58 protein-coding genes and 1 tRNA gene (2 of these 59 only partly in view) are annotated in these 56144 nt (G+C 73.8%); 15 read left to right on the top strand and 44 right to left on the bottom strand.

Annotated features, from left to right (window positions below; translation table 11 throughout):
* A protein-coding gene (gene glgB / locus AC4OR8_RS18185; protein ID WP_492167017.1) for a 1,4-alpha-glucan branching protein GlgB crosses the window boundary here: on the top strand, window positions 1-977 show its 3' end. The gene continues 1261 nt to the left of window position 1, outside the view; 977 of the gene's 2238 nt are visible here — the last part of the coding sequence; its start codon lies beyond the left edge, outside the window; it ends in the stop codon at window positions 975-977.
* A gap of 58 nt (window positions 978-1035) precedes the next feature.
* Window positions 1036-1809 (top strand): NUDIX hydrolase, encoded by a 774-nt coding sequence (locus AC4OR8_RS18180; RefSeq protein ID WP_492167016.1) that lies wholly within the window; start codon window positions 1036-1038, stop codon window positions 1807-1809.
* A 66-nt stretch (window positions 1810-1875) separates the two neighbouring features.
* Here the strand turns inward: AC4OR8_RS18180 and AC4OR8_RS18175 are convergent, their stop codons facing one another.
* Window positions 1876-2811, bottom strand: coding sequence for a putative endonuclease domain-containing protein (locus AC4OR8_RS18175; RefSeq protein ID WP_492167015.1), 936 nt, complete (start codon window positions 2809-2811; stop codon window positions 1876-1878).
* Window positions 2812-2888: 77 nt separating this feature from the next.
* Window positions 2889-3809, bottom strand: a complete 921-nt coding sequence (locus AC4OR8_RS18170; protein WP_492167014.1) for an EamA family transporter — start codon at window positions 3807-3809, stop codon at window positions 2889-2891.
* Window positions 3810-3882: 73 nt separating this feature from the next.
* Between AC4OR8_RS18170 and AC4OR8_RS18165 the strand changes: the two genes are divergently transcribed.
* Window positions 3883-4785, top strand: a complete 903-nt coding sequence (locus AC4OR8_RS18165) for a LysR family transcriptional regulator (RefSeq protein ID WP_492167013.1) — start codon at window positions 3883-3885, stop codon at window positions 4783-4785.
* Between the two features lie 67 nt (window positions 4786-4852).
* Here the strand turns inward: AC4OR8_RS18165 and AC4OR8_RS18160 are convergent, their stop codons facing one another.
* The 6 genes from AC4OR8_RS18160 to AC4OR8_RS18135 form a co-directional block, all read right to left on the bottom strand.
* On the bottom strand, window positions 4853-5635 hold the full coding sequence (locus AC4OR8_RS18160; RefSeq protein ID WP_492167012.1) for an EI24 domain-containing protein: 783 nt from the start codon (window positions 5633-5635) through the stop codon (window positions 4853-4855).
* A gap of 2 nt (window positions 5636-5637) precedes the next feature.
* Window positions 5638-6627, bottom strand: a complete 990-nt coding sequence (locus AC4OR8_RS18155) for a co-chaperone YbbN (RefSeq protein WP_492167011.1) — start codon at window positions 6625-6627, stop codon at window positions 5638-5640.
* Between the two features lie 48 nt (window positions 6628-6675).
* The gene (locus AC4OR8_RS18150) at window positions 6676-7197 is read right to left on the bottom strand and encodes a PH domain-containing protein (RefSeq protein WP_492167010.1); all 522 of its coding nucleotides are present in this window, start codon (window positions 7195-7197) and stop codon (window positions 6676-6678) included.
* 4 nt (window positions 7198-7201) lie between these two features.
* Entirely contained in the window at window positions 7202-7366 is a 165-nt protein-coding gene (locus tag AC4OR8_RS18145; RefSeq protein ID WP_492167009.1) for a hypothetical protein, read from the bottom strand.
* Between the two features lie 158 nt (window positions 7367-7524).
* Complete coding sequence (gene meaB, locus AC4OR8_RS18140) at window positions 7525-8514, bottom strand: methylmalonyl Co-A mutase-associated GTPase MeaB (protein ID WP_492167008.1); 990 nt, start codon at window positions 8512-8514, stop codon at window positions 7525-7527.
* A gap of 32 nt (window positions 8515-8546) precedes the next feature.
* Window positions 8547-9746, bottom strand: a complete 1200-nt coding sequence (locus AC4OR8_RS18135) for an acetyl-CoA C-acetyltransferase (protein ID WP_492167007.1) — start codon at window positions 9744-9746, stop codon at window positions 8547-8549.
* Between the two features lie 160 nt (window positions 9747-9906).
* Between AC4OR8_RS18135 and mce the strand changes: the two genes are divergently transcribed.
* The 4 genes from mce (at window position 9907) to AC4OR8_RS18115 (ending at window position 14451) form a co-directional block, all read left to right on the top strand.
* Complete coding sequence (gene mce / locus AC4OR8_RS18130; RefSeq protein WP_492167006.1) at window positions 9907-10362, top strand: methylmalonyl-CoA epimerase; 456 nt, start codon at window positions 9907-9909, stop codon at window positions 10360-10362.
* Between the two features lie 152 nt (window positions 10363-10514).
* Entirely contained in the window at window positions 10515-11852 is a 1338-nt protein-coding gene (gene ccrA / locus AC4OR8_RS18125) for a crotonyl-CoA carboxylase/reductase (RefSeq protein ID WP_492167005.1), read from the top strand.
* Between the two features lie 125 nt (window positions 11853-11977).
* Entirely contained in the window at window positions 11978-13237 is a 1260-nt protein-coding gene (locus tag AC4OR8_RS18120) for a hypothetical protein (RefSeq protein WP_492167004.1), read from the top strand.
* A complete protein-coding gene (locus AC4OR8_RS18115) occupies window positions 13234-14451 on the top strand; it encodes an AI-2E family transporter (protein WP_492167003.1) in 1218 nt (405 codons plus the stop codon). Before AC4OR8_RS18120 ends, AC4OR8_RS18115 begins: the two co-directional genes overlap by 4 nt.
* A gap of 33 nt (window positions 14452-14484) precedes the next feature.
* Here AC4OR8_RS18115 and AC4OR8_RS18110 read toward each other — a convergent pair whose 3' ends face one another.
* Both AC4OR8_RS18110 and AC4OR8_RS18105 read right to left on the bottom strand, forming a co-directional pair.
* The gene (locus AC4OR8_RS18110) at window positions 14485-15891 is read right to left on the bottom strand and encodes a GAF domain-containing protein (RefSeq protein WP_492167002.1); all 1407 of its coding nucleotides are present in this window, start codon (window positions 15889-15891) and stop codon (window positions 14485-14487) included.
* A gap of 102 nt (window positions 15892-15993) precedes the next feature.
* Window positions 15994-16971 carry an EamA family transporter gene (locus tag AC4OR8_RS18105; protein WP_492167001.1) on the bottom strand — a complete coding sequence of 326 codons (978 nt, stop codon included), beginning with the start codon at window positions 16969-16971 and terminating at the stop codon, window positions 15994-15996.
* Window positions 16972-17009: 38 nt separating this feature from the next.
* Here AC4OR8_RS18105 and AC4OR8_RS18100 point away from each other — a divergent pair, with 38 nt between their 5' ends.
* Entirely contained in the window at window positions 17010-17546 is a 537-nt protein-coding gene (locus AC4OR8_RS18100; RefSeq protein ID WP_492167000.1) for a CGNR zinc finger domain-containing protein, read from the top strand.
* A gap of 141 nt (window positions 17547-17687) precedes the next feature.
* On the opposite strand, the gene AC4OR8_RS18095 is transcribed toward AC4OR8_RS18100, so the two are convergent.
* From AC4OR8_RS18095 to AC4OR8_RS18080, 4 genes are all read right to left on the bottom strand, one after another.
* Window positions 17688-18539 (bottom strand): endo alpha-1,4 polygalactosaminidase, encoded by an 852-nt coding sequence (locus tag AC4OR8_RS18095; RefSeq protein WP_492166999.1) that lies wholly within the window; start codon window positions 18537-18539, stop codon window positions 17688-17690.
* 14 nt (window positions 18540-18553) lie between these two features.
* Complete coding sequence (locus AC4OR8_RS18090; RefSeq protein WP_492166998.1) at window positions 18554-19309, bottom strand: hypothetical protein; 756 nt, start codon at window positions 19307-19309, stop codon at window positions 18554-18556.
* 88 nt (window positions 19310-19397) lie between these two features.
* Window positions 19398-21218 carry a 3-hydroxyacyl-CoA dehydrogenase family protein gene (locus AC4OR8_RS18085; RefSeq protein ID WP_492166997.1) on the bottom strand — a complete coding sequence of 607 codons (1821 nt, stop codon included), beginning with the start codon at window positions 21216-21218 and terminating at the stop codon, window positions 19398-19400.
* 121 nt (window positions 21219-21339) lie between these two features.
* On the bottom strand, window positions 21340-21870 hold the full coding sequence (locus AC4OR8_RS18080) for a GNAT family N-acetyltransferase (protein ID WP_492166996.1): 531 nt from the start codon (window positions 21868-21870) through the stop codon (window positions 21340-21342).
* A 160-nt stretch (window positions 21871-22030) separates the two neighbouring features.
* Here AC4OR8_RS18080 and nucS point away from each other — a divergent pair, with 160 nt between their 5' ends.
* On the top strand, window positions 22031-22705 hold the full coding sequence (nucS, locus tag AC4OR8_RS18075; protein WP_492166995.1) for an endonuclease NucS: 675 nt from the start codon (window positions 22031-22033) through the stop codon (window positions 22703-22705).
* A gap of 177 nt (window positions 22706-22882) precedes the next feature.
* Here the strand turns inward: nucS and AC4OR8_RS18070 are convergent, their stop codons facing one another.
* The 6 genes from AC4OR8_RS18070 to AC4OR8_RS18045 form a co-directional block, all read right to left on the bottom strand.
* A complete protein-coding gene (locus tag AC4OR8_RS18070; RefSeq protein WP_492166994.1) occupies window positions 22883-23845 on the bottom strand; it encodes an FAD-dependent oxidoreductase in 963 nt (320 codons plus the stop codon).
* A 67-nt stretch (window positions 23846-23912) separates the two neighbouring features.
* Window positions 23913-24446 (bottom strand): ferritin, encoded by a 534-nt coding sequence (locus tag AC4OR8_RS18065; protein WP_492166993.1) that lies wholly within the window; start codon window positions 24444-24446, stop codon window positions 23913-23915.
* A gap of 52 nt (window positions 24447-24498) precedes the next feature.
* Complete coding sequence (locus AC4OR8_RS18060) at window positions 24499-24708, bottom strand: hypothetical protein (RefSeq protein WP_492166992.1); 210 nt, start codon at window positions 24706-24708, stop codon at window positions 24499-24501.
* 36 nt (window positions 24709-24744) lie between these two features.
* Entirely contained in the window at window positions 24745-26814 is a 2070-nt protein-coding gene (locus AC4OR8_RS18055) for a protein meaA (protein ID WP_492166991.1), read from the bottom strand.
* Between the two features lie 99 nt (window positions 26815-26913).
* Entirely contained in the window at window positions 26914-27219 is a 306-nt protein-coding gene (locus AC4OR8_RS18050; RefSeq protein ID WP_492166990.1) for an STAS domain-containing protein, read from the bottom strand.
* 97 nt (window positions 27220-27316) lie between these two features.
* Window positions 27317-27904 carry a hypothetical protein gene (locus AC4OR8_RS18045; RefSeq protein WP_492166989.1) on the bottom strand — a complete coding sequence of 196 codons (588 nt, stop codon included), beginning with the start codon at window positions 27902-27904 and terminating at the stop codon, window positions 27317-27319.
* A 31-nt stretch (window positions 27905-27935) separates the two neighbouring features.
* Here AC4OR8_RS18045 and AC4OR8_RS18040 point away from each other — a divergent pair, with 31 nt between their 5' ends.
* Complete coding sequence (locus tag AC4OR8_RS18040; RefSeq protein ID WP_492166988.1) at window positions 27936-28511, top strand: cob(I)yrinic acid a,c-diamide adenosyltransferase; 576 nt, start codon at window positions 27936-27938, stop codon at window positions 28509-28511.
* 1 nt (window position 28512) lies between these two features.
* Entirely contained in the window at window positions 28513-29334 is an 822-nt protein-coding gene (locus tag AC4OR8_RS18035) for a DUF4240 domain-containing protein (RefSeq protein WP_492166987.1), read from the top strand.
* A 23-nt stretch (window positions 29335-29357) separates the two neighbouring features.
* Here AC4OR8_RS18035 and AC4OR8_RS18030 read toward each other — a convergent pair whose 3' ends face one another.
* The 24 genes from AC4OR8_RS18030 to argS all read right to left on the bottom strand — a co-directional run bounded on the left by AC4OR8_RS18030 (window position 29358) and on the right by argS (window position 52602).
* The gene (locus AC4OR8_RS18030) at window positions 29358-30587 is read right to left on the bottom strand and encodes an MFS transporter (protein WP_492166986.1); all 1230 of its coding nucleotides are present in this window, start codon (window positions 30585-30587) and stop codon (window positions 29358-29360) included.
* Window positions 30584-31021: a DUF2550 domain-containing protein gene (locus AC4OR8_RS18025; RefSeq protein WP_492166985.1), complete on the bottom strand. Its 438-nt coding sequence runs from the start codon at window positions 31019-31021 to the stop codon at window positions 30584-30586. Before AC4OR8_RS18025 ends, AC4OR8_RS18030 begins: the two co-directional genes overlap by 4 nt.
* Before the next feature lie 83 nt (window positions 31022-31104).
* A complete protein-coding gene (locus AC4OR8_RS18020) occupies window positions 31105-31500 on the bottom strand; it encodes a F0F1 ATP synthase subunit epsilon (RefSeq protein WP_492166984.1) in 396 nt (131 codons plus the stop codon).
* Entirely contained in the window at window positions 31500-32954 is a 1455-nt protein-coding gene (atpD, locus tag AC4OR8_RS18015) for a F0F1 ATP synthase subunit beta (RefSeq protein ID WP_492166983.1), read from the bottom strand. Before atpD ends, AC4OR8_RS18020 begins: the two co-directional genes overlap by 1 nt.
* A gap of 7 nt (window positions 32955-32961) precedes the next feature.
* Window positions 32962-33885, bottom strand: coding sequence for a F0F1 ATP synthase subunit gamma (locus AC4OR8_RS18010; protein WP_492166982.1), 924 nt, complete (start codon window positions 33883-33885; stop codon window positions 32962-32964).
* 3 nt (window positions 33886-33888) lie between these two features.
* Entirely contained in the window at window positions 33889-35532 is a 1644-nt protein-coding gene (atpA, locus tag AC4OR8_RS18005) for a F0F1 ATP synthase subunit alpha (protein ID WP_492166981.1), read from the bottom strand.
* Window positions 35533-35623: 91 nt separating this feature from the next.
* Window positions 35624-36442 carry a F0F1 ATP synthase subunit delta gene (locus AC4OR8_RS18000; RefSeq protein WP_492166980.1) on the bottom strand — a complete coding sequence of 273 codons (819 nt, stop codon included), beginning with the start codon at window positions 36440-36442 and terminating at the stop codon, window positions 35624-35626.
* Window positions 36442-37017: a F0F1 ATP synthase subunit B gene (locus AC4OR8_RS17995; RefSeq protein WP_492166979.1), complete on the bottom strand. Its 576-nt coding sequence runs from the start codon at window positions 37015-37017 to the stop codon at window positions 36442-36444. The genes AC4OR8_RS18000 and AC4OR8_RS17995 overlap by 1 nt, the downstream gene beginning before the upstream one ends.
* 37 nt (window positions 37018-37054) lie before the next feature.
* On the bottom strand, window positions 37055-37240 hold the full coding sequence (gene atpE, locus AC4OR8_RS17990; RefSeq protein ID WP_056928367.1) for an ATP synthase F0 subunit C: 186 nt from the start codon (window positions 37238-37240) through the stop codon (window positions 37055-37057).
* A 95-nt stretch (window positions 37241-37335) separates the two neighbouring features.
* On the bottom strand, window positions 37336-38154 hold the full coding sequence (atpB, locus tag AC4OR8_RS17985) for a F0F1 ATP synthase subunit A (protein WP_492166978.1): 819 nt from the start codon (window positions 38152-38154) through the stop codon (window positions 37336-37338).
* Between the two features lie 31 nt (window positions 38155-38185).
* Window positions 38186-38464: an AtpZ/AtpI family protein gene (locus AC4OR8_RS17980; protein ID WP_492166977.1), complete on the bottom strand. Its 279-nt coding sequence runs from the start codon at window positions 38462-38464 to the stop codon at window positions 38186-38188.
* 30 nt (window positions 38465-38494) lie between these two features.
* Window positions 38495-38995, bottom strand: coding sequence for a hypothetical protein (locus AC4OR8_RS17975; protein ID WP_492166976.1), 501 nt, complete (start codon window positions 38993-38995; stop codon window positions 38495-38497).
* A 148-nt stretch (window positions 38996-39143) separates the two neighbouring features.
* The gene (locus AC4OR8_RS17970; RefSeq protein ID WP_492166975.1) at window positions 39144-40280 is read right to left on the bottom strand and encodes an MraY family glycosyltransferase; all 1137 of its coding nucleotides are present in this window, start codon (window positions 40278-40280) and stop codon (window positions 39144-39146) included.
* Window positions 40281-40287: 7 nt separating this feature from the next.
* Window positions 40288-40953 carry an L-threonylcarbamoyladenylate synthase gene (locus AC4OR8_RS17965; protein WP_492166974.1) on the bottom strand — a complete coding sequence of 222 codons (666 nt, stop codon included), beginning with the start codon at window positions 40951-40953 and terminating at the stop codon, window positions 40288-40290.
* Window positions 40954-40959: 6 nt separating this feature from the next.
* Window positions 40960-41838 (bottom strand): peptide chain release factor N(5)-glutamine methyltransferase, encoded by an 879-nt coding sequence (prmC, locus tag AC4OR8_RS17960; protein ID WP_492166973.1) that lies wholly within the window; start codon window positions 41836-41838, stop codon window positions 40960-40962.
* Window positions 41838-42911 carry a peptide chain release factor 1 gene (gene prfA / locus AC4OR8_RS17955; RefSeq protein WP_492166972.1) on the bottom strand — a complete coding sequence of 358 codons (1074 nt, stop codon included), beginning with the start codon at window positions 42909-42911 and terminating at the stop codon, window positions 41838-41840. Before prfA ends, prmC begins: the two co-directional genes overlap by 1 nt.
* A 118-nt stretch (window positions 42912-43029) precedes the next feature.
* A complete protein-coding gene (gene rpmE, locus AC4OR8_RS17950; RefSeq protein ID WP_492166971.1) occupies window positions 43030-43245 on the bottom strand; it encodes a 50S ribosomal protein L31 in 216 nt (71 codons plus the stop codon).
* Between the two features lie 139 nt (window positions 43246-43384).
* Window positions 43385-43756 (bottom strand): response regulator transcription factor, encoded by a 372-nt coding sequence (locus AC4OR8_RS17945; protein ID WP_492166970.1) that lies wholly within the window; start codon window positions 43754-43756, stop codon window positions 43385-43387.
* 78 nt (window positions 43757-43834) lie between these two features.
* Window positions 43835-45961, bottom strand: coding sequence for a transcription termination factor Rho (rho, locus tag AC4OR8_RS17940; protein WP_492166969.1), 2127 nt, complete (start codon window positions 45959-45961; stop codon window positions 43835-43837).
* A 289-nt stretch (window positions 45962-46250) separates the two neighbouring features.
* Window positions 46251-47159, bottom strand: coding sequence for a homoserine kinase (thrB, locus tag AC4OR8_RS17935; protein ID WP_492166968.1), 909 nt, complete (start codon window positions 47157-47159; stop codon window positions 46251-46253).
* Between the two features lie 4 nt (window positions 47160-47163).
* Entirely contained in the window at window positions 47164-48246 is a 1083-nt protein-coding gene (thrC, locus tag AC4OR8_RS17930) for a threonine synthase (protein ID WP_492166967.1), read from the bottom strand.
* The gene (locus AC4OR8_RS17925; protein ID WP_492166966.1) at window positions 48243-49553 is read right to left on the bottom strand and encodes a homoserine dehydrogenase; all 1311 of its coding nucleotides are present in this window, start codon (window positions 49551-49553) and stop codon (window positions 48243-48245) included. Before AC4OR8_RS17925 ends, thrC begins: the two co-directional genes overlap by 4 nt.
* Window positions 49550-50950: a diaminopimelate decarboxylase gene (lysA, locus tag AC4OR8_RS17920; RefSeq protein WP_492166965.1), complete on the bottom strand. Its 1401-nt coding sequence runs from the start codon at window positions 50948-50950 to the stop codon at window positions 49550-49552. Before lysA ends, AC4OR8_RS17925 begins: the two co-directional genes overlap by 4 nt.
* The gene (gene argS, locus AC4OR8_RS17915; protein WP_492166964.1) at window positions 50947-52602 is read right to left on the bottom strand and encodes an arginine--tRNA ligase; all 1656 of its coding nucleotides are present in this window, start codon (window positions 52600-52602) and stop codon (window positions 50947-50949) included. The genes lysA and argS overlap by 4 nt, the downstream gene beginning before the upstream one ends.
* A 132-nt stretch (window positions 52603-52734) precedes the next feature.
* On the opposite strand from argS, the gene AC4OR8_RS17910 reads away from it, so the two are divergent.
* From AC4OR8_RS17910 to AC4OR8_RS17895, 4 genes are all read left to right on the top strand, one after another.
* Window positions 52735-52810 (top strand) — tRNA-Arg (locus AC4OR8_RS17910).
* Between the two features lie 91 nt (window positions 52811-52901).
* Complete coding sequence (locus tag AC4OR8_RS17905) at window positions 52902-53252, top strand: STAS domain-containing protein (RefSeq protein WP_492166963.1); 351 nt, start codon at window positions 52902-52904, stop codon at window positions 53250-53252.
* A 16-nt stretch (window positions 53253-53268) separates the two neighbouring features.
* Entirely contained in the window at window positions 53269-53658 is a 390-nt protein-coding gene (locus AC4OR8_RS17900) for an ATP-binding protein (RefSeq protein WP_492166962.1), read from the top strand.
* Between the two features lie 233 nt (window positions 53659-53891).
* Window positions 53892-56144: the 5' portion of a multifunctional oxoglutarate decarboxylase/oxoglutarate dehydrogenase thiamine pyrophosphate-binding subunit/dihydrolipoyllysine-residue succinyltransferase subunit gene (locus AC4OR8_RS17895; protein WP_492166961.1), read on the top strand. It continues 1566 nt past the right edge of the window; 2253 of the gene's 3819 nt are visible here — the first part of the coding sequence; it begins with the start codon at window positions 53892-53894; its stop codon lies off the right edge, out of view.

The raw sequence follows: 56144 nt of genomic DNA, 5'->3' as shown, positions 1-56144 counted from the left end.
GCGAGGAGGGCGAGTGGTCGCCCAACAAGCACGGCGGGCGGGAGAACCTGGAGGCCGTGCAGTTCCTGCAGGAGATGAACGCCACCGTCTACAAGCGGGTCCCGGGCATCGTGACGATCGCCGAGGAGTCCACCTCGTGGCCGGGCGTCACCCAGCCCACCTCGTCCGACGGCCTGGGCTTCGGGCTGAAGTGGAACATGGGCTGGATGCACGACTCGCTGGGCTACGTCGCCAACGACCCCGTGCACCGCGCCCACCACCACGGCGAGATGACGTTCTCGCTGGTCTACGCGTGGTCGGAGAACTACGTGCTGCCGATCAGCCACGACGAGGTCGTGCACGGCAAGGGCAGCCTGCTGCGCAAGATGCCCGGTGACCGGTGGCAGCAGCTGGCCAACCTGCGCGCCTACCTCGCCTACATGTGGGCCCACCCGGGCAAGCAGCTGCTGTTCATGGGCGCCGAGATGGGCCAGGAGTCGGAGTGGGCCGAGTCGCGCGAGCTCGACTGGTGGCTGCTCGAGCACCCCGAGCACCGCGGCGTGCACAGCCTGGTGCGCGACCTCAACCGGGTCTACGCCGAGACCCCGGCCCTGTGGTCGCGCGACCACGAGCCCGAGGGGTTCAGCTGGGTCGACGCCAACGACGCCGGGCGCAACACGTTCTCGTTCGTGCGTCACGGGGCCGCTGCCTCCGCTGCCGGGTCCAGCGGGGCCGGGTCCAGCGCGACGGCGGGTGACGCCGACCTGGTCTGCGTCGCCAACTTCGCCGCGGTGCCCCACGACGGCTACCGGCTGGGCTTCCCCGCCGCGGGCGTCTGGGACGAGGTGCTCAACACCGACGCCGAGGCCTACACCGGCTCCGGGGTCGGCAACCTCGGCACGGTGACGGCCGTGGCCGGGGAGCACGCCGGGCAGCCGGCCCACGCCGACGTGGTCGTGCCGCCGCTGGCCACCGTCTGGTTCCGCCGCCGCTCGTGATCGCCGTGTCGTCCGCGGGGGGCTCGGGCCCCCACCGGCGGCTGACTAGGCTGGTCCGGTGACCCAGCACCCCGTCCCCCAGCCGAGCGTCACCACCGTCGCCGAGGGCGTGGCCCGGCTGTCCTGGGACGCCGGCGAGTCGGTCGACGTCGTACGCCGCGAGGTCGCCACCGCGCTGCTGCAGCACGCCCGCGTGGAGACGCTGGTCGACCCCGACGACGAGGCCGGCCAGCGGCTGGCGACGTGGTCGGGGATGCGGCGCGAGGGCGTGATGCGCGGCGTCACCGTCGACGGCGCGCCCGTCGACCGGGTGGTCTACGCCCGGCTGGCCTCCGACCAGCCGACCGACGAGCCCGCCGGCTTCCGGGCGCTGCTGAACTCCTTCCTCCCCCGCAAGCGCGCCATCAGCCAGATGCTGGTGCGCGACCCGCGCGGTCGGGTGCTGCTGTGCCAGCTCACCTACAAGCAGGACTGGGACCTGCCCGGCGGCGTCGTCGAGGTCGGCGAGGCCCCCCGCGAGGCCGTCACCCGCGAGGTCGAGGAGGAGCTCGCGCTGCAGATCCCCGCCGGCGAGCTGCTCCTCACCGACTGGCTCCCGCCGTGGTCGGGCTGGGACGACGCCCTGACCCTGGTCTTCGACGGCGGCGAGCACCCCGCCTCGCTGACCGCCTCGATCGTGGAGCAGGTGCGCGAGATCCGCTCCGCGCAGTTCTGCACCCCGGAGCAGGTGCGCGAGCGCTGCGCCGACTTCACCGCCCGCCGCGTCGAGGCCGCCCTGGCCCGCCTCGCCGACCCCACCGGCGCCCCGGCGTACACCGAGAGCGGCCGCTAGAGGCTTCGCTCGGGCATCGCACGCAGCAGGTGCGTGCGATCCACGACCCTGGGGGCGGCGGGCTGCTCAGCGGGACGGGCAGCCGGGGCAGTGCACCAGGGCGCCGGACCACCCGCCGCGCTGCAGCAGCGTGGCGATCCGGGCCGCGGTCTCGCACGGGCGCCCCGTGACCTGCCCCCACGACAGCCGCACGGTCAGGCGGCCGGCGACCGCGGCGTCCAGGTCGCGGTCGTGGTCGCGGTCCCAGGCCGCCGGCTCGGCGTGGAAGGCGCGGCCGTCGAGCTCGACGACCAGGCCGAGGCCCTCGTAGTCCACGTCACGCACGACGGGTCGGGCCCCGGTGGTGTCCCGGGCCTGTCGGAGGCCGACCGGCAGTGCGTGGCGCCGCTCGACCCGGTGGAGGTAGGCCTGCTCGAGCGCCGAGCAGGCACCCGTGGCCAGGTCGTCGAGCAGACCCTCGAGCGCCGCCCTGCCCCGCACCCGGGTACGCCGGTCGAGGGCGGCCCGCACCGCGGCGGGGTCGGTGCGACCCGACCGGCACACCTCGACCAGCACGGCGAACCGGGCCACCGGGTCGTCGCCGGCCACCACGTCGGTCACCGCGTCCGCGACCCGCACCCGCGGTGGCGCCAGCCGCCAGTGCACCCGCTCGTCGAGGTGGGGCATGCGGTGCACCACGACGCCGCGCGGGGCGTGCACCGTGCGGCGTACGTCGACGGCCACCTGGATCGGCGCCCGCGGCGGCGGCGCGGGCAGCGCGGACTCGCGCGCCAGCGCCGCGGGCCAGCACGTGTGGACAGCGCACCAGGCGCGCTGCACCCACGACGGCGCGCCCGTGTGGTCGACGTAGGCGCCGGGGTGCACGGCCACCAGCTGCCGGCGCCGCACCATCCGGGCGATGTCGTGGTCGCACCCACCGAGCCGTAGCAGCTGGCGCCGCGACACCGTGCCGTCCTGCACCACGTCGAGCAGGTGCTGCAGCTCGTCGACGTCCAGGACCATGCCCGCAGCCTGCCCCGGCCGGCGCCGGCCCGCACGCGGGGCGCGGCCCGCCTGTGGACGACGGCGTCACCCTCGTTTCACTCGTGGATCGCACGCACCTGGTGCGTGCGATCCGCGACCGAGGCCGACAGGGCGGGGTCGACCGCCCGCGCGGGTCGCAGGGCGACCAGGACGCCGACGACCAGCAGCAGCCCGCCGCCGAGCTCGCCGGGTGACGGCACGTCGCCGAGCACCACCCACGACGCGGCGATCGCGACCACCGGCGCCAGCAGCACCCACGGCACCACGGCCGCGGAGGGGTTGCGGGCCAGCAGGGAGTTGAACAGCCCGTAGCCGACCAGCGAGGCGACCCCTGCGGTGTAGAGGGTGGACAGCAGGGCGGCCCAGCCGAAGGCGCCGAGGCCGGCGACCACGGCCGCCGGCCCGTCGACCAGCAGCGACAGCGCGAGCGCGGGCACCGGCACGACGGTGGCCGACCACACCGTCAGCGACAGCCCGCCCGGCACCGCCGCCGCCCGGGCCACCACGTTGCCGATGCCCCACGACAGCGCGCCCATCAGGCACAGGCCCAGGGCGACCAGCGGCACGGCGCCGCCGCGCCCGAGGGCGACCACCACGAGGCCGGCGCAGCCGAGCACCACCCCGGCGACCTGGGCGGCCGAGGGTCGCTCGCGCAGGACGCCCGCGGCGATGACGATGGTGAACACGACCTGCGCCTGCAGCACCAGCGCGGCGAGCCCGGGCGGCAGGCCGACGTCCATGGCGACGTAGAGGAAGCCGAACTGGCCGACCGACATGAACAGCCCCACGGTGGCCAGCACCCGCCACGACACCGCCGGACGGCGCACCAGCAGCACCGCGGGGAACACGACCAGCACGAACCGGGCGGCCAGGAAGAGCAGCGGGGGCACCTCCCCCATGCCCAGCTCGATGACGACGAAGTTCAGGCCCCACACGGTCGCCACGAGGGCGGCGAGCAGGCTGTCGCGGCGGTTCACGGCACCAGCCTGCGGCCGCGCGACCGTGAAGCACCAGCGAACGATCGTGCATGCGACCACGTAGCATCACTGCATGATCGACTTGGACGCCCTGGCCGCGCTGCGCGCCGTGGCCCACCACGGCTCCGTGGTCGCCGCGGCCGAGGCCCTCGGGTACACCCCCAGTGCGGTCAGCCAGCAGGTGAAGCGCCTGGAGAGGCAGACCGGCGTCGCGCTGCTGGAACGGGTCGGCCGCGGCGTCATCCCCACCGGCGCCGGCCGCCACCTGGTGGAGGAGGGGGCCCGGCTGCTCGCCGACGTCGAGGCGGTCGAGGCCGGCCTCCACCGCCTCGGCGACAGCGTCACCGGCCGGGTGCGCCTGGCGGTGTTCTCGACCGCCACGCGCGGCCTGGTGGCCGAGCGGCTGGGTGCGCTCCGGCGCGCGCACCCCGGCCTCGCGCTCAGCCTCACCGAGCGCGAGCCGTGGGAGACCGTCGACCTGGTCGCGACCGGGCAGGTCGACGTCGGAGTGGTGCACAGCTGGGGCGACGTGCCCATCGACGTGCCCGGGCACCTCACCCGCACCGTGCTGGCCCACGACGTCGCCGACGTCGTGGCCCGCCACGACCACCCGCTGGCCGGACGCGGGCCGGTGACCCCCCACGACCTGGTCGACGAGGAGTGGATCGCCACCCCCGACGGCACCATCTGCCGACAGTGGCTGCGACGCATGTACGTCGGCACCGGCCGGCGCCCGCACATCGCCCACGAGGCCCTGGAGTTCGACTCCCACCTCGCGCTGGTGCGCGCCGGACTGGGGGTGGCCCTGGTGCCCCGGCTCGGCCGCTCCCCCGTGGACGGCGACCTGTGCACGATCGCGGTGGAGGACCCCGTGCCGACCCGCGAGGTGGTGGCGGTGCACCGCCGCTCGATGACCGGCTCGCCCGCGGTGGGCGCCGTGCTGGCCGCTCTGGGCGGACCCGGCCCCACCGGCTGAGCCCACGGGCCGAGCACCCGGCCGGGCCCGACCGGGGCCCGCCGGCGCCCGCCCAGGACGCCCGGCGTCAGCCCGGCGCGGGTGCCTCCGGAGCCGCGTCCAGGGCCTCGCGGGCCAGGATCGTCGCGGCGACCACGGCGGCCGGCATCACCACGACCGCCCCGAGCGGCACGAGGAAGCACAGCTGCGTGGCGGTGCCGAGGCCCAGGAGCGTGGAGCCGTGGCCGCGCAGCAGCGCACGCCGGGCGTGCCGGTCGAGCCCGCGCGCCTCGAGGGGGCGCGAGACCAGCTCGCCGGCCAGCAGCCGGCCCGAGACCACCACGCCCAGCACCGCGCCGACCACGGCGCCGACGACCGGCAGCAGCCCGATCAGCAGGACCACGACGCCGGTGGCCAGGCCGAGCAGCACCAGCACCCCGCCGTCGCGCACCGAGCGCCACAGCCCGAGCCCCGCGTCGGGCGCCTCCCCGCCGAGCGCGCGCTCGGTCTCGCGCCAGATGCGCTCGTAGAAGGGGTCACCGACGGCCAGGGTGAGGCCGGTGAAGGTCAGCGACGACACCACCAGGAAGCCCAGCACGAGCAGCAGCCCCAGACCGAGGCGCACCAGCGTGCGCAGCGGACCGGCCCACCCGTCGGCGAACGGCGTCGCCCACGCCACCAGGTCGTCGACGGTGAGCAGCAGCCCCACCAGCGCGGCGAGCACGACGACGAGCACCAGCAGCGCGGGCAGCACGCCGAGGGCCATCAGCCCCGGACGGCGCCGCCACATGGCGAACCCGCGCCCGAGGTGGCCCACCCCACGGGCGAAGCCCGCGGGGCCGGCGGGACCGCGCACCGCAGGGCCGGCCACGCTCAGAACAGCGCGCTGGCGAGCGACTGACGACCGCGCAGCACGCGCGGGTCGTCGTTGCCGACCGCGGCGAACAGCCCGAGCAGGTGCTCGCGGGCGCGGGTGCGGTCGTCGCCCGCCGTACGCCGCACGAGGTCGACGAGCCGGGCGAACGCGTCGTCCACCGCTCCGCCGAGCAGGTCGAGGTCGGCCACCAGCGTCTGGGCGTCGACGTCGTCGGGCCGGGCGTCGGCGGCCGAGCGGGCCGCGGCGTCGTCCGTGTGCTGGGTGCGCTGCAGCACCGTGGCCATCGCCAGGCCGGCCGCGGCCTCGGCGTCGGCGGGGTTGGCGTTGAGCAGCCGCTGGTACTCGGTCACCGCGCCGTCGACGTCGCCGGCGGCCAGTGCGTCCTGGGCCGGGGCGTAGCGCGGGTCGACCGGGGGCTCGCCGTCGGCGTCGACCGGCGCCTCGGCCTGGGCGCCGCGGGGCTGGTGGCGCCCCGTCATGCCCTGGGCCGTCAGCTGCTGCACCACCTGGGTGAGCGCCGTGCGCAGCTCGTCGAGGGGCAGCACGTCCTGGAACAGCGGCGCCGGGCGGCCGTCCAGCACCGCGACCACCAGCGGGATCGACGGGATCTGCATGGCCTGCGCGATGCCGGGCGCGGCGTCGATGTCGACGAGACCGGCGAGGAACCGGCCCTCGAACTCCCCCGACAGCAGCGCGAGGTCGTCGGCGAGCTGGCCGCTCTCGGGCATCCGCGTGCGGGAGTAGAACACCAGCAGCACCGGCGCGGTCATCGACTGCTCGACGACGGCCTGGAAGATCTCCTCGGTCACCTCCACGGCGTACGACCCCGCGGCCGCACCGCCCGGGGCACCGGGCCCGCCGACCGGGCCGCCCGCGGGGACGCCGGCGCCGGCCGGGCCGCCGGGGCCCGCCGGTGCCGCCGGGGCGGGGCGCTTGAGCGCGGAGAGGTCGAAGGCACCGGGGCGGGAGAACGGCTGCTGCGTCATGGCGCCAATCCTAGGGACGACCCGCCACCGCGTGTCGCGGGGTGGCGCTCAGCCGACGCGGGGGCCGCGCAGGCCCGAGCGCTGCACGACGCGCTGGATCGCCAGGTCGCGCTCGTCGGGGCGCCCGACGTAGCGCACGTCGCGCAGCCCCTGCTCCTGGGCGGCCGACTCGAAGACGAAGTGGCCGAAGCCCAGCAGTCGGCCGTGCAGCGGCTTGACCACGGTGATGTCGAGGATGCGGCTCAGCGGCATCGTGGCGAGGTTGCTCGACAGCACCCCGTGCACCCGGAACACCCGCATGTTGGTGATGACGAAGCGGTCGCGGTGCTCGCGCAGCACGCCCCACCCGCAGCGCAGCAGCAGCCCGAAGCCGAGGAGCAGCACCACCCAGGCCACCGAGACCGGGGCCCAGACCGCGAGCACCAGCACCACCAGGCCGAGGACACCCTCCAGCACCGGGCGCACGTACGCCGTCCAGTGGTGCAGCACCTCGTCGACGATCACCTCGCCCTCCTCGCGCAGGAGGTGGGTGTGGATCCGCGGGTCGCCCAGGCTGCGCAGGAGGCCCACGGCCTCAGCCCAGCTCGCCGGCGAACCTGATGAGCGCGGTGAACAGGTCGCCGGTCCAGGCCGCCACCTGGCTGCCGGCGCCACCGGCGGCCTCGGCCAGGCCGCGGGGGTCGGTGACCATCCAGAAGCCGAGGAACACCACCAGCAGCACGATGACCACCTTCTTCATCGTCGACCTTCTCTCTCGGCGGTGACCGCTCGGTGCAGGGTGGGGGTGTGGTGCAGGGGTGCCCGGGCAGCACGCACCCGGGGACGCCCCATGGGTACCAGCAGCCCCACACGCCCCCGGGGAGGCGCGCCGGGACGCACGTCGGGGCGCACGACCGGTCAGGTCTCGGCGAGCAGGGCGTCGGCGGCGCTGTAGGGGTCGCGCTCCCCCGCGGCCACCGCCCGGGCCAGGTCGTCGAGCCCGGAGCGCCCGCCGACGTCGCCCCACGAGCGGCGCAGCGAGGTGACGGCGATCGAGACCACCTCGTCGCGCGCACGCCGCAGCCGCCGGCGGGCGAGCTCGCCCGACCCGACCAGCCACGCGTGGTGGGCCGCGAGCGCCTCGACGACGTCGTCGACCCCGGCGCCGGTCTGCGCCGAGGTGGCGAGCACCGGCGGGCGCCACGCGCCGGGCGGCCGCTCGGCCATCGAGAGCATGCCGCGCAGGTCGCGGCGCACCTGGTCGGCGCCGTCGCGGTCGGCCTTGTTGACGACGTAGAGGTCGCCGATCTCGAGGATGCCCGCCTTGGCGGCCTGGATGCCGTCACCCATCCCGGGCGCGAGGAGCACCAGCGTGGAGTCGGCCCGCGCGGCCACCTCGACCTCGCTCTGCCCGACGCCGACGGTCTCGACGAGGACCACGTCGCAGCCGGCGGCGTCGAGCACCCGGATGGCCTGCGGCGTGCTCCACGCCAGCCCGCCGAGGTGGCCGCGCGCGGCCATCGAGCGGATGTAGACGCCGTCGTCGGAGGCGTGGTCCTGCATGCGGATGCGGTCACCGAGCAGGGCGCCGCCGGAGAACGGCGAGCTCGGGTCGACCGCGAGCACGCCGACCCGCTTGCCGGCGGCGCGCAGCCGGGTGACCAGCGCGTTGGTCGACGTGGACTTGCCGACGCCGGGCGAGCCGGTGAGGCCGACCACCTGCGCGCGCCCGGTGTGCGGGGCGAGCGCGGCCATCACCTCGCGCAGCAGCGGCGACTCGTCCTCGACCAGCGAGATCAGCCGCGCCACCGCCCGGGGTCGCCCCTCACGGGCCTGGTCGACCAGCTCGGGCACCGCCACCGCGCGCCGGCGGCCCGCCGGGCGCGCCCCGGACGGCTGCTGTCCCACCGGCCTCGCCGGGCCCACCGGGCCCACCGGGTTCAGGGCACGCGCAGCAGCAGGGCGTCGCCCTGCCCGCCGCCACCGCAGAGCGCGGCCGCACCGACGCCGCCGCCGCGGCGCTTGAGCTCGAGCGCGAGGTGCAGCACGACGCGGGCACCCGACATGCCGACCGGGTGGCCCAGGGCGATCGCGCCGCCGTTGACGTTGACCTTCTCGTCGGGGATGCCGAGCTCGCGCGCCGAGGAGATGCCGACGGCGGCGAACGCCTCGTTGAACTCCACGAGGTCGAGGTCGGCGGGGTCGATCCCCTCCTTGCGGCACGCCAGCGCCGTGGCGTTCGCCGGCTGCAGCTGCAGGGAGGAGTCGGGCCCGGCGACCATGCCGTGCGCGCCGATCTCGGCGAGCCACTCCAGGCCCAGCTCCTCGGCCTTGGCCTTGCTCATCACGACCACCGCGCAGGCGCCGTCGGAGATCTGCGAGGAGGTGCCGGCGGTGACCGTGCCCTCCTTGCTGAACGCCGGGCGCAGCCGGCCGAGCGACTCGGCGGTGGTGTCGCCGCGCACGCCCTCGTCGGCGGAGACCACGACCGGGTCGCCCTTGCGCTGCGGGATCGAGACCGGCACGACCTCCTCGTCGAACACGCCGTTCTTCCAGGCCGCGGCCGCCTTCTGGTGCGACAGCGCGGCGAACTCGTCCTGCTCGGCGCGGGTGAGGTTGGCGCCGGCGGCGTTGACCTCCTCGGTGAGCAGGCCCATCGCCTGCTGGGTGACCTGGTCGAAGAGGGCGTCGTAGGCCATCGAGTCGACGAGCGTGGTGTCGCCGAACTTGGTGCCTTCGCGCGAGCCCATGAGCAGGTGGGGGGCGTTGGTCATCGACTCCATGCCACCGGCCACCACGACCTCGCACTCCCCGGCGCGCACCAGCTGGTCGGCCAGGGCGATCGCGTTGAGCCCCGAGAGGCAGACCTTGTTGATGGTGATCGACGGGACGTCCATCGGCACGCCGCCGGCCACCGCGGCCTCGCGGGCGGGGTTCTGCCCGGCGCCGGCGAGGATGACCTGGCCCATCACCACGTAGTCGACCTGGTCGCCGGTGACGCCGGCCTTCTCGAGCGCGCCCCGGATGGCCACGCCGCCGAGGTCGGTGGCCTTCTGGCTCTTCAGCCCTCCCAGCAGGCGACCGATGGGGGTGCGGGCGCCGGCGACGATGACGCTGCGCGACGGGGCGTGGTCGGACATGGGTTCCTCCAGCTGTCGGTGACCGGACCGGCGGAGCGGGCCCGGTGCCAGCAAGATACCGACGACTCACATCGGGGGCGAGGGTGTCCGGGCGACCACGTCGTGAGGCACACGTCACAACCGGTCGCGACGCACGACGCCGTCGTACGACCATGGCGCCATGAGCCAGCCCAGCAGCGACCTGCGCCTGCCCGACCACCTCTTCACCGCCATCGACCACGTCGGGATGGCGGTGCCCGACCTCGACGTGGCCATCGCGTTCTACCGCGACACCTTCGGCATGACGCTGGCCCACGAGGAGACCAACGAGGAGCAGGGCGTGCGCGAGGCCATGATGGCCGTGGGCGACTCCGGCTCTTGCGTGCAGCTGCTCGCACCCCTCGACGAGACCTCCACGATCGCGAAGTACCTCGACCGCTCCGGTCCGGGCTGCCAGCAGGTCGCCTACCGCGTCACCGACGTCGAGGCGGTCAGCGCCGTGCTGCGCGAGCGCGGCCTGCGCCTGCTCTACGACGCCCCGCGCCGCGGCACCTCCGACAGCCGGATCAACTTCGTGCACCCCAAGGACGCCGGGGGCGTGTTGGTCGAGCTGGTGGAGCCCGCCGCGGGCCACTGACCCGCCGGGCCCGCCGGGGCACCACCGGGCACCACCGGGTGAGACGTCCCGCACATCCGACCCACGACTGCGTTACCGGACAGTAATGTCCGCTCATCGCGACACCCCGGTGTCGCGACGACCAGCCGCCACGACCCCGCTCAGGAGCCCACGTGCAGACCATCCTCGACGCCGTCCTCGCCGGTGACACCACCGGCGACGACTTCGCGCACCTCCCGCTGCCCGAGTCCTACCGCGCCGTGACGGTGCACAAGGACGAGCAGGACATGTTCGAGGGCGTTGCGAGCCGCGACAAGGACCCCCGCCGCTCGCTGCACGTCGACGAGGTGCCGCTGCCCGAGCTCGGCCCGGGCGAGGCGCTGGTGGCCGTGATGGCCAGCGCGATCAACTACAACACCGTGTGGACCTCGATCTTCGAGCCCGTCTCCACCTTCGGCTTCCTCGAGCGCTACGGCCGCATGTCGCCGCTGACCAAGCGCCACGACCTGCCCTACCACGTGGTCGGCTCCGACCTCGCCGGCGTGGTGCTGAAGACCGGGCCCGGCGTGCACACCTGGAAGCCCGGCGCCGAGGTGGTCGCCCACTGCCTCTCGGTCGAGCTCGAGAGCCCCGACGGCCACAACGACACGATGCTCGACCCCGAGCAGCGCATCTGGGGCTTCGAGACCAACTTCGGCGGCCTGGCGCAGGTGGCGCTGGTGAAGTCCAACCAGCTGATGCCCAAGCCCGACCACCTCACCTGGGAGGAGGCCGCCTCCCCCGGCCTGGTCAACTCCACCGCCTACCGCCAGCTGGTCTCGCGCAACGGCGCCGGCATGAAGCAGGGCGACAACGTGCTGGTCTGGGGCGCCTCGGGCGGCCTGGGCGGCTTCGCGACGCAGTACGCCCTCAACGGTGGCGCCACCCCGATCTGCGTGGTCTCCAACGACGAGAAGGCCGAGATCTGCCGGCGCATGGGCGCCGAGCTGATCATCAACCGCTCGGAGGAGGACTGGAAGTTCTGGAAGGACGAGCACACCCAGGACCAGCGCGAGTGGCGCCGGCTGGGGGCCAAGATCCGCGAGCTCACCGGCGGTGAGGACGTCGACATCGTCTTCGAGCACCCCGGCCGCGAGACCTTCGGCGCCTCGGTCTACGCCGCGCGCAAGGGCGGGACGATCGTCACCTGCGCCTCCACCAGCGGCTACATGCACCAGTACGACAACCGCTACCTGTGGATGAACCTCAAGAGCATCATCGGCTCGCACTTCGCCAACTACCGCGAGTCGTGGGAGGCCAACCGCCTCATCGCCAAGGGGATGATCCACCCCACCCTGTCGAAGGCGTACCCGCTCGAGGAGGTCGGCCAGGCCGCGCTCGACGTGCACCGCAACGCCCACCAGGGCAAGGTCGGCGTGCTCTGCCTGGCTCCCGAGGAGGGACTCGGCGTGCGCGACCACGAGATGCGGGCCACCCACCTCGAGGCGATCAACCGCTTCCGCGGGGTCTGAGCCACCGCTGCCGGGCGCGCCCGTCCACGGTCGGTGGGCGGGCGCGCGTCGGGGTGGGTTAGCGGCGCCGCATGCGGGAGGATGGGGCTCAGCACGAGCCCCCACCACCGGAAGAGGTTTGACGCATGAGCGACCAGGGCCTGTCCATCTTCGACGACGACTCGGAGCCCACCTCCGCGGACGCCGACAAGACCCAGGCGATCCCGGTGGCCGACCAGCGCCAGGGCGCGACGCCTGCCCGCCCGGCGACCGGGGCGCCCCGGTCGGAGGGCCGTCCCCCCGAGGCCCGGCCCGAGTCGCGCCCGGCGCAGCGGCCCGTGATGCCGCCGGCTGCCGCCGAGCGCCCCGCCGCCCGCCCGGCGCCGCGTCCCGCCGCGCCCGCGCCGGTGAACATCACCTTCCCGATGGTGCGCCGCGGCGGCTACGACCCCGCCTCGGTCGACATCAAGGTGGGCCAGCTCGTCGACGAGCGGGTCATCCTGGCCGACGGCCTGCAGCAGGCCGAGCGCCGTGCCGCCGAGCTCGAGGCGCGCCTGGGCGCGATGCAGGAGCAGCTGGCGGAGAACCAGACGCCGTCGTACGCCGGTCTCGGCGGGCGGGCCAGCGCGATGCTCCGCCTCGCCGAGGAGGAGGCCGACGAGATCCGGACCACCGCGATGACCCAGGCCGAGGAGATCCGGGGGCAGGCCGGGCGTGACGCCCGCGCCATCCGCGCCGAGGCCCAGCGCGACGCCGAGGACATGCGCATGGTGCAGCTCAAGGAGCTCGAGGACCACCGCACCCGGGTGCTGGCCGACGCCGAGCAGGAGCGCACCCTGGCCCGCAGCGAGGCCGAGGACGCCGTCGCCAGCGCGAAGCGCGAGGCCGACCAGCTGCGGCTGGCGGCCAAGCAGGAGACCACCGAGATGCGCACCGGCGCCCAGCGCGAGGTCGAGCAGGCCCGCGCCGCCGCCGACCGCGAGGTCACCGAGGCCCGGCGCACCCTGGCGGTGGAGAAGGAGCGGCTGGCCCGCGAGGCCACCGACCACCACTCCAGCGCGATGGCCGAGACCACCCGGCTCGTCGCGGAGGCCGAGCAGCGGGCCACCGCCGCCGAGGAGCGCGCCCGCCAGGCCGGCAGCCAGGCCGCCGAGCTGCGCCAGCACACCCAGCGCGAGGCCGAGGCCCTGGTGTCCCGCGCCCGTCGCGAGGCCGAGCAGGTCGTGGCCTCCGCCCAGACCCAGGCCGACACCATCACCGGCTCGGCCACCGCCGAGGTCGAGCGCGAGCTCGCCGCGCTGCGTGCCGAGGTGGCTCGGGTGGCCAAGCGCCGCGACGCGATCACCGCCCAGCTGGCCAGCCTGCGCGACGTCGTCGCCGGGTTCGGCCAGGACGAGGACGAGTGAACGACGACACCCTGCCGCCGGGCGCCTCTCCCGCGGACGGCCCTGCGGGGGCCGCCGGACCGGTGGTCGACCCGGCCGCCGCTGCTCCGGCCCCGGAGTCGGTGCCGGTCACCGGGGTGCCCGTGCCGGGCAAGAGGCACGGGCTGGTCGGTGGCCCCGAGCACCTCGGCACCCCTGGCGCGCCGCTGGACCGCACCGCTCCCTACCTGGTGGGGTTCCTCGGCGGGCTCGGGTTCGTCACGGCGTACTGGCTCGGCACCACCCTGCTGGCCATCGGCTCGACGCTGCTGCTGGTCGTGGTGGCCCTGTTCATCGCCGCCGGGCTCAACCCCGCCGTCGCGGTGCTGGAGCGTCGTGGGCTGCGCCGCTCGCTGGCGGTGCTGACCGTGACCATGCTCTTCCTCGGCGCGATCGCGCTGTTCGTCGTCGCGATCGCCCCGGTGATCAGCGACCAGGTCGCCTCGCTCACCGCGAACGCGCCGGGCTGGTTCGACCGGCTGCTGGCCAACCAGCGGGTGCAGGAGCTCGACGAGGAGTACCAGGTCGTCGAGAAGGCCCAGGAGTACGTCGCCGGCGGGTCGTTCGTGACCGGGCTGTTCGGCGGGGTGCTCGGCTTCGGCATCGCCGTGCTCGGCGCGCTGTTCAACATCTTCATCGTGCTGGTGCTGACGCTGTACTTCCTCTCCGCGCTCGACACCACCAAGACCGCGCTCTACCGCCTCGCCCCCGCCTCGCGCCGCGACCGGGTGACCCGCCTGGGCGACCGGATCCTGGCCAGCATCGGCGGCTACGTGTCCGGGGCGTTCATCGTGGCGCTGTGCGCCGGGCTGTCGTCCCTGGTGTTCCTGGTCGTCGTCGGCCTGGGCGAGTACGCCGTCGCGCTGGCCTTCGTGGTCGCGCTGCTCGACGTCATCCCGATGATCGGGGCCACCATCGGTGCGGTCATCGTCACCGCCATCGCGTTCGCCACCGACGTGCAGACCGGCATCATCTGCGCGATCTTCTACATCGTCTACCAGCAGCTCGAGAACTACGTCGTCTACCCCCGCGTCATGTCCCGCTCGGTCGACGTGCCGGGCGCGGTCACCGTGATCGCGGCCCTGGTGGGCGCGGCGCTGCTCGGCGTCGTCGGCGCCCTGCTGGCCATCCCCACGGCCGCCGCGATCCTGATGCTCACCCGCGAGGTGTTCGTGCGTCGCCAGGACGCCCGCTAGCACGCCTCCTCGGAACCCGTCGCTCGCGCCGGGTCAGGCCCGCGGCAGCAGCACCCACACGGTCGCGGCTCCCCCGGGCCCGGCCTCGACCCCGAGCTGTCCGCCGTGGGCCTCCACGATGCGCCCGCAGGTCTCGAGACCGGTGGCGGCGTCCGGGCCGGCGAGCGCGCCGGAGCCGGCGACCGTGAGACGCCACCCCCGCCGTGCGGCGGCGGCGGCGACCTCCACGGGGGCGCCGCCGTCGGCGGCCGCGGCGAGCAGGAGCCGCTGCAGCACGACGCGCAGCTGCTCGACGTCACCGGGCACCACCGGCAGCCACCCCACCCGCACGTCGGCGCCGCGCAGGTCGTCGTGCAGGTCGTCGAGCACCTCCGCCACCAGCCGGGCCAGGTCGACCGGCACCGGGGCGGGCGGGTCGAGCAGGCCGGCGAGCGCGAGCAGGTCGGTCACCGGCGCCTGCAGCCGGCGTACGCCGCGGCGGGCCCGGACCACCAGCTCGCGCACCATCGGTGGCACCCGCGGCGCGCCGCCCCGGGACCCGCCGCGGGCCTCGTCGGCCGCGGCGAGGTGGGCGGCCTCGGTGCCCGCCACCCCCGGGTCGCCGGCGTCCAGGACCTCCTCGACCAGCTCGAGCGAGGCGGAGACGGCCGCGAGCGGGGTGCGCAGGTCGTCGGCGACCTGGGCGGCGACGGCCTCCAGGCGGGCGGTGCTGCGCTCCTGCTCCACCACGGCGTCGTGCTGCGCCGCGTGGGCCTCGGCGAGCTGGCGGGTGCGCAGGGCCAGCTCGAGCACGTCGACCACCCGGGCGGCGATCGTCGCCAGCGCGGTGCGCTGCTCCTCGTCGAGCTCGCGGCGCTCGGTGTCGAAGACGCACAGCGTGCCGAACGGCACCCCGGTCGGGGTCACCAGCTGGTGACTGACGTACAGCCTCGCGGCGTGCTCGGCCACGGCGGGGTAGCCCGCCCAGCGGGGGTCGGCCCCGAGGTCGGCCTCGACCAGCGGGACGCCGGCGTGCAGCACGGCGTTGCACACGGAGGCGGAGCGCGGGAACGGCGGCAGCTCGAGGCCGTGGGACCCCAGGGGGCGCATCTCGTCGACGGTGAAGTAGGCCAGGAACGCGGTGGGCGCCCCGCACACCCGGGCCGCGAGCGCGGCGAGGTCGTCGAGGTCGCGGCGGTGGGCCGGGTCGGCCAGCGCGTAGCGGCGTACCTCCGCGAGGCGGCGGGCGTCGCGCTCGGCCTCGCGCCAGGCGTCGAGGTCGGTGGCCGCGACGTCGGGTGACAGGTCGGCCGTGAGGTCGGCCAGCAGGAGCCGCGACAGTCCTGCGGTGAGCGTCCCGGCGAGCTCGGGGGTGAGCAGGGGTGCCGCTGCGAGCGCGGCCAGTCGAGCGGCGGCACTGCGGCCGCCGGGCCCGGAGGCGCCGTCCGAGGTGGCGCTCACGGTCCCTCCTCCCCGGTCGTGCCGCGGCCCGGCGGAGCAGCCGGGCCGTCGGTGGGACGTAGGCCGACAGTGTAGGCAGGCCCGCCGCCGAAGGCAGCCCCCTCAGGCCGGGGTGGGCTCGCGGCGCGTGACGCCGCGCTCCCCCGCCTTGACCGCGACCACGCCGGCAAGCACGAGCAGGCCGCCGAGCAGCTGCACCGGGCGCGGCAGCTCGTCGAGCAGCAGCCAGGCGAAGCCGACACCGGCGACGACCTCCAGCAGCGCCACGAACGACGCCAGCCGCGAGCCCAGCCGGCGACCCGCGGCGATGCCGGTGGTGTAGGCCAGCGCCGCGGTGACCAGGCCGAGCAGCACCAGCGGAACCCACCAGGTCACGCTGGTCCCGCCGTACCCCACGTCGGTGGTGGCGGCCCGCATCGGCATCAGCCCCACGAGCCCGAGCAGGCCCAGCGCCAGCGCACCCGTGACGAGGCCGCCGGCCGCCAGTGCCATCGGCGGCAGGCCGTTGGTCTCGTCGGCCGAGATGAGGAAGTACGTCGCCGCGCCGACCATCGCGGCCAGCGCCCACAGCACCCCCGCGACGCTCAGGTCGGCTCCGGAGACCAGGTCGAGCACGAGCACCAGCCCCAGCGTCGCCAGGCCGGCACCGAGCAGGGTGACCGGCCCGGGGCGCTGTCCGTGGCGCAGCCACAGGTAGAGCACGACCACGGCCGGCGCGGTGTACTCGATCAGCAGCGCCGGGCCGACCTGCATGTACTGCACCGCGGAGAAGTAGCAGAACTGCGCGCCCGCCACCGCCAGCACGCCGTAGGTCGTGATGAGCCCGGCGTTGCGCCGCAGCAGCCCCCACTGCCCGCGCAGGGCCAGCAGGCCGAACGGCAGCACCACCAGCGCCGCGAGCGCGACGCGCACCAGCACGGTGGCGCCCGGGGTCCACCCGGTGTCGAGCAGGCCTCGGGCCAGTGCGCCGGACATGCCGAACGACGCGGCCGAGACGACGGCGAAGGCCAGCCCCGACCCGAGGCGCGACGCCGGTGCCGCGGCGGGGCCGCCCACGGCGTCATGAGTCAATGCGGTCATGGCACATGACGCTACGGCGCGTCGGGTAACCTGTCAACGTGGTATTCGCCCATGACACCGAGATGTCGCTCCAGTCGGCCGTGCTGCTGGCCAACTCCGCCGAGCCGCCCGACACGCTGGCCACCGTCGCCGAGCTGAGCGCGTTCCTCGCCGACTACCAGTACTCCGGTCGCCACGACGCCACGGTCGCCGAGCTCGACGCCGTGCGCGCGCTGCGCCCCGCGCTGCGCGAGGTGCTCACCGCCGAGCGCGACCGCGCCGTCGAGCTGGTCAACGCCATGCTGGCCGAGGCCCGCGCCCTGCCCCAGCTGGTGCGCCACGAGCCGTACGACTGGCACGTGCACGCGGTGCTGCCCGACGCCCCCCTGGTCACCCGCATCAGCGTGGAGACCGCGATGGCGATGGTCGACGTCATCCGCAACGACGAGATGTCGCGCCTCGGCATCTGCGCCGACGACGAGTGCGGCGGCATCGTGCTCGACCTCTCCCGCAACCGCTCGCGCCGCTTCTGCTCCACCGCGTGCGGCAATCGCAACGCCGTCGCGGCCTACCGCGCGCGGCAGGCCGAGGGCTGAGGCTCCGCCGCCCGCGCCGAGCTCAGACCCGACCGAACCGCGCGAACCAACCGCGACCGGGCCACCCGGACACCGGCAGGGCCGCGCCAGGGCTCCCCCAACCGGCGCAGTGCGCCACGTGCGCAGCCCGCCGCTGCGGCCTCAGCACCAGCGCGGTGAGTACCCCGGTCGCAGCGCCCGGTCGCGACGCACCACGGCGAGCCGCTCGCCGTACGCCGCGCAGGTGGCGGTGAAGTCCTGGTCGCGGTACTCGACGACCAGCACGTGGTCGCCGAACGCGTCGACGTAGACGCCGCACTCGTCGTAGCGCCCGCACTCCTCGGCCACGGCGAAGTCGTAGCCCACCCGGGTGCCGTCGAGGCCGGCGAGGTTCTTCTGCGCCGCCGCGAGCCCGGCGTCGTGGGCGCGGGCGGTGAGCAGGCGGGCGAAGGCCAGCGCGTCGCGCCGCTCGACCAGGCCGCGGCTGCGGGTGAAGGAGTCGAGGTTGTCGTACTCGACCGCGTCGAAACCGGCAGCGGCGCAGCCGTCGGTCCAGCGCCCCACGATGCGGGCGAGCCGCTCCCGCTTCGCGGCGGTGCGGACGTCGAGCAGCCACTCGTCGGGCCAGCCGGCGTCCTCGACCGGGCGGCCGTCGCGGGTCAGCACGAGGCGACGGTGGTCGCGCCAGAAGGCCTTCTCGTCGGGCTGGGTCTGGAAGCCGTTGACGTAGCAGACGTCGTAGCGCCCGGTGGGTGCGGCGGTGCGGTCGCGCACCACGATGCCCACGCCGTCCGGCGGCTCGACCGCGCCCCCGAGCTGGTAGTCGAGGTCGGTGCCGAGCGGCGGCAGCGCCACCTCGGTGTCGCCGGCCACGGTCGCGGCCGACGACGCGGCCGACGACGTCACGGCCGCCGGGCCTGCAGCCGGCGCGGCCGACCCTGCCGGTGCGGCGAGCAGGAGCGGGGCGAGCAGCCCGACAACGGTGGCCGCGAGGGTGGCGGCGGTGCGTGTCACGAGGGACCGGCCGCTCAGAAGTCGAAGCCGTCGAACATGTCGCCCATGCCGTCGCCGAGGCCGCCGACGGCGTCACCGAGGCCCTCGCCCATGTCGCCGATCATGTCGAAGCCGCCGAGGCCACCAAAGAGCAGACCCATGAACATCATGTCCATCACCGGCGAGCGACCGAAGTAGCCCTGGGCGTAGGGCTGGTAGGCCCGGCCGCCCTGCCAGTACGGCACCCGCTGCGCGCCGACCATCACCTTGCGGATGTCGGGCTCGGCACCCACGCGCACCCGCTCCACGTCGAGCGCGCACGCCGGCACGTCGCGCGGGGCGCCGCCCGGGGGCGTCCAGGGCACGTCGGACACCGAGGGCCCGTGGCGGGGGTCGAAGAAGCAGGGCGGGCGCCGCGACGGCAGCTCGCGACCGGCCACCCGCGCCTGCACGCAGGCGATGGCGTAGCGGCCGTCCTCCAGGATCTCGGTGACGTGACGGACGTCGTCGGGCCGGGTCATCGCGTCGCTGGCGGTCTTCGCCGCCTCGTAGGCGTCGAGCGCGCGCTGGTAGTCGGCGTTGGCGCCGGCGTCGAGGGGCTGCCCCGCCATCTCGAGGTCGAGGTCCTGCAGCTGCACGCCGAGCGCGGTGACGTCCTCTGCGGCCAGCCGCTGCACCGGGGCGAGCTCGGCCTCCTGGCGGGCCAGCTCCTTGCGCTTCCCGCTCTGGCTCGCGGCGTACGCGACGCCGATCGTGGCCATCAGGACGATCACCAGGAGCAGGTATTCCATGTCGTCCACTGTACGTGCGGTGCGCAGGACCGCACCCGGGGACGGCGCCGGCCGCCCGCCCCGCGCAGGGGGCGGACGGCCGGGCGCGTCAGCGCACCGAGTGGTCGCGGAAGCCGCGGCCGGTCTTGCGACCGAGGTAGCCCGCGGTCACCAGGTGCTCGAGCAGCGGGGCCGGCGCGAAGCCGGGCTCGCGGAACTCCAGGTAGAGCTCGCGCTGGATGGCCAGCGAGACGTCGTTGCCCACGACGTCGAGCAGCTCGAAGGGACCCATCGGCAGGGCGCAGCCCTGCTTCATCGCGACGTCGATGTCGTCGGCGGAGGCGTAGTGGGCCTCCAGCATCTTCACGGCGTCGTTGAGGTAGGGGAATAGCAGTGCGTTGACGATGAAGCCGGCGCGGTCGCCGCAGGAGACCGCGACCTTGCCGATCTTGTCGCACAGCGCCCGGGTGGTCTCGGTGACCTCCTCCGACGTCGAGACGGTGGAGACCACCTCGACCAGCTTCATGATCGTGGCCGGGTTGAAGAAGTGCATGCCGACGACGTCCTGGGGGCGACCGGTGGCCGCGGCCAGCGCGATGATCGGCAGGCTCGAGGTCGTGGTCGCCAGGATCGCGCCGGGCTTGCAGATGTCGTCGAGGTTCTCGAACAGGGTGGTCTTGACCGCGAGGTCCTCGGCGATCGCCTCGACGACGAGGTCGACGTCGGCGAGGTCGTCGAGGCTGGTCGAGCCGCTCATCCGGCCCAGGACCTCCGCCTTCGTCCCCTCGGTGGCGCGGCCGCGCTGCACCTGCTTGTCGAGGCTGCGCGTGGTGGTCGCGACCACGCCGGCGACCTTCTCGGCGGACCGGCCCACGAAGTGCACGTCGAAGCCGGCCTTCGCGAACACCTCGACGATGCCGCTGGCCATGGTGCCGGTGCCGACGACGCCGACGCGGCGCACGTGGTGGCGCAGCTGCGGGGCGTCGGCGGCCGACGGCGTCCGGTCGTCGGCCACGACGGCGGGGCTGTCGGGCGCCTCGTAGGTGTAGAAGCCGCGACCGGTCTTGCGGCCCAGCAGGCCGGCGGTGACCATCTGCTTCAGCACCGGGCTCGGCGCGTGCAGGCGGTCGCGGCCCTGGCGGTACATCGTCTCGAGGATCTCGTAGGCGGTGTCGAGCCCGATCAGGTCGAGCAGCGCCAGGGGGCCCATCGGGTAGCCGCACCCGAAGCGCATGGCGGCGTCGATGTCCTCGCGGGAGGCGTAGCGGCCCTCGTACATGGACGCGGCGTGGTTGAGGTAGCCGAACAGCAGCGTGTTGGCGATGAACCCGGCCTTGTCGCCGCACACCACGGGGCTCTTGCCGAGCCGCCGCAGCAGCGCCTGCACGTCGTCGAGGACGGCGGGGTCGGTGACGACGGTGCGCACCACCTCCACCAGCTCCTGGACCGGCGCGGGGTTGAAGAAGTGCACGCCGACCACCCGGCCCGGGCGCGACGTGGCGCTCGAGAGCTCGGTGACCGACAGCGAGGAGGTGTTGGTGGCCAGCACCGTGTCCGGCCCGACGATCTCGTCGAGCTGGCGGAACACCGCCTGCTTGACCGCCATCGACTCGACGGCCGCCTCCACGACGAGGTCGGCCTCGGCGAGGTCGTCGAGCGACGTCGTCAGGGTGACCCGGCCGAGCAGCTCGGCCTGCTCGTCCTCGCCCAGCTTGCCGCGGCGCACCGCCCGGGCGGTGGAGTGCTCCAGGTACTGCCGTCCGCGGGCCAGGCTCTCGTCGGTCAGCTCGACCCCGACCACCGCGAAGCCGTGGCGGGCGAACACCTCCGCGATGCCGGCGCCCATGGTGCCCAGGCCCACCACGCCGATGGTGGTGAAGGTGCGTCCCGTCGCGGCGGGGGCGTCGGGCGAGGTCTCGAGGGTCGTCATGAGCGGCATCATGGCACGGCTCGGACGCCCCGGCCGTGGCGTAGTTCACTCGTCGGTAACATGAACGATCCAATGGCGCGGCGGGGGTGCGGAACCCGCCCAGGACGCCGGTCGGCGCCGGTCAGCGCCGGTCCAGGCGCCGGTCCAGGCGCCGCTCCATGACCACCCGCACGCCGGCGTCGTCGAGCCCCAGCGCCTGCTCGCGGGCGCGCAACCGCTGCTGCCACGGCGCCGGCCGCGCCACCTCGGCGTACCCGAGACGGGCGTAGAACGGCCCGTTCCACGGCACGTCGCGGTAGGTGCACAACGACAGCACGTCGTGGTCGCCCCAGCGGGCCCCGTCCTCGGCGGCGTGCACCAGCGCAGTGCCCAGGCCGCGGCGGGCGTGGTCGGGGTGCACCGACAGCTGGTCGAGGTGGGCGTGGCCGTCGGGCAGGACGACGTGGGCGAAGCCGACCACCGCACCGTCGTCGTCGGCGACGAGCAGGAACCCCGGCTGCAGGTCGCGGTCGAGGCCCGAGGGCGCAGGCGCCACCAGCGCGGGCACCACGCGCCCGTCGAGCCACTCGGCGAACAGCGGCGCCCCGGCGTCCTCGACGGCGGCGAGGTGGCGCAGGTCGGAGGGCCTGGCCGTCCGCACCCGCGCGGTCACGGCGCCACCACCTGCCGGCGCGCCGGGCCAGCGGACGGAGGCGACGCAGCCGGGCGGGCGGGAGCGGTGCTCGGAGCGGTGGACGGCGTGGTGGTCATGGCGCCCCAGCCAACCCGACCTGGACGACGCCGCGCAACGCGCACGGGTTAGGTTCGCCCGCGTGAGACTCGTCGTTGCGCGCTGCCAGGTCGACTACGCCGGGCGGCTGACCGCCCACCTGCCGATGGCCACCCGGGTGCTGATGATCAAGGCCGACGGGTCGGTGCTGGTGCACTCCGACGGCGGGTCCTACAAGCCGCTGAACTGGATGTCGCCGCCGTGCACCCTGCGCGAGGGCGTCGCCGAGGACGGTCGCGCGGAGTGGACGGTCACCTCCAAGACCGACGACACGCTGCGCATCCTCATCGACGACGTCATCCACGACTCCTCCCACGACCTGGGCGTCGACCCCGGCCTGCAGAAGGACGGCGTCGAGAAGCACCTCCAGGCCCTGCTCGCCGAGCAGCCGGCCTCGCTGGCCCCCGGGCTCACGCTGGTGCGCCGTGAGTTCCCGACCGCCATCGGGCCGGTCGACCTGATGTGCCGCGACCAGGACGGCCTCAGCGTGGCCGTGGAGGTGAAGCGCCGCGGCGAGATCGACGGCGTCGAGCAGCTCACCCGCTACCTCGAGCTGCTCAACCGCGACCCGCTGCTCGCACCGGTGCGCGGCATCTTCGCCGCGCAGGAGATCAAGCCGCAGGCCCGGGTGCTGGCCACCGACCGCGGCATCGCCTGCGCCGTCGTCGACTACGACGCCCTGCGCGGCGTCGACGACCCCACCCACCGGCTGTTCTGACCCGGCGGCGGTGCGTGCCCCGCCGGGTGGTTTCGAGACGCTCGTCGCTGGCGCTCCTCGCTCCTCAACCACCGGATCCCTCGGTGGTCGAGGAGGGAGCGCCAGCGACCGACCCCTCGGTGGTTGAGGAGGGAGCGCCAGCGACCGTCTCGAAACCACCGGCCCACCGGCACGCGACTACCGGTCGCCGAGCGCCTCGTCGACCAGACCGGCGACCTCGGCGGCGCACCCCCACGACAGCGTGACGCCGGCGCCACCGTGGCCGTAGCAGTGCACGACCCGGCTCTCGCGCTCCAGGCGCACGCTCGGCCGCGCCGGGCGCAGGCCCACCCGGTGGCCGAGCACCCGCGCCCCGGCCAGTCGCGGCTCCAGGGCCACGGCCCGGCGCACCAGCTCCTCGGCGGTGCGCTCCGACGGCGTGCGGCTCCAGTCGTCCTCCTCGGCGGTACCGCCCACCACCACGTCGTGGGCGCGCGGCACGACGTACGTCGGCGCCGTGGCGTCCGACCCGTCGAGCCACCAGCGCTCCACCCCGGCCTGGGCCAGGCTCACCACCTGGCCCCGCACCGGGTGCAGGCTCAGGTCGCCGGCCAGCAGGCGGGCGCCCAGGCCGGCGCAGTCGACCACCACCCCGCCCGCGGGCGGCGTCGGCAGCGTGGCCACGCCCAGCCGGCTCAGGGTCCCGCCGGCCTGCTGCACCTGGGCGACCAGCCAGCGCAGGTACAGCGGCATCTCCACCACCGGTGCCGCGAACGACCAGCCGTCGGCGTACCCCGCCGGCAGCGCCCTCGGCGCCCCCGGCGAGCCGGGTCCGGCCGCGCGGCGCAGGCCCGGCACGGCGGGCGCCCACCACGGGTCGGGCGCCGCGGCCCGCAGCACCTCGGTGCCCTCGACGAGCCGGACGCCGGTGCCGTCGCGCCCAGCCAGCGCGGCGAGGTCGGCGTACGTCGTGGCGGCCCAGGCGGTGACGCGGTCCTGGGGGTGGGCGCGGTAGGGGTACCAGAGCGCGGCGGCCACCGACGACGTCGTCTCCAGGGGCAGGTCGCGCGCGACCACGTCGACACGGTGGCCGGCCTCGAGCAGGCGCAGCGCACAGCTGAGCCCGACGACCCCGGCCCCGACCACCACCACACGCGTCATGGCTGCAGTGTGGCGCACCTCGCGTCGCTGCGGGCGCGGTCGCGGGTCCGAGCAGGACGGGGTCGGGTCAGGGGCGGGTCGCGCCGGCGATGCGCGGCGCCACGGGGTCGACGCCCTCGCCGGACTGCTCGCGGGCGACGTAGTCCTCGATGTCGTCGATGTCGTCGGCGTTGCGGTTGACCACGGCGAGCAGGTCCGACATGGTCGCGACCTCCTCGACCTGCTCCTTGATGAACCACTGCATGAACTGCTCGGAGGCGAAGTCGGACTCCTCGCGCGCCGTGCGCAGCAGCGCGTTGATCTGCTCGGTGACCCGGCGCTCCTGGTCGAGGGCCAGCGCCACCGGCGCCACCACGTCGGTGAACGACGGGATGGGTGCAGCGACCCCGGGGACCGTGACGGGTGAGTCGGTGTCGAGGAGGTACTGCACCATCATCATGGCGTGGTCGCGCTCCTCGAGCGCCTGGCCGTAGAAGAAGGCCGCCATCTGCGGCATCGTCTCGGCGTCGTAGTAGACCGCGCAGGCGAGGTACTGGTTGTGGGCGGCGAGCTCGTTGCCGATCTGGGCGTTGAGCTGCTCGACGAAGCGGGCGGCGGGCACGGGGGCTCCTCGGGGTCGGGCGTCGGGGCGACCCCGCCGCGGTGCGGGTGGGTCAGGCGGCCTTCGCGAGCTTCTTCTTCGAGACCTTCTTGCCGTCCACCCGGACGAGCTCGCGTCGCTTGACGGTATACCCGTCGGGCAGGGTGCCCTCCTTCAGCATCCGCAGCGGGCACCGCCCGCACTTGGACTTGGAGACGCAGCACTTGGTCTTCGGCAGCTTCGCCACCGCGGCCTGGCCCTTCGACTTCTGCTTCTTGCCCACGCCCTCACGCTAGCACGGGGTGAGGGTTGCCTTACCTCACTCGTGACCCATCGCACTCGTGCCGGCCGCTCCCGCGAGACCACCCGCGGCCACGGGCTCGTCGAGGCCGTTGGCCCGACGGATCACGTCGACGATGCCACCCATGATCTCGGTGAGCCCGAAGTCCTTGGGCGTGTAGACCGCCGCGACGCCCATCGCACGCAGGCGGCGACCGTCGGAGTCGGGGATGATGCCGCCGACGACGACCGGCAGGTCGTCGAGGCCGGCCTCGCGCAGCCCGTCGAGCACGGCCGGGACCAGCTCCATGTGGGAGCCCGACAGGATGGACAGTCCCACGCAGTGCACGTCCTCGGCCACCGCGGCCGACACGATCTGCTGCGGGGTGAGCCGGATGCCCTGGTAGACCACCTCGAACCCGGCGTCGCGCGCACGCACGGCGATCTGCTCCGCCCCGTTGGAGTGCCCGTCGAGCCCGGGCTTGCCCACGAGCAGCCGCAGCCGACCGCCGCCTCCCCCGCTCAGCTCCTCGCCGGTGGCCCGCACCCGCTCGCGCACGGCGCTCAGCTCGGGCCCGCCCTCGGCGGCCCCGACGGCCCCGGCCACCCCGGTCGGGGCCCGGAACTCGCCGAACACCTCCCGCAGCGTGCCGGCCCACTCACCCGTGGTCGCCCCGGCGCGGGCGGCGACCAGCGTCGCCGCCATCAGGTTGGCGTCGGTGGCGGCGGCCTCGGCCAGCGCGCGCAGCGCCTCGGTCACGGCGGCCTCGTCGCGCTGGGCCTTCCAGGCCGCCACGGAGTCGACGGCGGCCTGCTCGGCCTGCGGGTCGGCGGCCATGATCGCGCCGTCGAGGTCGGCGGTGAGCGGGGAGGGCTCGGTGGTCTCGAAGACGTTGACGCCCACGATCTTCTCCGCGCCCGACTCGATGCGACCGCGACGTGCGGCGTGGGCGGAGACCAGCTCCTGCTTCATGTAGCCCGTCTCGACCGCGGCGACCGCCCCGCCCATGGCCTGCACGCGCTCGATCTCGGCACGCGCGCCCGCCACCAGCTCGGCGACCTTGGCCTCGATGACGTGGGAGCCGTCGAAGATGTCGTCGTGCTCGAGCAGGTCGGACTCGAAGGCCAGCACCTGCTGCAGGCGCAGCGACCACTGCTGGTCCCACGGGCGCGGCAGGCCGAGCGCCTCGTTCCAGGCCGGCAGCTGCAGCGCCCGGGCGCGGGCGTTCTTCGACAGCGTGACCCCCAGCATCTCCAGCACGATGCGCTGCACGTTGTTCTCCGGCTGCGCCTCGGTCAGGCCGAGGGAGTTGACCTGCACGCCGTAGCGGAAACGGCGCATCTTGGGGTCGGTGACGCCGTAGCGCTCGCGGGTGATCTCGTCCCAGAGCTGCACGAAGGCCCGCATCTTGCAGGTCTCCTCCACGAAGCGCACCCCGGCGTTCACGAAGAACGAGATGCGTCCGACGACCTTCTCGAAGTCGTCGTCGCCCACCTGCCCCGACGCCTTCACCTCGTCGAGCACCGAGATCGCGGTGCACAGGGCGTAGGCCAGCTCCTGCGTCGGCGTCGCGCCGGCCTCCTGCAGGTGGTAGCTGCAGATGTTGATCGGGTTCCACTTCGGAATCCGGTGCACCGTGTAGGCGATCATGTCGCTGATCAGGCGCAGCGAGTGCTCGGGCGGGAACACGTAGGTGCCCCGGGACAGGTACTCCTTGATGATGTCGTTCTGGGTGGTGCCGGCCAGCTGCGCCGCCACCTCCTCCGGCGCGAGCTCGGGGCACTGCTCCTCGGCGGCGACCTGGTAGAGCGCCAGCAGCCACATCGCGGTGGCGTTGATCGTCATCGAGGTGTTCATCGACGTCAGCGGGATGTCGGCGAACAGCTTGCGCATCTCCCCCAGGTGCGGCACCGGCACGCCGACCTTGCCGACCTCGCCGCGCGACATCACCGAGTCGGGGTCGTAGCCGGTCTGCGTCGGCAGGTCGAAGGCGACCGAGAGCCCGGTCTGCCCCTTCGCCAGGTTGGTGCGGTAGAGCGCGTTGGACGCCGTGGCGCTGGAGTGCCCGGCGTACGTGCGCATCACCCAGGGCTTGTCCTTCTCCGTCATGGACCGAGAGTAGGACGTCTGCTACCGATGGGTAACCGCTCGCGGGTGTGGTGTGTGTGACACCCGCCACCACCTCGGCGCGCCGGGGCGGCGGTCGCCTCAGGCGCTGGCGACCGCCCGGTCGAGCTCGACGGCGCGGATCAGGTGGGTCAGGTGCAGCAGCCGCCGCACCGCGGGTCCGGCGCCACGCAGCACGAGGTGGTGGCCCTCGATGCTGGCCTGGCGGGTGGCGAACGCCAGCACCCGCAGGGCCGGGACGTCGACCGCGCCCACCCCGGTGAGGTCGACGACCACCTGGTCGTGGTGGGCGAGGTGGTCGTGCAGGGCGGCGCGCACCGTGAAGGTGCTGCGCACGTCGAAGTCGCCGACCAGCACGAGCACGGGTCCGTCGGTGGTGATCTGCATGGTGGCGCCTCCCCAGCGGCGCCGCCGTCGTCGGTGGCGCCCGTCACTACCATGACGCGCCGGGAGCCCGATCGGTTGCACCCACGCGGGCTGTTTCTCAGCGAGGCGCTCGGTGGGCCCGCTGCTGGCCCAGGGCCAGCAGGCCGGAGCCGACGCCGAGCAGCGCCATCCCGGCGACGCCCTCGGGGGCGAAGATGTGGCCGACGTGCACCAGGTAGGCGCCGGGCACGAGCAGCAGCCCGCCGAGCGCGAGGGCGCGCAGCCGCACCAGCTGGTCGACCACGAGCACGACCACGCACGCCAGCAGCGCCCAGGAGCCCACCTCCCCCAGCGGCGTGCCGATGCCGAACATCAGGCTCACCGCCGGCGGCCGTGGCACTCCCGGCCCGAGCTCGTGGGTCACCCAGCCCGCCCCGATGCCGCTCACCACGTCGAGGGCGGCGTAGAAGGTCGCGTAGACGTACGCCGCCAGGCGCACGACCCACGACACCGGGTCGCGTCGGCCCCGCACGAGCACGGCCAGCGCCGCACCCACGAGCGGGAAGAGCAGCAGGGCCGGGAGGTGCAGGCTGAACCACCGCCAGGACGTGTCGTAGGACAGCCCGTGGGGGTGGAACAGCCCGGCCACCGCGAGCGCGAGCCCCGGCAGGGCGAGCAGCACGGGCCAGGGGGTACGACGGCTCATGGGTCGACCGTACGTGGCTACGCTGCACCGCATGGTCAACCTCACCCGCATCTACACCCGCACCGGCGATGCCGGCGAGACCCGCCTCGGCGACATGAGCCTCACCACGAAGAACGACCCCCGCCTGCACGCCTACGCCGACGTCGACGAGGCCAACGCGGCCCTCGGCCTCGCGGTGGCGCGCGGCGGGCTCGACGACGACGTGGTGGCGGTGCTGACCCGGGTGCAGAACGACCTGTTCGACGTCGGCGCCGACTTCTGCACGCCGGTGGTGGCCGACCCCGAGCACCCACCGCTGCGCATCGAGCAGGCCTACGTCGACCGGCTCGAGGAGTGGTGCGACCACTACAACGCCGACCTGGAGCCGCTGCGCTCGTTCATCCTCAACGGCGGCACCGAGGCCGCCGCGCAGCTGCACGTCGCGCGCACCGTGGTGCGCCGCGCCGAGCGGTCGGCGTGGGCGGCGTGGGCCGAGCACGAGGCGTCGATGAACCGGGTGGCGATCACCTACCTCAACCGGCTCTCCGACCTGGTGTTCATCCTGGCCCGCCACGCCAACCGTGAGCGCGGCGACGTGCTCTGGGTGCCCGGTGGGCGACGTGGCTGACGTGGCTGACCCCGGGCTCGACGGCGCGGAGGCCGGCATGACCCCGGAGCGGTTCTGGTCGCTCGTCGCCCTGCTCGACGGGCGGGCCGACGCGCCCGGGGTGGCCCGGCTCGAGGAGGCACTGCTCGGCGCCGACGTCGAGGAGACCCTGGACTTCGCCGACGAGCTCGACGTGCGGGTGAGCGAGCTGGTCGTGCGCTGCGGCCTTCCCGCCGGCGCCCTGCCCGACCACGGCACCGGCGAGGACGACGACGACCCGGCGGAGCTGGTCGCCGCGGCGGTGGTGGCCGCGGGCCGCGAGGTGCACGACCGGGTGCTCGACGCCGGGGCGCCGCTCGACCCCGACGCGTGGGCCTGGCGCGACGCCGGCCTGCTCCTCGAGGCCGGCATGGGCGACGAGCGGCTCGACGCCCTCGACGACTCGGCCGTGCTGCTGCAGTGGCGCAGCGACCGGCGTCCCGACCGGGTGTCCTCCGACTGGGACGCCGAGCTGCTGGGCGGGCTCGACCTCGGCGTCGACCCGACCGCCGGGGTGGTGCTGGCCGCCGACCCCGACCTCGACGAGGCCCTCTCGCGCCTGGAGGCCGACGAGGAGTACCTGCGCCGGCGGGCGCTCATCGGCGACATCGACCTGCACCTCGTGGTCTCCGAGGTCGCCGAGGCCGAGCTGACCGCCTGGCCGACGCCGGAGGCGGTGGAGCACGCCGTCCTGGAGGTGCCGGTCACCGCGTTCCCGCTCGACGGGTCCTCGCGCACCGACGTCTACCTCGACCTGGTGGTGACCCTGGTGGTCTCGGTGCAGGAGCAGCTGGCCGACGGCTGACCCGCGTCGGGGGCGGGCACGTCTCAGGTCGCGCCGGGCCTCGCGCTGGGCACTGCGCTGGACGTCGGGCGCGTGGGCTGGCGGGTGGCCAGCACGGCCACCGCCGCCGGCACCATCAGCGCGGCCACCACGAGCAGCGAGCGCAGCGTGCCGACCTCGTCACCGAGCTGGCCCAGCAGCGGCGGGCCGGCCAGGAAGGCGCCGTAGCCGATCGTGGACACCACGCTCACGCGCACCGCCGCCCGGGCGGGGTCGTCAGCGGCCGCGCTCATGCCGACCGGGAAGCCGAGCGCGGCTCCGAGGCCCCACACCACGATGCCCACCGCGACCAGCGGCAGCGCGTCGGCGTACACGGTCACCAGCGTGCCGGCGCCCGCCAGCGCGGCCGAGGCCCACAGCACGGAGCTGCGTCCGAAGCGGTCGAGCAGGGTGGTGCCGAGCAGCCGCCCGGCGGTCATCGCGGTGACGAAGGTGGCGAAACCGGCGACGCCCACCCACCGCGGGACGTCGTGGCCGTCGATGAGCGCCAGCGACAGCCAGTCGTTGGCGGTGCCCTCCACCATCGCGAAGGCCAGCACCATCACCCCGAGGGCGAGGGTGCGGGGCTCGGTCCACGCCGAGCCGGCCCGCTCGGCTCTCGGGTCGGCCGGCGGGGCCGGCGGCAGGAACGCGCGCGACCCCGCCACCGCCAGCACCACCGAGACCAGCACCACCGCGCCGAGGTGCGCGGGAAGCGCCACCTCGAGGGCGGCCATCGGGATGCCGAGCACCGCCCCGGCGATGGTGCCGAGGCTGAAGCCGGCGTGGAAGCGGGGCATGATCGTGCGGTCGAGGCGGCGCTCCACCTCGGCGGCCTCCACGTTCATCGATACGTCCCACACCCCCATGCCGACCCCGTGCACGAACAGGCCCACCGCGGCCAGGGGCACCGAGCCCAGCCAGCCCGCCGCGCAGGCCGCGAGCAGCAGGCCGGTGCCGTCGAGGACCGCCGCGGTCCGCACCACCGAGCCGGGGCTCCACCGCTCGACGAGTCGTCCGGTGGTGGGCAGCGCGACCAGCGAGCCGCCGGCGATCGCCAGCAGCAGCAGCCCGAGGTCGCCGTTGCCCAGCTCGAGGCGGGCGCGCAGGTCGGGAATGCGCGAGACCAGCGACGCGAACAGGAAGCCGTTGAGGGCGAAGCTGAGGCCGACGGCGTCGCGGGTGCGACGCAGGCCGGCGGGGCCGGGCCCGGTGGGCGGGCCCGTGATGCTCACGGCATCTGGGCGCCGGGCGGCTTGGCCTCGAGCCACGACTGGAAGCCGGTCAGCGACGCCGGGGCCATCGCCAGCTCGACGTCGCCCTGGGGCGAGCGGCAGCAGATGACGACGTGGTCGGGGTAGAGCGCGACCTGCTCGCCGCCCTCGGGCTCACGACGGTCGACGAAGAAGAGGTCCTCGCGCTGCCAGACCCGCTTGGGCCGCGGCGCGAGGGAGAAGATGCGGAACCACTCGAGGCACTCGCCGGAGTAGCGGCCGATGCCGAGGATCCACCCGCGTCCACGGGTGGCCGGAGCGAGGCGGTGGCTGAGCTCGAAGGTGCCGCCCTGGCGGGCGATCACCCGGCGTCGCAGCACGAGGGCGACGGCGTAGAGGAGGACGACGGCGAGGAGCAGGCCGAGGGCGTCGAGCACCCACTGCCAGACCGGCATGCGTCCACTCCCCTCCGCGCTCGACCCGAGGGCCTCAGCGTAGTGGGCCGGGGTCCTCGGGTCGCGCGCGGGTGGTGCAGGGTTCAGCGGGCTCGCTCGACCGCGCGCAGGCGGGCCTCGGCCTGCCGCACGCGGCGTGCCGACTCGTCGTCGGCACCCTGTCCGCGGGCCTCGTCGAGGGCGGTGCGCGCCTCGTCCACGTTGATCTCCTCGGCGAGCAGCGCCCGCTCGGAGAGGATCGAGACGCGGTCACCGGCGACGGAGAGGAAGCCCCCGTCGACCGCGGCGACGACCGTGCCCTCGGGGGCCGAGATCTCCACCACGGCCTCGGTCAGCAGCGAGAGCAGCGGGGCGTGCCCACCGAGCACACCCACGTCGCCCTCGACGGTGCGGGCGATGACCATCGTGGCCTCGCCGGACCACACGGTCCGGTCGGCCGCGACGAGCTCGACCTGCAGACCGCCGTCGGGGCCTGCCATCAGAGGCTCTTCTGGATCTCGGCCCACTTCGCCTCGACGTCGTCGAGACCGCCGCACATGAAGAAGGCCTGCTCGGCGACGTGGTCGTACTCGCCGTCGGCGATCTTGTTGAAGGCCTCGATGGTGTCCTGGACGGGCACGGTCGAGCCCTCGATGCCGGTGAACTGCTTGGCCACGTAGGTGTTCTGCGACAGGAACCGCTGGATGCGGCGGGCGCGGGACACGATGACCTTGTCCTCCTCCGACAGCTCGTCGACACCGAGGATGGCGATGATGTCCTGCAGCTCCTTGTTGCGCTGCAGGATCGCCTTCACCCGGATCGCGCACTGGTAGTGCTCCTGCCCGATGTACTGGGCGTCGAGGATGCGCGAGGTGGAGGTGAGCGGGTCCACGGCCGGGTAGATGCCGAGCGAGGCGATCTCGCGCGACAGCTCGGTCGTGGCGTCGAGGTGGGCGAACGTCGTGGCCGGCGCCGGGTCGGTGTAGTCGTCGGCCGGCACGTAGATCGCCTGCAGCGAGGTGATCGAGTGACCACGCGTCGAGGTGATCCGCTCCTGGAGCTGACCCATCTCGTCGGCCAGGTTGGGCTGGTAGCCCACGGCAGAGGGCATCCGGCCCAGCAGGGTCGACACCTCCGAGCCGGCCTGGGTGAACCGGAAGATGTTGTCGATGAAGAGCAGCACGTCCTGGTTCTGCACGTCGCGGAAGTACTCCGCCATCGTCAGGGCCGACAGCGCGACGCGCAGGCGGGTGCCCGGCGGCTCGTCCATCTGGCCGAAGACGAGGGCGGTCTGCCCGAGCACCCCGGCCTCCTCCATCTCGGCGATGAGGTCGTTGCCCTCGCGGGTGCGCTCCCCGACGCCGGCGAACACCGACACACCGCCGTGGTCCTTGGCGACGCGGGCGATCATCTCCTGGATCAGCACGGTCTTGCCGACGCCGGCACCGCCGAACAGGCCGATCTTGCCGCCGTTGACGTAGGGCGTGAGCAGGTCGATGACCTTGATGCCGGTCTCGAACATCGTGGTCTTGGCCTCGAGCTGGTCGAAGGCCGGCGCCTTGCGGTGGATGCCCCAGCGCTCGGTGACCTCGTAGACCTCGCCCTCGGTGAGGTTGAGGACGTCACCGGTCGCGTTGAACACGTGACCCTTGGTGATGTCGCCGACCGGCACCATGATCGGGTTCCCGGTGTCGGTGACCGTCGCACCGCGCACGAGGCCGTCGGTGGACTTCATCGAGATCGCCCGCACCATGCCGTCGCCGATGTGGAGGGCCACCTCGAGCGCCAGCGTGATGGTCTGGCCCTCCAGCTGGAGGTCGACCTCGAGCTTGTTGTAGATGTCGGGCATCGCGTCGACGGGGAACTCGACGTCCACGACGGGGCCGGTCACGCGCGCGACGCGACCAGTGGAACCGGTCGAGCCGGTCGTGGTCTCTTCAGCAGTGGCAGTCATGTCTCTCTCACTCGTTCCCGGCGTTGGCGTCGGCCAGCGCGTTGACGCCACCGACGATCTCGCTGATTTCCTGGGTGATGCCGGCCTGGCGGGCCTGGTTGGCGATGCGGGTGTACTTCTTGATCAGCTCGTCGGCGTTGTCGGTGGCCGACTTCATGGCCTTCTGACGGGCCGCGAGCTCGGAGGCAGCCGCCTGGAGCAGGCAGAAGAAGATCCGGCTCTGGACGTACTGGGGCAGCAAGCCGTCGAGGACCGCCTCGGGCGACGGCTCGAACTCGTAGAGCGGCAGCAGCTCGGCATCGCGGGGCCCCTCGTCGGTGGCCTCGGCCTCGACGACCTCCAGCGGCAGCAGCCGCGTGGCGGTGGGCTCCTGGGTGAGCATCGAGACGAACCGCGTGTAGACCACGTGGACCTCGTCGACGTCACCCTCCTCCCCCTGCTGCTTGAGGAAGGACTCGATGAGCGCCTCCCCCACCTCCGCGGCCACGTCGTAGGACGGCTGGTCGGAGAACCCGGTCCAGGCGCGCACGACCGGACGCTGGCGGAACTTGTAGAACGCCTCGCCCTTGCGACCGCAGATGTAGGTGTCGATCTCCTTGCCCTCCTCGCGGAGCCGCTCGACGAGCCGCTCCGACTCCTTGAGGACGCTCGAGGAGTAGGCACCGGCCAGCCCGCGGTCGCTGGTGACGATGAGGACCGCGGCCCGCTGCGGGTTCTCCTCCTCGCGGGTCAGCGGGTGGTCGACGTTCGAGAACGACGCCACCGCCGACACCGCGCGGGTCAGCTCACGGGCGTACGGCGCGGCCGCCTGGGCCCGCTGCTGCGCCTTGATGATGCGGGACGCAGCGATGAGCTCCATGGCGCGCGTGATCTTCTTCATCGACTCCGTCGACTTGATCCGCGCGCGGTACTCACGCAGCGACAGTGCCATGCGTCAGCCCCGCTTCTGCTTGACGATCTGCTCCTGGCCGAGCTCGGCGTCCTCGAGGGCCTCGGCGGGGGCCTCGCGGCCCACCTTGATCGAGGAGCCGTCGGAGGTCTCGAACTGGTCGAGGAAGGAGTCGTAGGCCCCGGCCATCGCCTGCTCGGTCTCGTCGCCGAACTTGAGCGACTCGCGGATGCCGGCCAGCAGGCCGTCGTGCGAGCGGCGCAGGTAGTCGAGGAACTCGTTCTCGAAGCGCAGCACGTCCTCGGTGGGCACCTTGTCGAGGCGACCCGACGTGCCGAGCCACAGCGAGGCCGTCATCTCCTCGACGGGGTACGGCTGGTAGGCCGGCTGCTTGAGCAGCGCCATCAGGCGCTGGCCGCGGTCGAGCTGCTGGCGCGAGGCGGCGTCGAGGTCGGAGGCGAACATCGCGAACGCCTCCATCGCGCGGAACTGCGCGAGGTCGACCTTCAGGGAGCCGGTGACGCCCTTCATGGCCTTGGTCATCGCCGCACCGCCCACGCGGGACACCGAGACGCCCACGTCGATCGCCGGGCGCTGGTTGGCCGCGAACAGGTCGGACTGCAGGAAGATCTGGCCGTCGGTGATCGAGATGACGTTGGTCGGGATGAACGCCGAGACGTCGTTGGCCTTGGTCTCGATGATCGGCAGGCCGGTCATCGAGCCCGCGCCCAGCTCGTCGGAGAGCTTCGCGCACCGCTCGAGCAGCCGGGAGTGCAGGTAGAACACGTCGCCCGGGTAGGCCTCGCGGCCCGGCGGACGGCGCAGCAGCAGCGACACGGCGCGGTAGGCCTCGGCCTGCTTGGTCAGGTCGTCGAAGACGATGAGGACGTGCTTGCCCTCGTACATCCAGTGCTGGCCGATCGCCGAGCCGGTGTAGGGGGCGAGATACTTGAAGCCGGCGGAGTCGGAGGCGGGCGACGCCACGATGGTGGTGTACTCCAGCGCTCCGGCGGCCTCGAGCGCGCCGCGCACGGAGGCGATGGTCGAGCCCTTCTGGCCGATGGCGACGTAGATGCAGCGGACCTGCTTCGACGGGTCGCCGGTCTCCCAGTACTGCTTCTGGTTGATGATCGTGTCGATCGCCACCGTGGTCTTGCCGGTCGCGCGGTCACCGATGATCAGCTGGCGCTGGCCGCGGCCGATGGGGGTCAGGGCGTCGATCGCCTTGATCCCGGTGGCCAGGGGCTCGTGCACCGACTTGCGCTGGACGACGGAGGGCGCCTGCAGCTCGAGGGCGCGACGGCCGGTGGTCGCCAGCTCGCCGAGGCCGTCGATGGGCTTGCCGAGCGGGTCGACGACGCGACCGAGGTAGCCGTCGCCGACGGGCACCGAGAGGATGTCGCCCGTGCGACGCACGGTCTGGCCCTCCTCGATCTTGTCGAAGTCACCGAGGACGACGACGCCGATCTCGCGGGTGTCGAGGTTCAGGGCGAGGCCGAGCGTGCCGTCCTCGAACTCGAGGAGCTCGTTGGCCATCGCGGAGGGCAGGCCGCTGACGCGGGCGATGCCGTCGCCGGCCTGGGAGACCGTGCCGACCTCCTCCTTGCTGGCGGCGTCGGGCTTGTAGTCGGCGACGTACTTCTGGAGCGCGTCGCGGATCTCGTCCGGACGGATGGAGAGCTCCGTCATCTTGGTGCCTTCTCTCTTGGGTCTTCAGGCGGTGGTGACTGGCGGCGGGGCGACTGGCGTCGGGACGCCGGTGGTGCGGGGTGGCGCTCGGTCAGCCCGCGATGCGGCGGCGGGCGTCGTCGAGACGGGTGGAGACGGTGCCGTCGATGACATCGTCCCCGATCTCGACACGGACGCCACCGATGACCGCGGGGTCGACCAGGACGTTGAGGTGGACCGGCCGGCCGTACTGGAGCGCGAGCGCCCGGCCCAGCCGGTCCTGGTCGGCCGCCGAGAGCGCCCGGGCGACCCGCACGGTGGCGACTCCCTGCCCGTGGACCTCGGCGGCGACCTTCTGGTACTCGGTGAGGGCCACGCCCACGGTGCGGTGGGTGCCGGCCAGCGACTGCTTGGCCAGGACCACCGTCGCCGGGAGGGCCCGACCCGCCAGCAGCCCGTCGACCAGGCCGCGCTTGTCCTCGGTGGAGCGGACCGGGTCGGACAGCGCGTCGCGCAGCGACGGGTTGTCCTTGACGGCCTGGGCCAGCGAGAAGAGCTCGTCGGCCAGGCGACCGGCGTCGGGGCCGGCGGAGGTGACCGCCGCGACGACGCCGAGGTGCTCGAGGGCGTCGGGCAGGTCGCCCGAGCCCGTCCAGCGGCGCGAGGCCGCCGAGCGGAGCAGTGCCTGGGTCTGCGCCCCGGTGCGGGCGGCGAAGACCTCGCTGACGAGGCCCGTGCGGGCCTCGACGGGGATCGAGCCGTCGGTGACGAAACGGCGCAGGGCGCCTTCGCCCCGCAGCGTCGACGCGACCGAGAAGAGCTCGCCGGCCACCTGTGCGGCGACGTCGGCGGAGCCGGCGACCGAGGTCTCCAGCTCGTCGGCGAGCGCGTGCGCGGTGCCGGCGGACGCTCCACGGAAGTGGGTCGACATCAGTTGACCCCGCTCCCGCCGGCCGGGGCCGACCCGGTCTCGAGGTCGACGAGGAAGCGGTCGACGACGCGGCTCTGGCGAGCCTCGTCCTCGAGGCTCTCCCCCACGATGCGACCGGCCAGGCCGGTCGCCAGGGCGCCGACCTCGGCCCGCAGCGAGGTGACCGCCTGCTGGCGCTCGGCCTCGATCTGCGACTTGCCGTTCTCCACGATGCGGGCGGCCTCGCTCTGGGCCTGCACCCGCATCTCCGCGACGATCGAGGCCCCCTGCTCGCGGGCCTCCTCACGGATGCGGGCGGCTTCGTGGCGCGCCTCGCCGAGGCGCTGCTCGAGCTCGGCGAGCTTGGCGTCGGCCTCGGCCTGCTTGGTCTCGGCAGCGGCCAGCCCGCCCTCGATCGCCGTGGTGCGCTCGGCGTAGGTCTTCTCGAACGCCGGCACCACGAACTTCTTCACGAGGAAGAAGAGGATGCCGAAGACGATCAGCGAGAGGACGATCTCGACGGCGTGCGGAACGAGCGGGTTGAGCTCGCCGTCCTCCGAGGCCGTCACCACGAGGGGTGCGAACAGTGCGTGCATGGGCTAGTCCTTCCGGTCCTGCGTCAGCCTGACTAGGTCAGAGGACGAACGCGAGGGCGATGCCGATGATGGCGAGCGCCTCGGCGAGCGCGAAGCCCAGGATGGCGATCGACTGCAGGCGGCCCTGGGCCTCCGGCTGACGGGCCACACCGGAGATGTAGGCGGCGAAGATGAGACCGATGCCGACGCCGGGGCCGATGGCGGCCAGGCCGTAGCCGATCATGTTCAGGGAGCCAGTGAGTTCCACGACTTGCCTTTCAGTTGTGCTGCTTCGGGGTTCTGGGTGGGTGGTGCGGGGTGGAGCTGGTGGGCCGACGCTCAGTGCTCGTCGGCGAGGGCGCCCTGGATGTACATCGCGTTCAGCAGGACGAAGACGTAGGCCTGCAGGAACTGCACCAGCAGCTCGAGGAAGGCGATCAGGACGAAGAGGATCCAGGCCAGGATGCCGACGGGCGCGTAGGCCAGCGACATCTCCAGGACCAGGTACTCGCCACCGAGGGCGAACAGGATGAGCAGCAGGTGGCCCGCGAACATGTTCGCGAACAGTCGCAGCGCCAGCGTCACCGGTCGGACCAGGATGTTGGAGAGGAACTCCAGCGGCACCAGCAGCAGCAGGATCGGGCCCTTGATGCCGGCCGGCACCGACTGCAGCTTGAGGTAGCCCAGGAAGCCGTGCTTCTTGATGCCGACCGCGTTGTAGATGATCCAGCTCATCAGGGCCAGCCCGTAGACCATGCCCGCCCGCGAGAACGTCGGGAACTGGATGAACGGGATCGTCGCGAAGACGTTGTTCAGCAGGATGAAGAAGAACAGCGCGAAGAGGTACGGCACGAAGCGCTGGAAGTCGCGGGTGCCGATGATGTCGCGGGCCATCGAGTTGCGGACGAAGCCGTAGGCCTCCTCACCGACGAACTGCAGCTTGCCGGGCACCATCGCGCGCTTGCGCGAGGCGAGGTAGAAGAAGCCGAAGACCAGCGCAGCGGCGAGCACCAGCTGCAGCATCGGCTTGGTGACGGCGAGCAGCTGGGTCTGGCCCAGGAACTGGTAGGACCCGAAGTCGCCACCGATCGGGGGCAGGTCGAAGTCCGCGGGACCCGGCGGGGTGAAACCCTCGCTGGCGTGGATGAGGCTGCTCAACGTGTCTCCTGTGTCTGCGTCAACGGGTGCGTCACTGCTGCGCCTGCTGGTCGTGCGGATGCTGCTCGGGCGGGGGGCGGAACCGGGCCCAGGTCTGGTAGAGCGCCAGGCCGACGCCGGTCAGGATGCCGAGCACCACGAGCAGCTCGGTGCCCAGCCAGCGGTCGAGCCCCCAGCCGATCCCGCCGTAGACCAGCACTCCCGAGACGAGGTAGCCGAAGGCCAGCCACGGATCTCCCTGGGCGTCGCCCGTGGCGGACGACGAAGGGTCGGGGGTGCGCTGCCCGGAAGGAGAGTCTTCTGGAGCCATCGCGGGACGGACAATAGCAGTCTCCACGGCTCACCGATCACCCGCCTGCGCCGGGGCGGGTGCCGCGGGGACGACCGGTCCGGAGGGACGCCCGTCGGCGTCGGGAAGGTCGTAGGCAGGGATGCGCAGACGGGTGGTCAGCACGACCTGGACCACCACCCAGACCAGGGTCGCGAGGACCACTCCCCCCGCGGTCCAGCCGCGGTCGAGGGTGTCGCCCAGCAGCCCGCTGCGCGACAGCACCAGGAAGCCGAGGCCGGTCAGCACGACCTGGAGCAGGTACGTCGTCAGCGCCACGAGCATGGCGAGCCCGGGGGCCACCGTCGCCACGAGGTCGACGACCAGGGAGCCGCCGGCGAGCACCGCCAGGACCAGCCCGGCGCCGACGAGGGCGCCCCAGCCAGCCGGGGCACCGTCGACCAGAGCGCCGACACCGGCCAGCACGAGCGCGACACCGAGGACCGCGAGCACTCCTCCGCGCAGCACCGGCGAGACGCCGGCGGGCGAGGGGCGGTGCGAGTCGGTCGTCATGGTCGGCGGCCGTTCCTGTGGGGGGGTCAGCGGATGCGCTGCGGGGGCCCGAGAGGCGCTCCGCCCGCTCGTGAAAACTATCACAAAGTCTCCCCGGGCGCCGCACCCGGCCGCGCCGGCGGTGCGGCCGCCCGTCTCGCCGGCGGGGTCAGGCCGGTCCCACCGGCTCCCCCGCACCGCGCAGCCGCGGCAGCAGGAAGGTCACGGCGGTGGTGAGCCCGGTGGCCAGCGCGATGGCCGGGAGCACCCACGGCTCGGTGTAGAGGCTGGCCAGCACGGTGCCGAAGGCGACCAGGGCGGCCCACAGCCACATGATCAGCACCGCGCGGCGCTGGGAGTGCCCGATCTCGAGCAGGCGGTGGTGGAGGTGCTGCTTGTCGGGGGCGAACGGCGAGCGACCCGCGCGGGTGCGTCGGACGACCGCGAGCACCAGGTCGAGCAGCGGGATCACCAGGATGGAGATCGGCAGCACCAGCGGCAGCAGGGTGGGCAGCAGGTTGGCCTGGCCACCCGAGGCGCCCTCGGAGATGTCGGCGCCGGCGAACTGGCCGGTGAGCGTCACCGCGGAGGCCGACAGCACCAGGCCGAGGAGCATCGACCCGCTGTCGCCCATGAACAGCCGCGCCGGGTTGAAGTTGTGCGGCAGGAACCCCGCGCACGCCCCGGCCAGCGAGACCGCCAGCAGCGCGGCGGCCGTGGCCCGGGGCGCGTTGTTGGCCGCGGTGAGCTGGTAGCAGAAGATGAAGAACGCGAGTGCGCCGATGCCGACGACGCCCGCGGCGAGGCCGTCGAGGCCGTCGACGAAGTTGACGGCGTTGACGGTGGCGACGACCACGAAGCCGGTGAGCAGCGCCCCCTGGGCGGGGTCGAGGGAGAACACCGTGCCGTCGGTGGTCGGGAAGTAGTAGAAGCGGATGCCGAAGGCGATGAGGAAGCCCGCTGCGAGCACCTGCCCGCCCAGCTTGGTGAGGGCGTCGAGCTCGAAGAGGTCGTCGAGCACCCCGACCGCGCAGATCAGGGCGCCGGCGATCAGCACGATCCCGGCGTCGCGGAAGACGAAGTACTGGCTCAGTGACAGGAACGGCAGCTCGCGCGCCACCAGGAACGCCGCGACCAGCCCGCCCAGCATCGCCAGGCCGCCGAGGTACGGGATGGGCTCGTCGTGCACGTCCCGGTCGCGCACCCGCGCCACCGCCCCGGTGCGCAGGGCGATCTCGCGCGCGATGACCGTCAGCAGGTAGGTGACGGCCGCGGCCACGAGGAAGACCAGGACGTACTCGCGCACCGGGGGGTCAGTCCTCGAGGGTGAGCGTCGCGCCCAGCGGCTCGAGCACCTCGTTGAGCCGCTCCAGCGACAGCGCCCCCAGGCGCAGCACCCGTCCCTGGCTGCCGGTGACGTCGACGATCGTGGAGGCCGCGCCACCCGGGCTCGTCCCGTCGTCGACGATCACCGAGACGTCCTCGCCGAGCATCTCCTCGGCCTGGTCGGCGTCGGTGGCGGCCGGCATCCCGGTCTTGTTGGCCGAGCTGACCGCCAGCGGACCGGTGCGCTCGAGGACCTCGCGCACCACCGGGTGGTCGGGCATCCGGATCGCCACGGTGGCGCGGGTGTCACCGAGGTCCCACTGCAGCGACGACTGCTGGTGGCAGACCAGGGTCAGCGGGCCGGGCCAGAACTCCTCGACCAGGGCACGGGCGTAGCCGGGGATCTTCGTGGCCAGCGCGTCGATGGTGGTCGCAGAGCTGACCAGCACCGGCGGCGGCATGTCGCGCCCGCGACCCTTGGCCGCCAGCAGCTCGCGCACCGCAGCGGGGTCGAAGGCGTCGGCGGCGATCCCGTAGACGGTGTCGGTCGGGACCACGACCAGCAGACCACGCTGGACGGCGAGGGTGGCGGCCTCGACGGCCTCCTCGCGCTCGTCCTCGGTGGTGGTGGGGTAGCGCAGCTTGTCACTCATCGCGGCTCATCGTGCCAGCCGCGCGGTCGTGAAGCGCGCACGCCCTGCCAGGTCGGGGTGGTCGCGCACGTCGGCCCACCGGCCCGAGGCCACCAGCACCGCCGGGGCACTGCCGTCGGGGCCCCCCTGCACGTCGGCGTGCTCGAAGCCCAGGACTCCCCCGGGACGCAGCAGCACCGCGGCGCGCGCCTCGAGGACCCGCACGGCGTCGAGGCCGTCGTCACCGGAGAACAGCGCGAGGTGCGGGTCGTGGTCGCGGGCCTCGGGGGCCACCGACTCCCAGGCCTCCAGCGGCACGTACGGCGGGTTGCAGGTGACCACGTCGACCGCGCCGAGGAGCTCCTCGAGCGCGGTGGCCATGTCGCCGCGGCGCAGGTCGACGCCGGTGCCGGCGAGGTTGCGCTCGGCCCACGCGTGGGCCGCGGGGTCGAGCTCGACGGCGTGCACCCGGGCCTCGGGCACCTCGTCGACCAGGGCGCGGGCCACCGCGCCCGAGCCGGTGCACAGGTCGACCACGACCGGCGTCCGCCCCGTCGCGGCGATCGCCCTGGCCACCTCGATCCCCCAGCCGGCCAGCAGCTCGGTCTCGGGGCGCGGCACGAACACCCCGGGGCCCACGGCCAGCTCGACGTGGCGGAACGCCGCGGTGCCGGTCAGGTGCTGCAGCGGCTCACGGGCGGCACGCCGCGCCACCAGGACCTCGAACGCCGCGGCCGGCCCGGGCGCGACGGCGTCGAGCAGCACGAGGCGGCCCCGGGTGGTGCCGAGCACGTGCGCGAGCAGGACGGCGGCGTCGTGGTCGGGCGAGGCGACGCCCGCGGCGCCCAGCCGGGCGGCGGCGTCGGCGAGCAGACGGCGGGGCGCGGGGCCCACCAGGGAGTCCATCAGTCCTCGAGAGCGGCCAGGCGCGCCGCGAGGTCGGCCTCGATGCTCGACTCGACCACCGGCTCCAGGGCGCCGTCGAGCACCTGGTCGAGGTTGTGGGACTTGTAGCCGGTGCGGTGGTCGGAGATGCGGTTCTCCGGGAAGTTGTAGGTGCGGATGCGCTCGGAGCGGTCGACGGTGCGCACCTGGCTGCGCCGGGCGTCGCTCGCCTCGGACGCGGCGGCCTCCTGGGCGGCGGCGAGCAGCCGCGCGCGCAGGATGCGCAGCGCCTGCTCCTTGTTCTGCAGCTGCGACTTCTCGTTCTGGCAGCTCACCACGATGCCGCTGGGCAGGTGGGTGATCCGCACCGCCGAGTCGGTGGTGTTGACGCTCTGGCCGCCGGGCCCGCTGGAGCGGAAGACGTCGATGCGCAGGTCGTTGTCGTCGACGGCGACGTCCACCTGCTCGGCCTCCGGCAGCACCAGCACCCCGGCGGCCGAGGTGTGCACCCGGCCCTGCGACTCGGTGACCGGCACCCGCTGCACGCGGTGCACCCCGCCCTCGAACTTCAGCCGGGCGTACGGCGCCTCACCGGGCGCGGGCGTGCCCTTGGCCTTCACCGCGACGGTCACCGACTTGTAGCCGCCGAGGTCGGAGACGGTGGCGTCGAGCACCTCGACGCCCCACCCGTGCTGCTCGGCGTAGCGGGTGTACATGCGCAGCAGGTCGCCGGCGAAGAGCGCCGACTCCTCGCCGCCCTCCCCCGACTTCACCTCGAGCAGCGCGTCCTTGTCGTCGGCGGCGTCGCGCGGGACCAGCAACCGACGCAGCCGCTCCTCGGCGACGACGCGGCGCTCGGCGAGGGCGGTGGCCTCCTCGGCGAACGTCGGGTCCTCCGCCGCGAGCTCGCGCGCGGCCTCCACGTCGTCGCCGAGGCCCTGCCAGTCGCGCCAGGCGGTGATCACCGACGACAGCGCGGCGTAGCGCTGGTTGAGCTGCTTGGCCAGGCGCGCGTCGGCGTGGGTCTCCGGCGCCGCGAGCTGCGACTCGAGCTCGCGGTGCTCGCTGAGCATGCCCTCGACGGCCTCGAACACGGTGCTTGCTCCTCCGGACGGACGGCCCGTCGGGCGGTCCCGGGACGGGGACGGACGGGTGCGGACAGACGACGAGCGCCGGCCCCCGTCGTGGACGGGAGCCGGCGCTCGCGGAGGACTACTTCTTGGCAGCCTTGGCGTAGCGGGCCTCGAAGCGGGCGACGCGACCGCCGGTGTCGAGGATCTTCTGCTTGCCGGTGTAGAACGGGTGGCACTGCGAGCAGACGTCGGCACGCACGGTGCCCGAGGCCTGGGTGCTGCGCGTGGTGAACTGCGCGCCGCAGGTGCAGGTGACCTGCGTGTCGACGTAGGTCGGGTGGATGTCCTTCTGCATGCGGTCCTCATCTCCTGTTCCCATTGCTGGGAGGGCCGCCGGGTCGTCAGCGCGGGATGCGGGGACGTGAACCGGAGCCAGGTGGTCATTGTGCCAACGCCGGACCCCCCGACCCAATTCCCTGGCGGGCGGGTGCGGTCTAGCGCGAGCGCTCGAGCAGGGCCTCGACCCGCGCCGCGAGCTCGCGAGGGCTGAACGGCTTGGTGATGTAGTCGTCGGCGCCGGAGTCGAAGCCGCTCTCGACGTCGGACTCCTGGGCCCGCGCGGTGAGCAGGATGACCGGCAGGTCGGCCAGCGCGGGGTCGGCACGGATCACCTTGATCGCGTCGAGCCCGGAGACGCCCGGCATCATCACGTCGAGCACCGCGAGGTCGGGCCGCTGGGCCCGGCAGGCCGCCACGGCCGCGGCACCGTCGCCGACCGCGGTGATGTCGTGGCCGAGCGTCGAGAGCTTGAACTCGACGAGCTCGCGGATGTCCACGTCGTCGTCGGCGACCAGGATGCGGGCCACGGGGGCGCCTTTCAGTGGTGCTGCGGGGGCACCTCCGACACTAGCCCCCCGCCGCGCCCCGCGAGCCGCGGCCCTTGATCACGACCCGGCGCCGCCCCGTCGGGCCCGGGTGAGCAGGTCGATGTTCGTGGAGCTGCGACGCAGCCGCTCCGCCAGCGCCTCGTGGGCCGCTGCCGGCTCCAGGCCGGACAGCTCGTGGCGCAGCGCGCGCACGATCGCGAGCTCCTCGCCACCGAGCAGCAGGTCCTCGTGCCGGGTGCCCGACCGGGCGGCGTCCACCGCGGGGAACAGCCGCTGGTCGGCGAGGTCACCGCGCAGGCGCACCTCGGCGTTGGCGGTGCCGACCAGCTCCTCGACGACGACCTCGTCCATCGACGCGCCGCTGTCGACCAGCACGGTGGCCAGGATCGTCAGCGAGCCGCCGTCCTCGACGTTGCGCGCCGCGCCGAAGAAGCGCTTGGGCGGGTGCACGGCGCTGGCGTCGACGCCCCCGGCGAGGATGCGCCCGCTGGCCGGGGCGACCAGGTTGTAGGCACGCCCGAGGCGGGTGAGCCCGTCGAGCAGCACGACGACGTCGAGGCCCAGCTCGACCAGGCGCTTGGCCCGCTCGATCGCGAGCTCGGCGGCCAGCACGTGGTCGCCCGGCGGGCGGTCGAAGGTGGAGGCGATGACCTCGCCCTTGACCGAGCGCTTGAAGTCGGTGACCTCCTCGGGGCGCTCGTCGACCAGCACCACCATCAGGTGGCACTCGGGGTTGTTCGCCGAGACCGACGCCGCCACCGACTGCAGCAGGGTGGTGCGCCCCGAGCGGGCCGGGGCCACCACGAGGCCGCGCTGGCCCTTGCCGAGCGGGGCCACCAGGTCGATGACGCGGCCCACGTGGTCGCCCGCGTCGGTCTCCAGGCGCAGCCGCTCGCTCGGGTGCACCGGCGTGAGCCTGTCGAACTCGACGCGGTGGCGCGCGGTGTCGGGCTCGGCGCCGTTGACGGAGTCGATGCGCACCATCGGGTTGAACTTCTCCTTGCGCTCCCCCTCCCGGGGCTGACGCACCTGGCCCACCACCGCGTCACCGCGGCGCAGGCCGAAGCGGCGCACCATCGACAGCGAGAGGTACACGTCGTCGGCGCCGGGCAGGTAGCCGCTGGTGCGCACGAACGCGTAGTTGTCGAGCACGTCGAGGATGCCGGCCGCCGGCACCAGCACGTCGTCGTCGAGCACGGTGGTGTCGGGCTCGCCGCGCTGGGCACCGCCCCCGCCGACGGCGCCGGTCACCGCACGCGGGGCGCGCTCGCGGTCGCGGTCACGACCCCGGCGGCGTCGGTTGCGCCCGGTGCCGGCCTCGTCGTCCTGGTCGTGGTCGCGGGCCTGCTGGTCCCTGGCCTGCTGGTCCTTCGCCTGCTGGTCCTTCGCCTGCTGGTCCTTGGCCTGCTGGTCGCGGCCCTGCTGGCCCTGCTGGCCCTGCTGGTCGCGGCCCTGCTGGCCCTTGCCGTTCTGGTCGTGCTTGCCCTGGGCCTGCTGGCCCTTGCCGTTCTGGTCCTGCTTGCCCTGGTCCTGGCCCTTGCCCTGGTCCTGCTGCCCGCGCTGTCGACGCTGGCCCTGCTGCTGCTGGTTCTGCTGCGGGTCCTGCTGGCCCCGCTGCGCCTGCTCGGCCTGCTCGGCCTGCTCGGCCTGCTCGGGCCGGGCTTCGGACGGCGCGTCCTGCTGCTCACGGCCGCGCTCGGCCCGACGCTCGCGCTGGCGCGCCGAGCGGCTCTCCTGACGCACCTCCGGGCGACCGGCGTCGCCCCGGGGCTCGGCGGGCGGGGCGTCCTGGGTGTCACCGCCGGCCGGGGTCTGCTCCGCCTCCGGGGCCGGTGCCTCCTGCGCCGCTCGGGCGCTGCGCGAGCGGGTGCGAGCGCGCTCCGGGGGCGACGACGCGGCCGCGGGCTCCTCGCCCGCGGAGGCGTCGGACGACTGCTCCGCGGGTGCGGACGCCGACGCCGAGGTGGGCGTCCCGGTGGGCGTCGAGGCGGTGGGGGTGCCCTGCGCCTTGATCGCCTCGACGAGCTGGGCCTTGCGCATGCCCTGGGCGCCGGCGACGCCGAGCGCGTCGGCCATCGACTTCAGGTCGGCCAGCAGCATCGAGTTCAGCCCGCCACCGCGCTTGCGGGGCGCACCCGAGCCCGGCTCGGACGCAGGGGTGGTGGGGTCGAGGGTGTCCGTCACGTGAGGGTCCTTGCCACGTCGGGGTGCCCGGTGGCACAGCGAGGCCGGCGGGCGGGTCGGTCTCCCCCGTGCGCTCGGCGCCCGCGCACCCGGAGGACGAGCGCTGGGCGGAGCCCCCGACGCGGTCGTCGGGAGGGAGGGAGCGGCCGCTGCCGGGGTGGCCTGGCGCCCGGGACGATGTCCTCGGCGCCCACGACTCCCACCAGCGACGTGCGGTCACAGTAGCACCGGGCCCGCCTGCCCGGACCTGCATGCCCGGACCCGCCCGGCCAGACCCGTGCGCGTCGGCTCAGCCGATGCGGACGCCGTCGGGGTCGACGTCGAGCGGGTACGCCGTCCAGCCGGCCGGGGTGCGCGCGGTGACGTCGTGGACCGCGGCGGGGTCGGTGGTGTCGACGAGCGCGAGCACGGTGGGCCCGGCGCCGGAGACGACGGCGGCCACCCCGTCGGCGCGCAGGACGTCGACGAGGGCCAGGGAGTCGGGCATCGCAGGTCGCCGCTGCTCCTGGTGCAGGTGGTCGCGGGTGGCGCGGAGCAGCTGGTCGGGGCGTCCGGCCAGCGCGGCCACCAGCAGCGCGGCGTTGCCGGCGTCGGCGGCGGCGTCGGCGTGCGGCACCACCTCGGGCAGGAGGCCGCGGGCCACCTCGGTCGAGAGCGGCGTGGGCGGCACCAGCACCACCGCACCGATGCGGGGGTCGACCGGCGAGGGGACGGCGTAGAAGCCGTGCTCGTCGTGGCCCGAGACGGTGAAGCCGCCCAGCAGCGCGGGGGCGACGTTGTCGGGGTGGCCCTCCACCTGCGCCGCGAGGCGGAACAGGGCGTCGTCGTCGAGCAGCCGGTCGCCGCCCTCCACCAGGGCACGGGCGAGGCTGACCCCGGCGACGATCGCCGCCGAGGAGGAGCCGAGCCCCCGCGCGTGCGGGACGACGTTGCGGCAGTGCAGCCGCAGGCCCGGCACGGTCACGCCCATCAGCTCGAACGCCGCCCGCATCGAGCGCACCACGAGGTGGCTGTCGTCGCGAGGCACCTCCGCCGCGCCGGCGCCCTCCACCTCGATCTCGAGACCGCTCGCGACCACCTCGGCGCTGAGCTCGTCGCGCAGGTCGAGGGCCAGGCCCAGGGAGTCGAAGCCGGGGCCGAGGTTGGCCGACGTGGCCGGCACCGAGGCGTGCACCGGCCCCGCGACGAACCGGGTCACCGGTTCAGAGACCGGCGGCGCGGGCCGCCGACTCCACGTCGGCGTCGACGACGGTGTCGACCAGCGGGCCGACCCCCTCCAGCGCCGTGACGGTGTCCTTGAGGCCGTGGCCGGTGACGGTGACGACCATGCGGAGGCCGGCGTACGACTCGCCGGCCGCCAGCTCCTGGAGCAGCCCGGCGACGCCGGCAGCCGAGGCCGGCTCCACGAACACCCCGTCGCGGCACGCCAGCTCGCGCTGCGCGGCGAGGATCTGCTCGTCGCTCACCGCGGCGAAGCGGCCGCCCGACTCCTGCGCCGCGGCGACTGCGAGGTGCCAGGAGGCGGGGTTGCCGATGCGGATGGCGGTGGCCTTGGTCTCCGGGTCGGGGAACGGCGTGCCGGTCACCAGCGGGCTGGCCCCGGCGGCCTGGAACCCCCGCATCACGGGGCGGCGGGTGGCCACGCCCTGCTCGGCGTACTGCCGGTAGCCCAGCCAGTAGGCCGAGATGTTGCCGGCGTTGCCGACCGGCAGCAGGTGCACGTCGGGGGCGTCGCCCAGGAAGTCGACGATCTCGAAGGCGGCGGTCTTCTGGCCCTCGAGCCGCACGGGGTTGACGGAGTTGACCAGCGCCACGGAGTAGTCGGCGGCCAGGCCCTGAGCCAGGCGCAGGCAGTCGTCGAAGTTGCCGCGCACCATGATGACCTGGGCACCGTGCAGGATCGCCTGGGCCATCTTGCCGGCGGCGATCTTGCCCTCCGGCACGAGCACCAGCGGCTTCAGGCCGGCCTTGGCGGCGTAGGCCGCCATCGAGGCCGACGTGTTGCCGGTCGAGGCGCACACGACGGCCTCGGCGCCCTGGTGCTTGGCCACCGAGATCGCAGCGGTCATCCCACGGTCCTTGAACGACCCGGTCGGGTTGTCGCCCTCCACCTTGAGGTGGACCTCGGCGTCGGTGAGGCCGGAGAGCCACTCCGAGTGCACCATCGGCGTCCCGCCCTCGCGCAGGGTGACCGCGGGGGTGTCGGCGGGGATGTCGATGAGGTGGCGGTACTCCTCGATGACGCCGCGCCACTGGTGGCTGCGGACGGGGGTCGCGGTGGTCACTCGGAGACTCCTTCGACGCGCATGACGGAGGTGACGTCACGCACGATGTCCATGGTGCGTAGGTGGTCGACGGTCGCGGCCAGCTGCGCGTCGGTGGCTTCGTGGGAGACCACGACCAGCTGGGCGTCGTCGTCACGGCCCTCCTGGCGCACGGTCTGGATGGAGACGCCGTGCTCGGCGAAGGCCAGCGCCACGGTGGCGAGCACGCCGGCGCGGTCGTCGACGTCGATCGCGACGTGGTAGCGGGTGCGGCTCTCGCCCATCGACAGCACCGCACGCGCGGCGTACGCCGACTCCCCCGCCCCGCGGGTGGCGGCCAGCCGGTTGCGGGCCACCGTGACCAGGTCGCCCAGCACCGCGGAGGCGGTGGGCGCTCCCCCGGCGCCGGGGCCGTAGAACATCAGCTGGCCGGCGGCCTGCGACTCCACGAACACCGCGTTGTAGGCCTCGCGCACCGACGCCAGCGGGTGGGAGCGCGGGATCATCGCGGGGTGCACCCGCACGGCGACCGCCTCCTCGCCGTCGTCGCCGGTGCGCAGCTCGCAGATCGCCAGCAGCTTCACGACGCTGTCCATCTCGCGCGCGGAGGCGACGTCGGCGGCGGTCACCTCCGAGATGCCCTCGCGGTAGACGTCGGAGGCGGTGACGCGGGAGTGGAACGCCAGGGAGGCGAGGATCGCGGCCTTGGCGGCGGCGTCGAAGCCCTCGACGTCGGCGGTGGGGTCGGCCTCGGCGTACCCCAGCTCCTGGGCCTCCTGCAGCGCGTCGGCGAAGCCGCTGCCGGCGGAGTCCATCTTGTCGAGGATGAAGTTGGTGGTGCCGTTCACGATGCCGAGCACCCGGGTCACCGTGTCGCCGGCCAGCGACTCGCGCAGGGGCCGCAGGATCGGGATGGCGCCGGCGACGGCGGCCTCGTAGTAGACGTCGCGCCCGGCCTTCTCGGCCGCCTCGAACAGGGTGGGCCCGTCCTCGGCGAGCAGCGCCTTGTTGGCGGTGACCACGCTCGCACCGTGCTCCAGCGCCGAGAGGATCAGTCCGCGCGCGGGCTCGATGCCGCCGATGACCTCGACCACCAGGTCGACGTCGTCGCGGGCCACCAGCCCGGCCGCGTCGGTGGTGAGCAGCCCGTCGGGCACCTCCACCTCGCGCGCTGCGTCGAGGCGGCGCACGGCCACGCCGACCAGCTCGACACGGGCGCCCACCCGGGCGGCGAGGTCGTCGGCCTGCTCCTGCAGCAGGCGCACCACCTGCGAGCCCACCGACCCGCAGCCGAGCACGGCCACGCCGAGCACGTCGCTCCGCTTCACTCCGCACCACCCACGTCGGTCGCCAACAGGTCGTCCTCAGTCTCGCGCCTGAGCACCACTCGCGACGACCCGTCCCGCACCGCGATCACCGGCGGGCGCAGCACGTGGTTGTAGTTCGAGGCCATCGAGCGGCAGTAGGCACCGGTGCCGGGCACCGCCACCAGGTCGCCCGGGGCGACGTCGCCGGGCAGGAACTCGTCCTTCACCACGATGTCACCGGCCTCGCAGTGCTTGCCGACGACGCGGCCGAGCAGCGGCGGCGCCGACGACGAGCGCGAGGCGAGGGTGCAGGAGTAGTCGGCGTCGTACAGGGCGGTGCGGATGTTGTCGCTCATCCCGCCGTCGACCGACACGTAGGTGCGCACGGCCCCGCCGTCGAGGTGCACCCGCTTGACGGTGCCGACCTCGTAGACGGTGCACATGGCGGGCCCGGCGATCGCCCGGCCCGGCTCGATGGACAGGTGCGGGGGCTCCACGCCGAGGGCACGGCACTCGTGGGCCACGATCGCGGTCATCTCGGCCGCGAGCCGCGCCGGCTCCGCAGGGTCGTCCTGGGTCGTGTAGGCGATGCCGAAGCCGCCGCCGAGGTCCATCTGGGGCATGACGACCCCCAGCTCGGAGGCGACGCGGGCGTGCAGCGCCAGCACGCGGCGCGCGGCCACCTCGAAGCCGGAGGAGTCGAAGATCTGGGAGCCGATGTGGGAGTGCAGCCCCAGCAGCTCCAGGCCGGGCGTGGCCAGCACCCGGCGCACGGCGTCCAGGGCGTCGCCCGAGGTGATCGAGAAGCCGAACTTCTGGTCCTCGTGGGCGGTGGCGATGTACTCGTGGGTGTGGGCCTCCACGCCCGCGGTCACCCGCACCATCACCCGCGCGGGGTGCTCGGCGTCCATGATCGCGGCCAGGCGCTCGATCTCGTCGGCGGAGTCGACGACGATGCGGCCCAGGCCCAGCTCGACGGCGCGGCGCAGCTCGCGCACGCTCTTGTTGTTGCCGTGCAGCTCGACGCGCTCCATCGGGAACCCCGCACGCTCGGCGACGCTCAGCTCGCCGGCGGAGCACACGTCGAGGCACAGGCCCTCCTCGGCGATCCACCGCGCGGCGGTGATGCTGAGGAACGCCTTGCCGGCGTAGTAGACGTCGTAGCCGGCGAACGCGTCGCGGAACGCGCGCGCCCTGGCCCGGAAGTCTGCCTCGTCCAGCACGTACGCCGGCGAGCCGTGCTCGGCGACGAGGTCGGGCAGCGCCACGCCGCCCACCTCGAGGACGCCGTCGACCTTGCGGGCCGTGGCCGACCAGAGGTGCTCCACCAGCGCGTTGGTGTCGGCGGGCTCCCGCAGCCAGGCGGGGCCCCGGGCCCCGTCGCTGGCGTGGGCCCACCCCGCCTCGTGGGCCCTCACATCCGCTCCGGGGCGCTGACGCCCAGCAGGGCCAGGCCGTTGGCGAAGACGATCCGGGTGGCGGCGACCAGCGCGAGACGGGCCCGGTGGAGGTCGTTGGGCTCCTCGTCACCCATGGGCAGCACCCGGCAGCTGTCGTAGAACCGGTGGTACGTGCCGGCGGTGTCCTCGAGGTAGCGCGCCACCCGGTGGGGCTCACGCAGCTCCGCTGCGCTGGCGACGACCCGCGGCAGCTCGGCGAGCGCCCGCAGCAGCTCGCCCTCCTTCTCGTGCGTCAGCAGGTCCATCGACTCCCCCGGCTCGAGGCCGAGCGCGGCGGCGTTGCGCAGGATCGAGGAGACCCGGGCGTGCACGTACTGCACGTAGTAGACGGGGTTGGCGCTGTCGGCCTTGGTCCACAGGTCGAGGTCGAGGTCGATGTTGGAGTCGCTGCTGTAGCGCGCCAGGGCGTAGCGGGCGGCGTCCTTGCCGATGGCGCCGACGAGGTCCTCGAGGGTGATCACGGTGCCGGCGCGCTTGGACATCCGGACCGGCTCACCGTCCTTGACCAGGTTGACCATCTGGCCGATCAGGATCTCGAGGTTCTCGCCGGGCTGGTCGCCGAACGCGGCACACATCGCCATCATCCGCCCGACGTAGCCGTGGTGGTCGGCGCCGAGCATGATCAGGCAGCGGTCGAACCCCCGCTCACGCTTGTCGAGGTAGTAGGCCAGGTCGCCGGAGATGTAGGCACCCTGCCCGTCGGACTTGATGATCACCCGGTCCTTGTCGTCCCCGTACTGCTCGGTGCGCAGCCACAGGGCACCCTCGGACTCGTAGGTGTTGCCCATCTCGGTGAGGCGGGCGACCGCGCGGTCGACGGCGCCGCTGCGGTGCAGGTCGTCCTCGTGGAAGTAGACGTCGAAGTCGACCCCGAAGTCGTGCAGGCTCTGCTTGATCTCGGCGAACATCATCTCGACGCCCTCGGCGCGGAAGACCTCCTGCGCCTGGTCGTCGGCGAGCTGTGCGACCTGGGGCTGCGCGGCGACGACGTCGGCGGCGATCTCGTGGACGTACTGGCCGCCGTAGCCGTCCTCGGGGGCGGGCTCGCCCTTGGCGCTCGCCAGGAGCGACCGGCTGAAGCGGTCGATCTGCGCGCCGTGGTCGTTGAAGTAGTACTCCCGCGTCACCGCGGCACCGGTCTTCTCGAAGATGCGGCCGAGCGCGTCGCCGACGGCCGCCCAGCGCACCCCGCCGATGTGGATCGGCCCGGTCGGGTTGGCGGAGACGAACTCCAGGTTGATCTTTTCGCCCGCGAAGGCGTCGTTCGCGCCGTACCGCTCGCCGGCGGCGATGACGTCGAGCGCGACGCGGCCCTGGGCACCCGCCTCGACGGCGATGTTGAGGAACCCCGGGCCGGCGACCTCGACGTCACCGATGCCCTCGACCTGCCTCAGCCGCCCGGCGACCAGCTCGGCCAGGGCGCGCGGGTTGGTGCCGGCCTTCTTGGCCAGCTGCAGCGCGACGTTGGTGGCGTAGTCGCCGTGGCCCTTCTGCCGGGGTCGCTCCACGGTGACGCTGGTCGGGACGCCGTCCGGGAGGGCCAGGGCGCCCTCGTCGGTGAGGGTCGTCAGGACGTCGACGATCGCGGTGGAGAGCTGCTCGGGGTTCACCGAGCAAGGGTATCGAGGTCGCGGGCTGCCGCCGACCACGGTCTCGGGCGCCCCGCCGTCCCAGCGCGGCCCCGTTGTCGCGCGACCCGGGCCGGGCTGTAGGGTTCACCACCGCACCGCTCGCGGTGCGACGCCTCCGTAGCTCAGGGGATAGAGCACTGGTTTCCGGTACCAGGTGCCGCAGGTTCGAATCCTGCCGGGGGCACCACCGGACCGCCTCACAGGCGGTCCCGCCGCGCCCGAAGGTCCACCCGGTAGGGGGACCCCCGGGCGGCCGCGCCGCCACTAGGGTCGAGGGCATGCAGGAGCGACCTTTCACCAGCACCCTCGACGCCGGGGTGCTCGCCGTCAGCGGCAGCATCGACGAGTACGCCGTCATGACGCTCCGCAACCAGATCGCGGCACACTCCGCCGACTACACCGGCCGGGTCGTGGTCGAGCTCAGCGACGTCGACTACCTCCCCAGCGTCGCCATCGGCGTCCTGGCCAAGGCGATGTCGCAGGCGCGCCGCGCCGGCGGCTCGGTGGAGCTCGTCGCCCGTCGCGACACCCTCGCCCAGCGCATGCTGACGGTCGTGGCCCTGCCCTACCGGGAGTCCCCCGACGACGAGGAGCCCGACCCGACAGGCGCACCGGGTGCCGTCGCCTGACCCGACGGTCCCGCTCGTGCACGCCCAGCTCGCCCTGCCGTTCCACGTCGACTCGGTCGCCGTGGCCCGCCACCACCTCGCCGAGCAGCTCGAGGAGGCCGGCGTCGCACCGCCGACGGTCCAGACGGCCTGCGTCGTGGTCAGCGAGCTGGTCGCCAACGGCGTGCGCCACGGCCGTGGCGGCGCCCGCCCCACCCTGCAGGTGGGGTGGGACCGCGTCGGCGACGACCTCGTGGTGACCGTGGTCGACGGCGGTGGCCTCTCGCTGCCGGTCGTGCGCCGTCCGGACCTCGACTCCGACTCGGGCCGCGGCCTGCTGATGGTCGAGGGCCTCAGCCAGCGCTGGTCCTTCGACCACGACGCCGAGCACGGCACCAGCGTGCGCGCCGAGATCACCCTCGACTGACCGGTCCCCCGCCCCGACGGCAGGCGCTGCCCGGGTCGTCGCGACACGCCGGGAGCGGGCGGCGGTCTGCCTGCCCACCCCGGCCCACGACACCGTCGCGGCGGGGCTGGGAGGGCGATCGGCTTACACCGTGTTCGACAGGTGGTGCCGCCCTCGGCTTTTGTCGGGCGGGGGGACTAACCTTGAGCACGCAACCACCCACCGCGCGCTCCCCGGAAGAGGCGAAGCAAGTCGTGCCGCAGTCCCCTGGCAACAACGCTCCTGAGTCCACCACCCACACGGAGCCGCCTGCGGACTTCGGTGCCAACGAGTGGCTGGTGGAGGAGATGTACGAGCGCTACCAGGCCGACCCAGGAAGCGTGGACCCGACGTGGGTCGCCTTCTTCGCCGACGGCCACGGCGCCGACGGCAACGGGTCCGCCGCGGCGGCGCAGCCCGCACCGGCGAAGACTGCCGCCTCGAAGCCCGCTGCCGCGAAGCCCGCCCCCGCCAAGACCTCGGCCGAGCCGGCGGCGACGTCCGCCCCCGCGCCGTCCGCGCCCGAGAAGGCTGCCGCGAAGCCCGCCGCCAAGCCTGCCGCCAAGGCCGGCGGCTCGCCTGCTCCCGTGGCCAAGCCGCGGCCCGACGGCAAGGCCGCGGAGACCGCGAAGGGCACCAGCAACCCGGTGCCGAAGGAGTCGCGCCCGGTCGACCCGGCCGCCGCCTCCGACGAGCCGTCGTTCACCGTGCTGCGCGGCGCTCCCGCGCGCACCGCGCAGAACATGGACGCCTCGCTGACCGTGCCGACCGCCACCTCGGTGCGCTCGGTGCCGGTGAAGCTGCTGTGGGACAACCGCACGGTGATCAACAACCACCTCGCCCGCGCCCGCGGCGGCAAGGTCTCGTTCACCCACCTGATCGGCTACGCGCTGATCCAGGCGGTCAAGGCCATGCCGCAGATGAACGTCGGCTTCGACGTCGTCGACGGCAAGCCCAACCTGATCACCCCGGCCCACGTCAACCTCGGCCTGGCCATCGACGTGCCCAAGCCCGACGGCAGCCGCCAGCTCCTGGTGCCCTCGATCAAGGCCGCCGAGACCATGGACTTCGCCGGCTTCTGGACCGCCTACGAGGACGTCGTCGCCAAGGCCCGCGACAACAAGCTCACCGTCGCCGACTTCCAGGGCACCTCGATCTCGCTGACCAACCCCGGCGGCATCGGCACCAGCCACTCCGTGCCGCGGCTCATGAAGGGCCAGGGCGCCATCATCGGCGTCGGCGCGATGGAGTACCCGCCCGAGTGGCAGGGCGCCTCCGACGACGCGATCGCGCGCAACGCGATCAGCAAGGTCATGACGCTGACCTCGACCTACGACCACCGCGTCATCCAGGGCGCGCAGTCGGGTGAGTTCCTCAAGCGGGTGCACCAGCTGCTGCTCGGCGGCGACGACTTCTACGACGAGATCTTCCGCTCGCTGCGCATCCCCTACGAGCCGATCCGCTGGGGCCGTGACATCTCGACGTCCCACGACGACGAGATCAGCAAGCAGGCCCGCATCCTCGAGCTCATCCACGCCTACCGCGTGCGCGGGCACATGATGGCCGACACCGACCCGCTCGAGTACCGCCAGCGCAGCCACCCCGACCTCGAGGTGGAGTCGCACGGGCTGACCCTGTGGGACCTCGACCGCGAGTTCGCCACCGGCTCGTTCGGCGGCTCGGGTCGCCGCTTCATGAAGCTGCGCCAGATCCTCGGCATCCTGCGCGACTCCTACTGCCGCACCACCGGCATCGAGTACATGCACATCATGGATCCCGAGCAGCGCCGCTGGATCCAGGAGCGCGTCGAGCAGCCGCACACCAAGACGCCCCGCGAGGAGCAGCTGCGGATCCTGCTGAAGCTCAACCAGGCCGAGGCGTTCGAGACGTTCCTGCAGACCAAGTTCGTCGGGCAGAAGCGGTTCTCCCTCGAGGGTGGCGAGACCACGGTCCCGGTGCTCGACGAGATCTGCGAGGCCGCGGCCGAGTCGGGCCTCGACGAGGTCGCGATCGGGATGGCCCACCGCGGTCGGCTCAACGTGCTGGCCAACATCGTGGGCAAGAACTACTCGCAGATCTTCCGCGAGTTCGAGGGCAACATCGACCCCCGCACCGTCCAGGGCTCCGGCGACGTGAAGTACCACCTCGGTGCCGAGGGCGAGTTCGAGGCCGGCGGCGGCGAGAAGATCAAGGTGTCGGTCGCCGCCAACCCCTCGCACCTCGAGGCCGTCGACCCCGTGCTCGAGGGCATCGCCCGCGCCAAGCAGGACGTCCTCGACCAGGGCGCCGCCTACCCCGTGCTGCCGCTGCTGGTGCACGGCGACGCCGCGTTCGCCGGCCAGGGCGTGGTGGCCGAGACGCTCAACCTGTCGCAGCTGCGGGGCTACCGCACCGGCGGCACGATCCACCTGGTGGTCAACAACCAGGTCGGGTTCACCACCTCCCCCGGCTCGTCGCGCTCCTCGCTG

The sequence above is a fragment of the Nocardioides sp. FY1077 genome (assembly GCF_058681775.1).
Note: the sequence above shows the minus strand (reverse complement) of the source record. Positions and strands in the feature narration are given on the sequence as shown.

Coding starts and splice junctions, on each gene's coding strand:
- mce (WP_492167006.1), top strand. CDS start 9,907: ATGAGCCAGCCCAGCAGCGACCTGCGCCTGCCCGACCACCTCTTCACC.
- AC4OR8_RS18145 (WP_492167009.1), bottom strand. CDS start 7,366: ATGAAGAAGGTGGTCATCGTGCTGCTGGTGGTGTTCCTCGGCTTCTGG.
- AC4OR8_RS18105 (WP_492167001.1), bottom strand. CDS start 16,971: ATGACCGCATTGACTCATGACGCCGTGGGCGGCCCCGCCGCGGCACCG.
- AC4OR8_RS18120 (WP_492167004.1), top strand. CDS start 11,978: ATGAGCGACCAGGGCCTGTCCATCTTCGACGACGACTCGGAGCCCACC.
- AC4OR8_RS18010 (WP_492166982.1), bottom strand. CDS start 33,885: ATGGCACTGTCGCTGCGTGAGTACCGCGCGCGGATCAAGTCGACGGAG.
- AC4OR8_RS18040 (WP_492166988.1), top strand. CDS start 27,936: ATGGTCAACCTCACCCGCATCTACACCCGCACCGGCGATGCCGGCGAG.
- AC4OR8_RS18085 (WP_492166997.1), bottom strand. CDS start 21,218: ATGACGACCCTCGAGACCTCGCCCGACGCCCCCGCCGCGACGGGACGC.
- atpE (WP_056928367.1), bottom strand. CDS start 37,240: ATGATCGGCTACGGCCTGGCCGCCATCGGCCCCGGCGTCGGCATCGGT.
- AC4OR8_RS18025 (WP_492166985.1), bottom strand. CDS start 31,021: ATGCCGGTCTGGCAGTGGGTGCTCGACGCCCTCGGCCTGCTCCTCGCC.
- AC4OR8_RS17905 (WP_492166963.1), top strand. CDS start 52,902: ATGCAGGAGCGACCTTTCACCAGCACCCTCGACGCCGGGGTGCTCGCC.
- AC4OR8_RS18155 (WP_492167011.1), bottom strand. CDS start 6,627: ATGACGCAGCAGCCGTTCTCCCGCCCCGGTGCCTTCGACCTCTCCGCG.
- AC4OR8_RS18055 (WP_492166991.1), bottom strand. CDS start 26,814: ATGACGGAGAAGGACAAGCCCTGGGTGATGCGCACGTACGCCGGGCAC.
- AC4OR8_RS18090 (WP_492166998.1), bottom strand. CDS start 19,309: ATGGAATACCTGCTCCTGGTGATCGTCCTGATGGCCACGATCGGCGTC.
- AC4OR8_RS17980 (WP_492166977.1), bottom strand. CDS start 38,464: ATGGCTCCAGAAGACTCTCCTTCCGGGCAGCGCACCCCCGACCCTTCG.
- AC4OR8_RS18165 (WP_492167013.1), top strand. CDS start 3,883: ATGATCGACTTGGACGCCCTGGCCGCGCTGCGCGCCGTGGCCCACCAC.
- AC4OR8_RS18135 (WP_492167007.1), bottom strand. CDS start 9,746: ATGTCCGACCACGCCCCGTCGCGCAGCGTCATCGTCGCCGGCGCCCGC.
- AC4OR8_RS17975 (WP_492166976.1), bottom strand. CDS start 38,995: ATGACGACCGACTCGCACCGCCCCTCGCCCGCCGGCGTCTCGCCGGTG.
- AC4OR8_RS18020 (WP_492166984.1), bottom strand. CDS start 31,500: ATGGCAGGCCCCGACGGCGGTCTGCAGGTCGAGCTCGTCGCGGCCGAC.
- prmC (WP_492166973.1), bottom strand. CDS start 41,838: ATGGACTCCCTGGTGGGCCCCGCGCCCCGCCGTCTGCTCGCCGACGCC.
- AC4OR8_RS18070 (WP_492166994.1), bottom strand. CDS start 23,845: ATGACGCGTGTGGTGGTGGTCGGGGCCGGGGTCGTCGGGCTCAGCTGT.
- AC4OR8_RS17965 (WP_492166974.1), bottom strand. CDS start 40,953: ATGAGTGACAAGCTGCGCTACCCCACCACCACCGAGGACGAGCGCGAG.
- AC4OR8_RS18045 (WP_492166989.1), bottom strand. CDS start 27,904: ATGAGCCGTCGTACCCCCTGGCCCGTGCTGCTCGCCCTGCCGGGGCTC.
- atpA (WP_492166981.1), bottom strand. CDS start 35,532: ATGACGGAGCTCTCCATCCGTCCGGACGAGATCCGCGACGCGCTCCAG.
- AC4OR8_RS18050 (WP_492166990.1), bottom strand. CDS start 27,219: ATGCAGATCACCACCGACGGACCCGTGCTCGTGCTGGTCGGCGACTTC.
- atpD (WP_492166983.1), bottom strand. CDS start 32,954: ATGACTGCCACTGCTGAAGAGACCACGACCGGCTCGACCGGTTCCACT.
- rpmE (WP_492166971.1), bottom strand. CDS start 43,245: ATGCAGAAGGACATCCACCCGACCTACGTCGACACGCAGGTCACCTGC.
- AC4OR8_RS17995 (WP_492166979.1), bottom strand. CDS start 37,017: ATGCACGCACTGTTCGCACCCCTCGTGGTGACGGCCTCGGAGGACGGC.
- AC4OR8_RS18000 (WP_492166980.1), bottom strand. CDS start 36,442: ATGTCGACCCACTTCCGTGGAGCGTCCGCCGGCACCGCGCACGCGCTC.
- AC4OR8_RS18175 (WP_492167015.1), bottom strand. CDS start 2,811: ATGGTCCTGGACGTCGACGAGCTGCAGCACCTGCTCGACGTGGTGCAG.